The 56,682-nt window shown below is 63.1% G+C and carries 53 protein-coding genes, 1 tRNA gene and 2 pseudogenes (2 of these 56 only partly in view); 28 read left to right on the forward strand and 28 right to left on the reverse strand.

Translation table 11 applies throughout. The features are described from left to right. The 3 genes from AC1RLZ_RS14915 to AC1RLZ_RS14925 form a co-directional block, all read right to left on the reverse strand. Positions 1-1,004: the 5' portion of a potassium transporter Kup gene (locus tag AC1RLZ_RS14915; protein ID WP_493189222.1), read on the reverse strand. 904 nt of this gene lie to the left of the window's left edge; only the first 1,004 of its 1,908 coding nucleotides appear in the window; the start codon lies at positions 1,002-1,004; its stop codon lies beyond the left edge, outside the window. Between the two features lie 210 nt (positions 1,005-1,214). Beyond that, on the reverse strand, positions 1,215-1,472 hold the full coding sequence (locus tag AC1RLZ_RS14920) for a hypothetical protein (protein ID WP_371426222.1): 258 nt from the start codon (positions 1,470-1,472) through the stop codon (positions 1,215-1,217). Between the two features lie 12 nt (positions 1,473-1,484). Beyond that, positions 1,485-1,727, reverse strand: coding sequence for a hypothetical protein (locus tag AC1RLZ_RS14925; RefSeq protein WP_493189223.1), 243 nt, complete (start codon positions 1,725-1,727; stop codon positions 1,485-1,487). 70 nt (positions 1,728-1,797) lie between these two features. Here AC1RLZ_RS14925 and coaD point away from each other — a divergent pair, with 70 nt between their 5' ends. From coaD to tgt, 6 genes are all read left to right on the forward strand, one after another. Further along, on the forward strand, positions 1,798-2,295 hold the full coding sequence (gene coaD, locus AC1RLZ_RS14930; protein WP_493189224.1) for a pantetheine-phosphate adenylyltransferase: 498 nt from the start codon (positions 1,798-1,800) through the stop codon (positions 2,293-2,295). A gap of 26 nt (positions 2,296-2,321) precedes the next feature. Beyond that, complete coding sequence (locus AC1RLZ_RS14935) at positions 2,322-2,891, forward strand: peptidylprolyl isomerase (protein ID WP_493189225.1); 570 nt, start codon at positions 2,322-2,324, stop codon at positions 2,889-2,891. A gap of 8 nt (positions 2,892-2,899) precedes the next feature. Continuing rightward, on the forward strand, positions 2,900-3,340 hold the full coding sequence (locus AC1RLZ_RS14940; RefSeq protein WP_493189351.1) for a UCP034077 family protein: 441 nt from the start codon (positions 2,900-2,902) through the stop codon (positions 3,338-3,340). Continuing rightward, entirely contained in the window at positions 3,316-3,783 is a 468-nt protein-coding gene (locus tag AC1RLZ_RS14945) for a peptidylprolyl isomerase (RefSeq protein ID WP_089264447.1), read from the forward strand. The genes AC1RLZ_RS14940 and AC1RLZ_RS14945 overlap by 25 nt, the downstream gene beginning before the upstream one ends. An 88-nt stretch (positions 3,784-3,871) precedes the next feature. Then, on the forward strand, positions 3,872-4,954 hold the full coding sequence (gene queA / locus AC1RLZ_RS14950; protein ID WP_493189226.1) for a tRNA preQ1(34) S-adenosylmethionine ribosyltransferase-isomerase QueA: 1,083 nt from the start codon (positions 3,872-3,874) through the stop codon (positions 4,952-4,954). Further along, a complete protein-coding gene (gene tgt / locus AC1RLZ_RS14955) occupies positions 4,951-6,084 on the forward strand; it encodes a tRNA guanosine(34) transglycosylase Tgt (RefSeq protein WP_493189227.1) in 1,134 nt (377 codons plus the stop codon). Before queA ends, tgt begins: the two co-directional genes overlap by 4 nt. 110 nt (positions 6,085-6,194) lie before the next feature. Here the strand turns inward: tgt and lpxD are convergent. Together lpxD and AC1RLZ_RS14965 are read right to left on the reverse strand one after the other, a co-directional pair. Further along, positions 6,195-7,240: pseudogene (gene lpxD, locus AC1RLZ_RS14960) on the reverse strand (UDP-3-O-(3-hydroxymyristoyl)glucosamine N-acyltransferase). Between the two features lie 387 nt (positions 7,241-7,627). Then, positions 7,628-7,846 (reverse strand): hypothetical protein, encoded by a 219-nt coding sequence (locus AC1RLZ_RS14965; protein ID WP_493189228.1) that lies wholly within the window; start codon positions 7,844-7,846, stop codon positions 7,628-7,630. Positions 7,847-8,190: 344 nt separating this feature from the next. On the opposite strand from AC1RLZ_RS14965, the gene AC1RLZ_RS14970 reads away from it, so the two are divergent. Continuing rightward, the gene (locus AC1RLZ_RS14970) at positions 8,191-8,430 is read left to right on the forward strand and encodes a BrnA antitoxin family protein (protein WP_068730761.1); all 240 of its coding nucleotides are present in this window, start codon (positions 8,191-8,193) and stop codon (positions 8,428-8,430) included. A gap of 24 nt (positions 8,431-8,454) precedes the next feature. Here the strand turns inward: AC1RLZ_RS14970 and AC1RLZ_RS14975 are convergent, their stop codons facing one another. From AC1RLZ_RS14975 to AC1RLZ_RS15010, 8 genes are all read right to left on the reverse strand, one after another. After that, a complete protein-coding gene (locus AC1RLZ_RS14975) occupies positions 8,455-9,882 on the reverse strand; it encodes a caspase family protein (protein ID WP_493189229.1) in 1,428 nt (475 codons plus the stop codon). A gap of 129 nt (positions 9,883-10,011) precedes the next feature. Further along, on the reverse strand, positions 10,012-10,890 hold the full coding sequence (locus AC1RLZ_RS14980) for a DMT family transporter (RefSeq protein ID WP_493189230.1): 879 nt from the start codon (positions 10,888-10,890) through the stop codon (positions 10,012-10,014). A gap of 224 nt (positions 10,891-11,114) precedes the next feature. After that, positions 11,115-11,612 carry a hypothetical protein gene (locus AC1RLZ_RS14985; protein ID WP_493189231.1) on the reverse strand — a complete coding sequence of 166 codons (498 nt, stop codon included), beginning with the start codon at positions 11,610-11,612 and terminating at the stop codon, positions 11,115-11,117. A gap of 21 nt (positions 11,613-11,633) precedes the next feature. Beyond that, a complete protein-coding gene (locus AC1RLZ_RS14990; RefSeq protein ID WP_371426205.1) occupies positions 11,634-11,993 on the reverse strand; it encodes a hypothetical protein in 360 nt (119 codons plus the stop codon). A 189-nt stretch (positions 11,994-12,182) separates the two neighbouring features. Continuing rightward, positions 12,183-12,770 (reverse strand): formyltransferase family protein, encoded by a 588-nt coding sequence (locus AC1RLZ_RS14995; RefSeq protein ID WP_493189232.1) that lies wholly within the window; start codon positions 12,768-12,770, stop codon positions 12,183-12,185. Between the two features lie 73 nt (positions 12,771-12,843). Then, positions 12,844-12,918: transfer RNA gene (locus AC1RLZ_RS15000), tRNA-Lys, on the reverse strand. Between the two features lie 191 nt (positions 12,919-13,109). Beyond that, positions 13,110-15,779 (reverse strand): glycosyltransferase, encoded by a 2,670-nt coding sequence (locus AC1RLZ_RS15005; protein WP_493189233.1) that lies wholly within the window; start codon positions 15,777-15,779, stop codon positions 13,110-13,112. Between the two features lie 200 nt (positions 15,780-15,979). Next, positions 15,980-16,558: a beta-1-3, beta-1-6-glucan biosynthesis protein gene (locus AC1RLZ_RS15010; protein ID WP_493189234.1), complete on the reverse strand. Its 579-nt coding sequence runs from the start codon at positions 16,556-16,558 to the stop codon at positions 15,980-15,982. 334 nt (positions 16,559-16,892) lie between these two features. On the opposite strand from AC1RLZ_RS15010, the gene AC1RLZ_RS15015 reads away from it, so the two are divergent. Then, the gene (locus AC1RLZ_RS15015; protein ID WP_493189235.1) at positions 16,893-18,428 is read left to right on the forward strand and encodes a glycoside hydrolase family 17 protein; all 1,536 of its coding nucleotides are present in this window, start codon (positions 16,893-16,895) and stop codon (positions 18,426-18,428) included. On the opposite strand, the gene AC1RLZ_RS15020 is transcribed toward AC1RLZ_RS15015, so the two are convergent. After that, positions 18,388-18,768, reverse strand: a complete 381-nt coding sequence (locus tag AC1RLZ_RS15020; protein WP_371422178.1) for a hypothetical protein — start codon at positions 18,766-18,768, stop codon at positions 18,388-18,390. The two genes, AC1RLZ_RS15015 and AC1RLZ_RS15020, sit on opposite strands and share 41 nt — an antisense overlap. Before the next feature lie 122 nt (positions 18,769-18,890). Continuing rightward, positions 18,891-20,132, reverse strand: a complete 1,242-nt coding sequence (locus AC1RLZ_RS15025; protein ID WP_493189236.1) for a hypothetical protein — start codon at positions 20,130-20,132, stop codon at positions 18,891-18,893. Positions 20,133-20,327: 195 nt separating this feature from the next. On the opposite strand from AC1RLZ_RS15025, the gene glmU reads away from it, so the two are divergent. Next, entirely contained in the window at positions 20,328-21,680 is a 1,353-nt protein-coding gene (glmU, locus tag AC1RLZ_RS15030) for a bifunctional UDP-N-acetylglucosamine diphosphorylase/glucosamine-1-phosphate N-acetyltransferase GlmU (RefSeq protein WP_493189237.1), read from the forward strand. Between the two features lie 22 nt (positions 21,681-21,702). Here the strand turns inward: glmU and AC1RLZ_RS15035 are convergent, their stop codons facing one another. Further along, positions 21,703-21,882 (reverse strand): hypothetical protein, encoded by a 180-nt coding sequence (locus AC1RLZ_RS15035; RefSeq protein ID WP_493189238.1) that lies wholly within the window; start codon positions 21,880-21,882, stop codon positions 21,703-21,705. Positions 21,883-22,118: 236 nt separating this feature from the next. Between AC1RLZ_RS15035 and glmS the strand changes: the two genes are divergently transcribed. Beyond that, a complete protein-coding gene (glmS, locus tag AC1RLZ_RS15040; protein ID WP_493189239.1) occupies positions 22,119-23,945 on the forward strand; it encodes a glutamine--fructose-6-phosphate transaminase (isomerizing) in 1,827 nt (608 codons plus the stop codon). Between the two features lie 151 nt (positions 23,946-24,096). Beyond that, complete coding sequence (locus tag AC1RLZ_RS15045) at positions 24,097-24,867, forward strand: DUF502 domain-containing protein (protein WP_493189240.1); 771 nt, start codon at positions 24,097-24,099, stop codon at positions 24,865-24,867. A gap of 966 nt (positions 24,868-25,833) precedes the next feature. On the opposite strand, the gene AC1RLZ_RS15050 is transcribed toward AC1RLZ_RS15045, so the two are convergent. The 5 genes from AC1RLZ_RS15050 to recG form a co-directional block, all read right to left on the reverse strand. Next, entirely contained in the window at positions 25,834-26,472 is a 639-nt protein-coding gene (locus AC1RLZ_RS15050) for a DedA family protein (protein WP_493189241.1), read from the reverse strand. Further along, complete coding sequence (locus AC1RLZ_RS15055) at positions 26,469-27,059, reverse strand: class I SAM-dependent methyltransferase (RefSeq protein ID WP_493189242.1); 591 nt, start codon at positions 27,057-27,059, stop codon at positions 26,469-26,471. Before AC1RLZ_RS15055 ends, AC1RLZ_RS15050 begins: the two co-directional genes overlap by 4 nt. A 152-nt stretch (positions 27,060-27,211) precedes the next feature. Continuing rightward, positions 27,212-28,576, reverse strand: a complete 1,365-nt coding sequence (locus AC1RLZ_RS15060; protein WP_493189243.1) for a sensor histidine kinase — start codon at positions 28,574-28,576, stop codon at positions 27,212-27,214. Then, the gene (locus AC1RLZ_RS15065) at positions 28,573-29,247 is read right to left on the reverse strand and encodes a response regulator (protein ID WP_493189244.1); all 675 of its coding nucleotides are present in this window, start codon (positions 29,245-29,247) and stop codon (positions 28,573-28,575) included. The genes AC1RLZ_RS15060 and AC1RLZ_RS15065 overlap by 4 nt, the downstream gene beginning before the upstream one ends. Positions 29,248-29,341: 94 nt before the next feature. Then, positions 29,342-31,447: an ATP-dependent DNA helicase RecG gene (gene recG, locus AC1RLZ_RS15070; RefSeq protein WP_493189245.1), complete on the reverse strand. Its 2,106-nt coding sequence runs from the start codon at positions 31,445-31,447 to the stop codon at positions 29,342-29,344. Positions 31,448-31,625: 178 nt separating this feature from the next. Between recG and AC1RLZ_RS15075 the strand changes: the two genes are divergently transcribed. Both AC1RLZ_RS15075 and mfd read left to right on the forward strand, forming a co-directional pair. Continuing rightward, on the forward strand, positions 31,626-31,916 hold the full coding sequence (locus tag AC1RLZ_RS15075) for an FAD assembly factor SdhE (RefSeq protein ID WP_371422466.1): 291 nt from the start codon (positions 31,626-31,628) through the stop codon (positions 31,914-31,916). Next, positions 31,913-35,431, forward strand: coding sequence for a transcription-repair coupling factor (gene mfd, locus AC1RLZ_RS15080; protein ID WP_493189246.1), 3,519 nt, complete (start codon positions 31,913-31,915; stop codon positions 35,429-35,431). The genes AC1RLZ_RS15075 and mfd overlap by 4 nt, the downstream gene beginning before the upstream one ends. A gap of 56 nt (positions 35,432-35,487) precedes the next feature. Here the strand turns inward: mfd and AC1RLZ_RS15085 are convergent, their stop codons facing one another. From AC1RLZ_RS15085 to AC1RLZ_RS15100, 4 genes are all read right to left on the reverse strand, one after another. Further along, positions 35,488-35,880 carry a PRC-barrel domain-containing protein gene (locus AC1RLZ_RS15085; RefSeq protein WP_493189247.1) on the reverse strand — a complete coding sequence of 131 codons (393 nt, stop codon included), beginning with the start codon at positions 35,878-35,880 and terminating at the stop codon, positions 35,488-35,490. A gap of 73 nt (positions 35,881-35,953) precedes the next feature. Further along, positions 35,954-37,189 carry a GGDEF domain-containing protein gene (locus AC1RLZ_RS15090; RefSeq protein ID WP_493189248.1) on the reverse strand — a complete coding sequence of 412 codons (1,236 nt, stop codon included), beginning with the start codon at positions 37,187-37,189 and terminating at the stop codon, positions 35,954-35,956. Between the two features lie 106 nt (positions 37,190-37,295). Next, a complete protein-coding gene (locus AC1RLZ_RS15095; RefSeq protein ID WP_493189249.1) occupies positions 37,296-38,804 on the reverse strand; it encodes an AMP-binding protein in 1,509 nt (502 codons plus the stop codon). Between the two features lie 4 nt (positions 38,805-38,808). Then, positions 38,809-40,677, reverse strand: coding sequence for an extracellular solute-binding protein (locus AC1RLZ_RS15100; protein ID WP_493189250.1), 1,869 nt, complete (start codon positions 40,675-40,677; stop codon positions 38,809-38,811). A gap of 225 nt (positions 40,678-40,902) precedes the next feature. Here AC1RLZ_RS15100 and AC1RLZ_RS15105 point away from each other — a divergent pair, with 225 nt between their 5' ends. Beyond that, positions 40,903-41,718: an invasion associated locus B family protein gene (locus AC1RLZ_RS15105; protein WP_493189251.1), complete on the forward strand. Its 816-nt coding sequence runs from the start codon at positions 40,903-40,905 to the stop codon at positions 41,716-41,718. 231 nt (positions 41,719-41,949) lie between these two features. Here AC1RLZ_RS15105 and hspQ read toward each other — a convergent pair whose 3' ends face one another. Continuing rightward, complete coding sequence (gene hspQ / locus AC1RLZ_RS15110) at positions 41,950-42,282, reverse strand: heat shock protein HspQ (RefSeq protein ID WP_068731660.1); 333 nt, start codon at positions 42,280-42,282, stop codon at positions 41,950-41,952. A 360-nt stretch (positions 42,283-42,642) separates the two neighbouring features. Between hspQ and AC1RLZ_RS15115 the strand changes: the two are divergent. Further along, positions 42,643-42,866, forward strand: a pseudogene (locus tag AC1RLZ_RS15115) (DNA polymerase/3'-5' exonuclease PolX); the annotation flags it as partial. A gap of 80 nt (positions 42,867-42,946) precedes the next feature. Here AC1RLZ_RS15115 and AC1RLZ_RS15120 read toward each other — a convergent pair. Beyond that, entirely contained in the window at positions 42,947-43,867 is a 921-nt protein-coding gene (locus AC1RLZ_RS15120) for a LysR family transcriptional regulator (RefSeq protein ID WP_493189252.1), read from the reverse strand. 146 nt (positions 43,868-44,013) lie between these two features. Here AC1RLZ_RS15120 and AC1RLZ_RS15125 point away from each other — a divergent pair, with 146 nt between their 5' ends. From AC1RLZ_RS15125 to AC1RLZ_RS15170, 10 genes are all read left to right on the forward strand, one after another. Further along, complete coding sequence (locus AC1RLZ_RS15125) at positions 44,014-44,844, forward strand: 3-oxoadipate:acetyl-CoA acetyltransferase (RefSeq protein ID WP_493189253.1); 831 nt, start codon at positions 44,014-44,016, stop codon at positions 44,842-44,844. A 203-nt stretch (positions 44,845-45,047) separates the two neighbouring features. Continuing rightward, on the forward strand, positions 45,048-45,254 hold the full coding sequence (locus AC1RLZ_RS15130; RefSeq protein WP_493189254.1) for a (2Fe-2S)-binding protein: 207 nt from the start codon (positions 45,048-45,050) through the stop codon (positions 45,252-45,254). Between the two features lie 476 nt (positions 45,255-45,730). Then, positions 45,731-46,894 carry a muconate/chloromuconate family cycloisomerase gene (locus AC1RLZ_RS15135; RefSeq protein WP_493189255.1) on the forward strand — a complete coding sequence of 388 codons (1,164 nt, stop codon included), beginning with the start codon at positions 45,731-45,733 and terminating at the stop codon, positions 46,892-46,894. 3 nt (positions 46,895-46,897) lie between these two features. Beyond that, complete coding sequence (catC, locus tag AC1RLZ_RS15140) at positions 46,898-47,188, forward strand: muconolactone Delta-isomerase (protein ID WP_493189256.1); 291 nt, start codon at positions 46,898-46,900, stop codon at positions 47,186-47,188. A gap of 59 nt (positions 47,189-47,247) precedes the next feature. Next, complete coding sequence (locus tag AC1RLZ_RS15145; RefSeq protein WP_493189257.1) at positions 47,248-48,141, forward strand: dioxygenase family protein; 894 nt, start codon at positions 47,248-47,250, stop codon at positions 48,139-48,141. A 45-nt stretch (positions 48,142-48,186) separates the two neighbouring features. After that, complete coding sequence (locus AC1RLZ_RS15150) at positions 48,187-49,557, forward strand: Rieske 2Fe-2S domain-containing protein (RefSeq protein WP_493189258.1); 1,371 nt, start codon at positions 48,187-48,189, stop codon at positions 49,555-49,557. After that, positions 49,554-50,078: a benzoate 1,2-dioxygenase small subunit gene (gene benB / locus AC1RLZ_RS15155; protein ID WP_493189259.1), complete on the forward strand. Its 525-nt coding sequence runs from the start codon at positions 49,554-49,556 to the stop codon at positions 50,076-50,078. Before AC1RLZ_RS15150 ends, benB begins: the two co-directional genes overlap by 4 nt. A 28-nt stretch (positions 50,079-50,106) precedes the next feature. Further along, on the forward strand, positions 50,107-51,129 hold the full coding sequence (gene benC, locus AC1RLZ_RS15160; RefSeq protein ID WP_493189260.1) for a benzoate 1,2-dioxygenase electron transfer component BenC: 1,023 nt from the start codon (positions 50,107-50,109) through the stop codon (positions 51,127-51,129). Further along, a complete protein-coding gene (gene benD / locus AC1RLZ_RS15165; RefSeq protein WP_493189261.1) occupies positions 51,126-51,902 on the forward strand; it encodes a benzoate diol dehydrogenase BenD in 777 nt (258 codons plus the stop codon). The genes benC and benD overlap by 4 nt, the downstream gene beginning before the upstream one ends. A gap of 641 nt (positions 51,903-52,543) precedes the next feature. Then, positions 52,544-53,497, forward strand: coding sequence for an AEC family transporter (locus tag AC1RLZ_RS15170; RefSeq protein ID WP_371422426.1), 954 nt, complete (start codon positions 52,544-52,546; stop codon positions 53,495-53,497). An 88-nt stretch (positions 53,498-53,585) separates the two neighbouring features. Here the strand turns inward: AC1RLZ_RS15170 and AC1RLZ_RS15175 are convergent, their stop codons facing one another. Beyond that, a complete protein-coding gene (locus tag AC1RLZ_RS15175; protein WP_493189262.1) occupies positions 53,586-54,788 on the reverse strand; it encodes a UbiH/UbiF family hydroxylase in 1,203 nt (400 codons plus the stop codon). 136 nt (positions 54,789-54,924) lie between these two features. Here AC1RLZ_RS15175 and pcsA point away from each other — a divergent pair, with 136 nt between their 5' ends. The 3 genes in view from pcsA to AC1RLZ_RS15190 are tightly spaced (at most 56 nt apart) and all read left to right on the forward strand, a layout consistent with a single transcriptional unit that may run on beyond the window. After that, the gene (gene pcsA, locus AC1RLZ_RS15180) at positions 54,925-55,659 is read left to right on the forward strand and encodes a phosphatidylcholine synthase (protein WP_493189263.1); all 735 of its coding nucleotides are present in this window, start codon (positions 54,925-54,927) and stop codon (positions 55,657-55,659) included. Then, entirely contained in the window at positions 55,656-56,393 is a 738-nt protein-coding gene (locus AC1RLZ_RS15185; RefSeq protein WP_493189264.1) for a TerC family protein, read from the forward strand. The genes pcsA and AC1RLZ_RS15185 overlap by 4 nt, the downstream gene beginning before the upstream one ends. 56 nt (positions 56,394-56,449) lie before the next feature. Next, a protein-coding gene (locus AC1RLZ_RS15190; protein WP_493189265.1) for a quinone oxidoreductase family protein crosses the window boundary here: on the forward strand, positions 56,450-56,682 show its start. The gene runs 742 nt beyond the window's last position; the window shows 233 of its 975 coding nt (coding positions 1-233); its start codon is at positions 56,450-56,452; its stop codon lies off the right edge, out of view.

A 56,682-nucleotide genomic window follows, 5' to 3' on the forward strand; every position in this document is an offset into this window, starting at 1 on the left:
ATCCGCGGCAGGAAGCCGAGCTGGATCGATTGCTGCGTTAGCGAGAACACACCGGAGATGATGGCCTGCGAGGCGATCACCGTCGCGACAGTGGCAAAGGCCACCAGCGGATAGTGCAGCCAATCAGGCGCCAGTTGATAGAACGGGTTGTCGACGGCGGTGGGGTCGGCGATCAGCAGTCCCGCCTGGCCGAAATAGTTCAGCACCAGCGCCGGCAGGGCGATGGCAAACCACGCAAGCCGGATGGGATTCCGTCCGAAATGGCCCATGTCGGCATACATCGCTTCGCCGCCGGTCACGGCAAGGAAGGCTGCGCCGAGAATTGCAAAGCTGATGTGGAAGTCCCGATGGATCAGGAATTCGAAGGCATAGAGGGGACTGACGGCAGCGAGCACGCCGGGCGATTGCACGATGCCGTGGATGCCGAGCAGCGCGAGCACGGCAAACCAGCCCAGCATCACCGGCCCGAAGATGCCGCCGATGAAACCGGTGCCCTTGCTCTGCATCAGAAACAGCCCGATCAGAATGATGACCGTGAGCGGGACCACCAACGGCGCCAGCGATGGCGCATCGACCTTCAGGCCTTCAATGGCTGACAGAACCGAGATCGCCGGCGTGATGGCGCCGTCACCGTAGAGCAGGGCGGCGCCGACGAGACCGACGACCAGCAGATGTACGCGCCATGTGCCGGGCTCCGCGTTGCGCGCGTGGAGCAGTGCCAGCAGCGCGACGATGCCGCCTTCGCCACGATTGTCCGCGCGCAGAATCAGCAGCGCGTATTTCAGGGAGATAATGAGGATCAAGGCCCAAAGGATCAGCGACACCACGCCGAGCGTTGCTTCGGGCGTAAGAGGCCCGCCATGGGCCGCTGCCTTCACGGCTTCCTTGAGTGCATAAAGGGGGCTGGTGCCGATATCGCCATAGACGACGCCGAGCGCGCCGATCGTTGCCGTGACAGGAAGTCCGCCAGAGTGGCCCGGGGATGTGGCTGGAATGGCGGTCACTGGCAGCCCTCACAGGACTCGCGCCTCGCAATAGCGCTTGTCCGCCAGTCTGCGACGTTGCGTCGCGAATTACCATGAAATTAGTTGAAGCTGGTGTCGCGAGAATTTCACTTAACTATGTGTCGCGCGCGTGGGGGAGTGTAGTTCGATTGTCCGGATTCAATATCCATACCCGCCCCCGGCTCACCGGGGCGCGGTATCCTTTGCCGCTTAGCGACGCTCAGTGGTTACCAGGCGGGCTTCCCGGACGGTGATCGTCTTGCTGGCTGCGTTACGCAGGCAGGAGGCCTCGAAGTTCGGCCAGGCCTGCTCGGAGCAGTTGCGACCTGCCGTGTGGATGTCCAGGCGGTCGGCCTTGGCGAGGGCCACCGGCACCGACGCCTCGACCTTCGGGGCGAAGCCCGGCAGAACGGTGAGGGCGGCTGCGATGAAAGCTGCGACGGCAACTGCTGAGAGAGTCTTGATCATGACGGTCCCCTGTCATTCGGGCCGTTTTGGCCCGGTTTGTTTGTCGCTTCCTGTGCTTGCCTGATTAATCAGACCCGGTTTCAAGAAGTTGTCGTGTCCGGGCAAAGTGGTTTCATCCGGCCCGGCTTGTGTGTCGTCCGTACGCGCCTGACGACACATGAGGCCGGAAAGCCCAATGTTTTCAGTATCGTCGCTGCGTACCCAGTAGACGCGCTGACTGGCCTTCCGGTTCGAGGCAGCAGCAAAAATAAACATCAGCCATTCGACCCCGGTGGATGGAACCAAGTCGGCTTGCAGCTCGAACGGGGGCGGGGTAGGAGGGGGAATGCCCCGTATCGCGCTTTATCCCGGTTCATTCGATCCCGTCACCAATGGCCATCTCGATGTGGTCCGCCATGCCGTGGGCCTGTGCGACAAGCTCGTGGTCGCGATAGGCGTCCACCCTGGCAAGAAGCCTCTGTTCTCCACGGACGAGCGGCTGGAGATGGTGAAGCAGGTGTTCGGACCGCTGGCCTCAGCCGCCGGCTGCGAATTTGACTGCACGACCTATGACAATCTGACCACCACACTGGCGCAGCAGCTCGGTGCGACCATCATGATCCGCGGGCTGCGCGACGGCACCGATCTCGATTACGAGATGCAGATCGTCGGCATGAACGAGACCATGGCGCCGGATGTGCAGACGGTATTTCTTCCGGCCTCAGTCAGTGTCCGCCCGATCACCGCCACACTGGTCCGGCAAATCGCCGCGATGGGCGGCGACGTTTCGGCTTTCGTTCCGGACGCGGTCGCCGAGAGCCTCAAGTCCAAATTCGCCGGTTGACCGGCTTTCTCTGATCCGGAGTTTCCATGATCCGTATAGTCGCACTTGCTGCCGCGCTGATGTTCGCGGCTCCCGCTTTCGCGCAGGCTCCGGCAGCACTTCCGGCTGGCGTCGACAAGGCCAATTCGGTTGTGATCGACACGACAAAGGGTCGGATCATTATCAAGCTGCGCACCGATATCGCCCCGCAGCACGCAGAGCGCATCAAGCTGCTCGCCCGCGAGGGCTACTATAACAACGTGCCGTTCCACCGCGTGATGGATGGCTTCATGGCGCAGACCGGCGACGGCAAGAACTTCAACGGTACCGGCGGGTCGAAGTATCCGAACCTGCAGGCCGAATTCTCGCAGGTGCCGTTCAAGCGTGGCGTGGTCGGTATGGCGCGCGCCGGCGATCCGAACTCGGCCAATTCACAGTTCTTCATCATGTTCGCTGAAGGCTCGTCCCTGAACGGCAAGTACACCGTGGTTGGCGATGTCGTCGCCGGCATGGACGTTGTGGACAAGCTGAAGAAGGCGCCTCCCGGTTCGGCCAGTGGCGCCGTGACCGACCCTGACAAGATGGTCAAGGTCCAGGTCGCTTCTGACATCAAGTAAACACCATGATGCCGCGATGCAGGGTCATTGCTCTGCTCGCGGTATCATTGCTGTCCGGAGTCCTTCAGGCGCATCCGGCGTCGGCTCAATTTGACGCTGTCAGCACCCTGGAGGGCATGTTCGGAAAGCTGAAAGCATGCTGGCAACCGCCGGCATTGCCGAGAGGCCATCCGGGCATGGAAATCACGGTGCTGTTCAGCCTGACGCGCTCCGGTGAACTTCTCGGAAAGCCGAGAATTACCTTCGAGACGCCGGGGGCCTCCGAGGCCGACAGCGTTGCCTATCGAACGGCTGTGATGGAGACATTGCAACATTGCACGCCGATGCCATTTACCGGGGGCCTGGGCGACGCGGTCGCTGGACGCCCCTTCCGACTGCGGTTTGACGACCGCCGAAACCAACCCAAACCAGTAGAGAGACGAGCATGGCTGTTACCGAGAATACTTTGATCCTTGAAACCACCCAGGGTCCCGTCACCATCGAGATGCGCCCGGATCTGGCCCCGGGCCATGTCGCCCGTATCAAGGAACTGGTGCGCGAAGGCTTCTACGACGGTATCGTGTTCCATCGCGTCATCGACGGCTTCATGGCGCAGACCGGCTGTCCGCAGGGCACCGGCACCGGCGGCTCGGGCAAGAAGCTGAAGGCGGAATTCAACAACGAACCGCACGTGCGCGGCACGCTGTCGATGGCTCGCGCAGCCAGCCCGGATTCCGGCGACAGCCAGTTCTTCATCTGCTTCGACGACGCGTCCTTCCTCAACAAACAGTACACTGTCTGGGGCAAGGTCACCGAGGGCATGGAGAACGTCGACAAGATCAAGCGTGGCGAGCCGGTGCAGAACCCGGACAAGATCGTCAAGGCGCATATGGCTGCCGACGCGGCTGCCTGACATCAGCTGTCATCTCCGGGGTAACCCGGGTGTCCGTTTCACGAATTGATGGATTGCCGGGCTATGCCCGGCAATGCCATTTAGAGCAATGCGTACCGATATCTTCGACTTCGAACTTCCTGCCGAGAACATCGCATTGCGGCCCGCCAGCCCGCGGGATGCTGCGCGGTTGCTTGTGGTTCAGCCGGGTCTAGATGTGCAGGACCACGTCGTCGCCGATCTACCGAACTGGCTGAAGCCCGGCGATCAGCTTGTGGTCAACGATACCAGGGTCATCTCGGCGCAACTCGCCGGCCGTCGTATTGGCCGCGAGACCGAACCGAAGATCGATGCGACGCTGATCAAGCGCCTCGATGGTTCGCGCTGGCAAGCTCTGGTCAGGCCCGCCAGGAAGCTCGCCGAGGGCGATATGGTTCGCTTCGGCAATGAGGGCCGCGTCTGTCTGCTCGGCCATCTCGATGCTGTCGTCGAACACAAGGGTGAGGCGGGCGAGATTACGCTGTCATTTTCGTTTCATGGCCCGGCGCTGGATCAGGCCATCGCCGAACTGGGTGCGCCGCCGCTGCCGCCTTATATCGCTGGAAAGCGCGCGCCGGACGAGCGTGACGTTGCCGACTATCAAACCATGTTTGCCGCTAATGACGGGGCCGTTGCCGCGCCCACTGCGGGATTGCACTTCACGCCGGCGCTGGAAGCCGCCCTGAAGGCGCGCGGTGTCGGCCTGCATCGCATCACGCTGCATGTGGGGGCCGGGACGTTCCTGCCGGTGAAGGTCGACGACACCGCCGAGCACAAGATGCATTCCGAATGGGGCACGATCTCGCGCGCAACGGCGGATGCGCTGAACGCCGCGCATGCGGCTGGCGGACGCGTCGTTGCCGTCGGCACGACCTCGATGCGTCTGCTAGAAAGCGCGACGTCTGAGGACGGCATTATTCATCCGTTCGCCGACGAGACCGCGATCTTCATCACGCCGGGCTATCGTTTCCGCGCCGTCGACATCATGCTCACCAATTTCCATCTGCCGCGTTCGACGCTGTTCATGCTGGTCTCGGCCTTTGCCGGCATGGATACGATGAAGCAGGCCTATGCCCATGCCATCGCGACCGGCTATCGTTTCTATTCATACGGCGACGCCAGTCTGCTGTTTCGGGACACACGCAATCAATGACCGTCGCCAATCACTTCGAACTGCTGCGCACTGATGGCACGGCACGCGGGGGCCTGCTGACGACGCCGCATGGCGTGGTTCGCACGCCGGCCTTCATGCCGGTGGGAACGCTTGGCGCGATGAAGAGCCTGCACTGGCGCGATGTGCGCGATGCCGGTGCCGATATCGTGCTCGGCAATACCTATCATCTGATGCTGCGTCCCGGCGCCGAACGCGTCGCGTCGTTCGGCGGCCTGCAAAAATTCACCACCTGGAACGGGCCGATGCTGACCGACTCCGGCGGCTTCCAGGTGATGTCACTGGCGCAGCTGCGCAAGGTGACCGAGCAGGGCGTCACGTTCCGCTCGCATATCGACGGCGCCAAGTTCGAATTGACGCCAGAACGGGCCATCGAGATCCAGCGGCTGCTGAATTCTGACATCGCGATGCAGCTCGACGAATGCGTGCGGTTGCCAGCGGAGCATGCTGATATCGACCGCGCCATGCAGCTGTCGCTGCGCTGGGCCGAACGCTCTAAGCGCGCCTTCGAGACGGCGCCTGACGGCTATATGCTGTTCGGCATCGCGCAGGGCGGCGATGTGCCCGCACTGCGTCGCGCCAGCGCGCATGGCCTCATCGACATCGGCTTCCACGGCTATGCGATCGGTGGTCTCGCGGTCGGCGAGCCGCAGGCAGTGATGCTGGCAATGATCGAGGAGGTGGTTCCGATCCTTCCCTCGGACCGGCCGCGTTATCTGATGGGCGTCGGCACGCCGGACGACATGCTGGAAGCGGTGGCGCGCGGTGTCGACATGTTCGACTGCGTGATGCCGACACGGAACGGTCGTCACGGCATGGCCTTCACACGCTATGGCCAGATCAATATGCGCAATGCACGGCACCTGGACGATCCGCGGCCGTTGGATGAAGAGAGCGCCTGGCCGGCCGCGCGCGACTATTCGCGCGCCTATCTGCATCACCTCGTGCGATCAGGCGAAACCCTGGGCGCGATGCTGCTGTCGGAAATCAACATCGCCTATTACCAGAGCCTGATGCAGGGTATCCGCACAGCCATCGAGGCCGGAACGTTCGAAGAATTTCGGGCGCATACGCGTGAGTGCTGGGCACGCGGTGACATTCCGCCGCGGTAACCGCGCGTCGCGTGTGGAGAAAACACTAACCTGTCCATCAACCTGTCAAAAACCGGTCTTTCAGGCGTTTCATAAACCGCCCCTTTGACAAATTCTGGCGGTTTGCAGGTTCATCGATCGCTTGTCTCGCGGTAACCGGCCGCAAGCATTTCCATGGCTTTGTATTGCCGGAAAAACCTGCGGCTGGGACGGGCTGGGAATCCTGCCCACCGCTCTCCTGCGGGCACGTCGCGCGTGACGCCGCTTGCACCGGCTATCTGTGCGCCGTTGCCAATCGTCAGATGAGGAGCAATTCCAGTCTGGCCGCCTATTGCAACAAACTCCCGAGAGTTGCGGACCCGGCAATTCCGACTTGCGCGGCGATGAGGCAGTGCCTGCCAATCGTCACGTTATGGGCGACTTGTACGAGGTTATCGAGTTTCGTTCCTTCGCCGATAAACGTGTTACGGGTTGACCCGCGATCGATGGTCGTGTTTGCGCCTATTTCGACGCAGTCCTCAATAATGACGCCTCCGACCTGGAGAATTTTTATATGTCCGCCTTTATCGGGCACGAATCCGAAGCCGTCCTGCCCGATTGATACGCCTGGGTGGACAATGACGTGATTGCCAACAGTAGCGTGCGCAATGATAGCGCCGGCGCCGACTGAGCTATGGCTTCCGATGGTTACGTCTGGACCGATCACGACGTTTGACCCGATATAAGTGCGTTCACCGATCTTGGCCCGGGGACCGATCACTGCGCCGGGATCGATGGTAACCCCGCAATCGATGATGGCCGAAGCATGAACCGTGGCGTTTGGCGAAATGCCGACGGTCTCGAAAAGTGACCCCGGGATAGCCGCCCCGGGATAGAGCAAGGCGAGGATCCTTGAGTAAATCAAATACGGCTGAGGTGTGACAAAAGAGTAGGTCTCCTCTGGAACGGATGCGCTGAAGCGCGGGGAGACGAGACAAGCGCCCGCATTCGTCTGCCTCAAGGCCTCAAGATACCTGTGATTGTCCATATAGCTTAGCTCGCCGCGGCGCGCTGTCTCTAGCGCTGCTCCAGCCGAAATGAGGAAATCCTTTGTAACAAAAAGCAAGCCCGCGATGCCCGCGACCTCACTTGCGGTGATCGTACGCTTAGGCACGAAGAAGGGAATTTGACCGGTCATGACCGACTCCAGTGCGGGTATCCCCTCGACCCGAGAGACGGCTTCTCCGCTGTAGACCCGATAGCTGGTTACCACGGCTTGGGAACGTCAGAAATGGCGAAGGTGTGACTGCGGCGTGGTCGTTACTTGGTGCACGCGTGACGGTGCAAATCGTTTGCGCAGATCGCTGACCTAGACGCGTGCCGATGCTGCGCCGAAGCGGACGCCGGTCGAGACGATATGCTGAGCCTCGGCGCGAGCGGCTGCTTTTGTTTGGAGCGTCAATGACGCATGGGCGAAACTGGCAGCGTTCGCCTTACTGGGCGTTTTGGTTGTGCCATTCGCGTCGAAAACAGCCCTCAACGGGCAAGCAGAGGCGCGGAGAATGTAATAGTTCCGCGAACAGTGCTAGTTGTTGCAGGCGATCCGGCGAAAGGCGTGCTCGGTCACGAAGCCATAACCGCAGGTGTCGCAGGTCCACAGATAGCTGACGACATCGTCGGTGAGAAAGGCCGACGCTTCGGCTGCAATCATCGAGTCCGCACAAACGGGACAGGTCGGAAGATCGCTGCCGCGCGGCGCGGGATGGGACGTTTTGGTCGTACGGACTTCAGCTGATGCTGACATCGTGACCTCCTTCGTCGTCTCATCGGACATGACACGATCCTAATCCGATTTGTTTGACCGTGTCGCAACACAAATGCGTTGCTTTGAAGTTTTTTAAGTCGCGCTTGTTTGTGCCGCAGCGCGGTCACCTTTGTGCGATGCCACGTGCGTCACAAAGAATGCGCCTGTTACGATGAATGACATTTGTAAAATTTGCCGACATTACCGGCCGTGCGGCAGAGGTGTGTAGCTGCCACATCGCGCCCTTGGGGCGGACGCATCTTCGGCGACACCGTGGAAGCGATTGTGCAGCCGCTCAGCCGGCGCTATCTCTCGATGGAAACGTTGGAAGGAATCTGACCCCGATGGCACAGCCCCCGCGACGCCCGCGCACGCTCCAAGATGCCCGTACCGAGGCGGAGGCAGCGTTCAAGAAGACAACCACGAAGCCGGTCGAGGCGCCGGTCGCCAAGGCCGCCGTTCCCGGCGTGCGCGAGCTGGTGTCGCTGCGGATCGATCAGGACGTGCTGGAATATTTCCAGCAGGACGGGCCGGGCTGGCAGGACCGCATGAATGACGCGCTGCGCAAGGCGGCCGGCAAGTAGCCGGCCGCTTCACAGATCGCGGGCCTAGCGGTTAAGGAAGCCGCCGACAACGCCGCCGATGAAGCGGCCGGGACCGGCGGGATCGATGGCCGGGGCGGGGGCGGGCGCGGCCTGGCGCCGGACCACGGGCGCTTCCTCATAGGTCTGCTGTTGCACCTGGCGGCGCACCGGCTGCACCGGCTTCGGTGCAAGCGCCGGTTCCTCGACCAGGGTCACGGCCTCGGTGAGCAGCGCGGCGTGCTGCACCTTGTTGAGATAGCCCGATGTCGGGTAACCGCGGGCGGCTTGCCAGCGCGTGATCACGGCCCGGGTCGTCGCATCGAAGCTGCCGGTGGGCTTGTTGTCGAAGCCAAGGCCGTTGAGGCGGCGCTGCACGTCGCGGCGCTTGACCTTGTCGAGGCCGATCTTGTCCTCGGTGAGCTGATTGGCTTCCGCGGTAAACACGGCCTTGTCGACGCCCGGAGCGGCGTTACGCGGCGCCGTCGCGGCTTCCTGCAGCGCGGCGATACGGGCAAGAGCGAGCGGCTTGAACTGGCCGTTCGGATACATGGAGATGTAAGCGTTCAACTCCTCCGGCCGGTTCGAGTCCTTGATCGAGCGCCAGAACTCAAGCTCCACGTCGGAGCCGGCGGTGGCGGCCGCGGGCATGGTGGCCGCGGCGACCGCGACCTGCGCCTGCACGTCCGGGTTGAGATAGACCGCACCGATGAGGTTGGTGTGGCCCCAGGGCAGCTGACCCTTGTTGGTTTCTTCCTGTACCTGCGCGCGCACCTTGGTCATGGCCTGCTGGATCTCGGCGCCGGGCGTGGTGATGTTGTTGAGCAGCGCGCGGGTGAATGGGCTGTTGCTTCCGCTCTTGCCGTCCAGGGCGGTCTGGCCGGGGCTCGTGGCGAATGCGATCAGCGTGCCTTCGCCGGATTTCATCTCCGCAAGGCCGGACGATACCGCGACGCTGCGCGTGGCAGATCCGCTGGAGCGGATCTTGGCGGCAAACGGATTGTCGCGGCAGGCGTCGAGGAACACGAGCTTCACCTTGGCGTCGCCCATGGTCTGGTCGAGCGTGGTCTCGACATTGATCGCAGCGCCGAGCTTGACGTCCATCTCCGACTTCAGATTGGCATCGATCGGCAGAAGGTAGTTGATGTTGTTCACCGAGATGCCGTGGCCGGCATAGAAAAACACCGCGACATCGGCGCCCTGCGCCTTGCGGCCGAAGTCGAGCAGCTTTTCGGTCATGCCGTCGCGCGTCAGGTTCGATCCTTCGATGACGTCGAAGCCGACATTGCGCAGCGCGCTCGCCATGGCCTTCGCGTCGATCGGGGGGTTCGGCAGCGTGTCGACATTCTTGTAGTTGCCATTGCCGACGACAAAAGCGACTCGCTTGTCGGCGAGCGCCGCATCAGCGCTGAACAGGACGGACAGTGCAGACAGAGCAAAAGCGAAATGGCGCACGATACGATCTCCCCCACGAATCCGGTCATTCGACCATCGGCATGGCGAGAAATTATCAACTGCGGGCGCTCGCCAAAATGTCTGGACGCGCACTTGGCGAATAAAATCGAAAAAGTGGAACCTGATGCGTCAGGCTGTCGCACGCCTCGGCGGTCGATCGGTGCTGAGCAGGTTCAGCGTGTTTCCGGCGAGAATGAGAGCTGCACCGAGCAGCGTGAATATGTCGAGCTGTTCAGAATATAGTAACCATCCGATAGTGGCGCTGAGCGGCACGCGCAGGAAGTCCATCGGTACGACCACCGTCGCATCGGCATAGAGCATCGCGCGCGCCATGCAGAAGTGCGAGAACGTGCCGCAGAAGGCGACCACGATCAGCCAGCCCCAGACATAGGCCGATGGCCACTGCCAGGAATAGAGGGCGGGGACAACGCCGGCGACCGACTGCACCACGATCATCCAGAAGATGATCTTCAGCGCACTGTCGGTCCGCGTCAGCGACTTGATCAATGTGATCGATATGCCGAAGCCGAACGCAGCGGCCAGCGCGATCAGCTGGCCGGGATTGACGACCCCCGTGGTCGGGCGAACGATGACGATCACGCCGATCAGGCCGAGCACGATGGCGACGATCTTCCAGAGCGTCATGCGCTCGCCGAGAAAGAACGCCGCCATGATCGCGATCCAGATCGGCATGGTAAACTCGATCGAGACGAGTTGGCTCAGGGGAATGAGTGTAAGTGCGTAGAACCAGCCGAGCTGCGCGCCATAATGCACGAGGTTGCGCGATACATGCGCCAGCGGCCGCGTGGTCTTCATGGCGCGAAAACCGCCATTGAAATACAGGATCGGCAACAGCATGACGAAGCCGAAGACGGATCGGATCTCCATCACCTGAAAGACGTTGAGTTCGCGCAGCGTCTCGCGACCGCCTATGGCGACGAACAGCATCAGAAGCAGCCAGCCGGACATCCACAGCGCGGCGCGGGCCTTCGAAGGGGGGCGATCCATAATCCCGGAGAACCAGTTTTCTTGCGCTGCGACGATTCAGGCAGCGATGTCAGCCTTACAGACAGGCTCTATCGGCGACATCGCCGGGCTTTGCAACGGACGAATCCGGTGGGGCTGCGTTGCGGCGGGTGGTACCGGACGCTCTTTGGCAGAGGGCATAGAGGCAAAACAAAACCCCGGCTGTTTGAAACAACCGGGGTTCGAATTCCAGGCGTGCGGAACGATTAGCTGCGGCTGAGCGAAATGCTGGCGCCCCTGAACTGGCCTTCGGAAGTGATCGAGACCTGCTGCTTGTTGCCGGTCGTCGTCAGGATCAGCTTCGCGCTGAAGGCCGGCGAGGAAACATCAACGTTGAACCTGCCGGCGCTGGCCCGGCCCTCGAGGGAACCTGTCACGCCGCGGGTGGTTTCCGCCCAGTTGCCCGAGAGCTCGCCGCCTCTGGATTTCACATCGCTCTTCAGCTCGAACTTGTAGCTGTCGCTGGCGCAGAGCAGGGACTGGTTCAGCCCCGTGCCGTCGCCGCTCACGGCATAGGTCGCCTTGCAGCGAATGCGCTCCTTGGAGCCGTCCTCGAGCGAGATCGTCCCGTTGCCCGACCACACACCGGCCATACCGGCAAACGGCGCTGACTGGGCATAGGCCGCCGCGGACGTCAGACCGAGCGCCGCGCAGAGCACCGCGGTCCGAACGAGCGAACGCGGGGAGATCGAGGTAGGCTTCATGGGGGCATTCCTGGTTGGGGATTACTGACGCGAAGCTTCCCACCGACCGCTGCAGGGGACGCCGCCCGAGGCGCCGTTCCACTTGCCCGATCCGGTGTTGCCGGACAACTGGCCATTGGCGAAAGCGGGTCCGATCGATACGCGCACGGTGCCTTCGCGGCCAACCTTGCCGTTGACGTCGGCGCCGGGCGCAGTGATGCGGCCTTCGGTGACGGTCAGCGGATAGCGGGCCGTCGGCTCGCAGCTGCCGGTCTTGGTAACAATGGTCACGTTCCAGAGCCCGTCATAGGCATTGTCGGCTGCGAACGAAGGGGCCGAAATCAACGCCGTGCTGGCAATCAGCGAAGCGCACAAGGCGGAACGGATGCGGTCAAAACGCATTAAATCAAATCCTCAATGTTGTGATGGCCACCTTATTGGGAAGTAATGTGTCCAAAATTTGCTGCGTTGCCGCATAGGCCCAAAACAACTCAGGGAACGCAAGCCGCGACGGGCAAATTGGTTCCCTTTATCGACAGATTTGGTTGATTTGGGTGGGTTCGGGGCCTTTTTAACCAGTTTTGGAGACTTCTAGGCCAGTTTTGGCGCGTTGGTGGCGAACTGCTCGTCCTGGTAAGTCGCGGGCAAGCGCTTGTGGACGATCGCGAAGTCCACGACTTCGCCGAGCAGCTTGAGGCCCAGCGGCGCCAACGCGCGCTCCCAAAGTTCGCGGGCGGTTTCGCCTTTTTTCACGAAGCACCATTCCTGCGCGGCGATGGCGCCACCGTCCATGACATCGGCAAGGTGATAGATGGTGCCGCCGGCGATCGGATCGCCTTCCTTGACGGTCCATTCCACCGCAGCGATGCCACGGTGACGGGGCAACAGTGACGGATGGTAGCCAATACCGCCAAGGCTGGCGGCGGCGAGCGCATCCTTGCCAATGCGGGCGTGGCTGTGGGCGGTGATGATCAGCTCAGTGCCCTCGGCGATCTCGGAGGCCACGACGAGCTTCGGATTGGCCTGCACTTTCACCGGGATGCCGGCGGCCTTGGCGGCTGCGGCCAGACGGTCCTCAGCATCCGCAACCACCACGGACACGATCTCGACATCGTGGGTCCGAAGCATATCGAGGGTCGTGACGCCGAAGTGTTTGGAGCCGACGAGGGTAATCCGCATGTTCGATTGTCCGGTGTTCAGAGGCTGAAGATGTCGTGAAAACCGGAAGCTCCGGCGTGGTTCATTGCGGTGATGGTGGGCGGGGAGGGGATCGAACCCTCGACCAGTCGATTAAAAGTCGAATGCTCTACCACTGAGCTACCCGCCCTAAAGTGCCGTATTGACGAAGCTAATCGGAAGAAACCGAGCCTTGCGGGGCGCGGTGAGGTCGGTCAGCCGCGGCCGCGATGGCGCCCGCAATGCAGCGTATCGCGTGACCGGCTGTGTAAAAGGCGGGTCCGCCGGGGTCAAGGGCGGGGCTCGATGTTATGGACATGAACTGCGCCCCATCGGTGCGGTTCAGCTCGCTTTGCGTTGGGCCTCGGGATGGGACACGTCGATCGGCGGCATCGCCACCGGGCGAAGCCCGATCAGCTCGGCCGTGCGCACCGTCGTGTTGCGCCACCACTGGAAGTCATTGGCGCGCGAATTCTCCAGGATGGCGATCATCACCGCCGACAGGAACGGCAGGCTCTGCAGCACCAGCACGCCGGCGAAGATGTAGATCTCGGTGACCTGCTTGGAGTTGTTGGAGAACACCAGCACGCCGCAGCTGATCAGCAGCAGCACGCCGATCACGGCTTCCCAGAACGCCTGGAATTCGATCGACATGCTCGACTTGCCGCCCTTCGACGTCACGGTGAAGGGCAGATGATCCTTGATCAGGCCGTCGGCAACGGCGCGCGACACGGTCCATTGCACCGACATGGCGGTGATCATGGCGCCCAGCATCTGCCACAGGCCGATCTTCACGCGCAGCCGGTACAAGACGATGAAATGCGCCAGCGAAATCACGAAGGAGGCGATGATCGGCAGCGTCAGGATCTTGTCGGGGATGGCGATATTCGCGAAGGCGATGATCGGCACCCAGATGATGTTCAGGATTGCCACCACGACGCCGAGGCTTTCGGCGCCGAGCCAGTTCAACCAGCCTATGCCGAATTCGCGCTTCTGGTCCTGCGTCATGCGGCTCGCACCGGGCAGGAAGCGACGCCAGTGCTTCTTGATGATCTGGAAGCCGCCATAGGCCCAGCGATGGCGCTGCTTCTTGAACGCCTCATAGGTGTCCGGCAGCACGCCGTAACCGTAGCGTTCCTTGGTGTAATGCGTCAGCCAGCCATGCTGCATGATGGCGAGACCGAGATCGCTGTCCTCGCAGATCGTGTCGCCGGCCCAGCCGCCCGCCATGTCCATCGCCGAACGACGAATGAGGCACATGGTGCCGTGAACGATGATGGAGTTGGTCTCGTTGCGCTGGACCATGCCGATATCGAAGAACCCGGCATATTCGCCGTTCATGATGTAGTGCATCAGCGAACGGTCGCCGTCGCGGTGGTCTTGCGGCGCCTGCACGAGACCGACGCGCGGATCGTTAAAGGCAGGGACGAGATCCTTCAGCCAGTTCGGCTCCACCACATAGTCGGCGTCGATGATGCCGATGACCTCGGCATCTGCTGCCGTGCGATCCATGGCGATGCGCAGGGCGCCGGCCTTGAAGCCTTCGACCTTCTCCGCATTGATGAAGATGAAGCGTTCGCCGAGCATGCGGCAATGATCCTGGATCGGCTGCCAATAGGCCGGATCCGGCGTGTTGTTGATGATCACCACGCATTCGAAATTCGGATAGTCGAGCCGGGCGACCGCGTCCAGCGTCAGCTTCAGCATGTCCGGCTGTTCGCGATAGGCCGGAATGTGGATCGATACCTTCGGGTATTTCTGCTCGGCGTCCGCAGCGGCACGTAGCCTTTCGCTGCGTTCGGCCGTCAGCAGCCGCAATGGCTTCTGGCCGAAGGCGATGGCCGCAATCTCTTCGATCCGCGCCAGGGCGATCAGGATCAGCGGGATCAGCAGGATGCAGCCGAGAGTAAGGGCGAAGGCCGATCCCCAGACGAAATAGTGGGTCTGCTGATAGGCAAAGATGGTTGCGGCCCAGGCGCCAACGGCGTTGGCTGCGGTCGAGAGCACGAGAGTCTGGATCGCCGTAGCGCCAACGATCTGCAGGATCGGCAGCGACAGCAGGATGCCGACCAGGAGCGCAATGCCGGCGTTCTTCCAGTGGTCGGGGTTCACGACCGGACCGGTCCAGGGGAATTTCGGCTCGCGGTCGGCGTTGAGCACGCCCCAATAAGGACCGACGCCGCCTTCGAAAAATTTCCAGGGCTGATCGATGGCTTCGACGATGTTGTAGTCCATGCCGATCGCTTCGGCGCGGGTCACAAAATTGCGCAGCACGACGGCCTGCTTGAATGGGCCGGGAATGGCATTGCGCAGATTATAGCCCTCGCTCGGCCAGCCGAATTCGGCGATCACGATGCGCTTGCCGGGAAAGGTCTCGCGCAGCACGCCATAGAGATGCACGGCCTGGTCGACGGCCTGCGTGTCGGTGAAGTTTTCCCAATAGGGCAGGATGTGCGCGGCGATGAAGTCCACCGACGAGGCGAGCTGCGGATTGTCGCGCCAGATGTTCCAGATTTCACCGGTCGTGACGGGAACGGTGACCTGGCGCTTCACCCGGCGGATATATTCGACGAGGTCCTCGAGCTTGAGTTCATCGCGATACAGCGTTTCGTTGCCGACCACGATGCCGATGACGTTCGGATTCTTCTTCGCCAGTTCGACGGCTGAGGCGATCTCGCGCTCGTTGCGATCGGCGTTCTTGTCGATCCAGGCGCCGACGGTGACCTTGAGGCCGAACTCGTTGGCGATGGCGGGCACCATTTCGACGCCGCCGGTCGACGAATACAGACGGATCGCGCGCGTGATCGTCGACAGTTTCTTGAGGTCGGCGCGAATCTTCTCGACGGTCGGAATGTTGTCCACGTCGGGATGCGCCGTGCCCTCGAACGGCGCATAGGAGAGGCTGGGAATCATACCCTTGAAATCGGGAGCTTCCTGCTTCTCGCGCAATACGCCCCACAGGGCGGCATGAACGGCGGTCACAAACAATAAGACGGCGACGACAGCGCGCATCGCAACTGAACCATAACGGGGCGAGCGTGGCCGGGAAGCGGACCCGTCCCCGAGGTCCGACCAGTACAACGGTAACGGAGACTATATCCGCCACACAAATTAACAACTCAACCGCTGCCGTGGCGTTTTGAGGGCGGCAGCATAATCAAAGCCCGATTATGCGCCGGAGGCTGAACGCCGCCTGAACAGGGCGCGCCGGATTACTTCGGCGCTTCTGCAGGCGGTTTGGCGTCCGGCTGCGGAGCGGCTGCCGGCGTCGCTGCACCGCCACCGGCAGGCGCGGGCGTTGCCGGCTGGCTCAGGGCGGCAGGCTGCGGCTGCGCATTCGGATTGATCCAGCAGCCATGGACGCGGCTGTTGAGACTGTCCGCAATTTTCGGATCGATCAGCGGGCCGAATTTGACCAGGCAGCGAAACGTCGCCTGCACATGACCGCCGGGGCAGCCGAATCGGTCGTAGAGATCGAGGTGACGGAACGCGGTGTCGAGATCGTCACGCCACATCAGCACCACGACGCGACGGCCAAGCCAGACGCATTCAGGGTTGCCGGCAGGACCATTGATCGCCTGAGTCGCCTCGACGAATTCGTCGGACTTCTTCTGGCTTTCACGGGCAACGTCGGCTGGCGTCACGGGCGCATTTGCCGCAGGCTTCTGATCCTGTGCCCGAACCGGGCCGCTCTGGGCCAACGCGCAGCCAACACCCAGCAGCAGAGCAAGGCCTGGAACGGCGAGACAACGCAGAACCGCAGATTGGAACCCGAACACCAGTCGACGCATAAAGTCCCCGATAAGTTGGCTGCCAGGCAGTTCTGACGCCCTCGCCAGATGCCGTTCAAATGGGCCCCCAATACGGCGGCGACCACGGCTGAATCCCATGACGGACATTTTTGATTTTGTCCAGCAACGCCGGAAGTTTGTCTGATTTTCGTGGCGGGTCGGGCCGACAAGTCCGTGATTGCCGGCATGATGCACTTGGCAGATTGGCGATGACCGGCTAATCGACGGACGACTTTGGAGGACGGAACCAATTTCCACCCGCACGCCGCTGGCGCTTCTCATCCTTTCCCTTAGTACGATCGCAGCGGTTTGGTGGTGGCTGGCCACGCCCGTTATGCTTGTGCGTGCGCCGATCGATCCTGCCGACAAGCTGGAATGCGTCTCCTATGCGCCGTTCCGCGGTGAGCAAACGCCGCTGAGTTCGACAGCCATCATTCCCGCCAGCCAAATTGCCCAGGACATGGCGCAGCTGGCGCAGATCACCAAATGCGTGCGGACCTATTCCATCGATAATGGCCTTGATCAGGTGCCGGAACTGGCCGGCAAGGTCGGACTGAAGGTCATTCAGGGCGTCTGGCTCGGGAGCAACCGGCTCAAGAACCTGGCGCAGATCGCCGGCGTCGTGGATCTCACCAAGCGCTTTCCGAACGTGATCAGCAGCGTGGTCGTGGGCAACGAGGTGCTGTTGCGCGGCGAGATGACGGCTGCTGATCTCGTCGGCATCATCCGCTCGGTGAAGGCGCAGGTCGGCAAGATCCCGGTGACCTATGCCGATGTCTGGGAGTTCTGGCTGAAGAATCGCGAGATCTATGACGCGGTCGATTTCGTCACGATCCACATCCTGCCCTATTGGGAGGACTTCCCGATTCGCGCAAAGAGCGCCGCCGCCCATGTGGACTCGATCCGCAAGCGTCTCGCCGTGGCGTTTCCATCCAAGGAAATCCTGATCGGCGAAACAGGGTGGCCGAGCGCCGGGCGGATGCGCGATGGCGCGTTGCCGTCGCGCACCAACCAGGCGCGGGTGGTGTCCGAAATCCTCGATCTGGCCAAGCGCGAGGGATTCCGTGTCAATCTGATCGAAGCCTATGACCAGCCGTGGAAGCGCGACCTTGAAGGCACAGTCGGCGGCTATTGGGGCCTGATCTACGATGAGCCGCGCGAATTGAAGTATCCACCGGGCGTTCCGATTACCAATTATCCGTCGTGGAAGCTGCAGATGGGGCTCGGCATGGGCCTGAGCTTCCTGGTTTTCGTGACGGGCATGTTGACGCTCCGTCGACGGCCATGGTCACCGCGTCTGTCGGCCTGGCTGACCGTTGCGGTATCGGCCACGGTGGCCGGTGTCCTGCTCGGCGTTGCCGCGGACAAGCTGATCTATGAAAGTTATGGCGTCGGCCGATGGATCCAGTGGAGTGCGCTGCTGGCTGCCGGTGTCGCGTCGCCGCTGCTATGCGCCTATGCGACGATGTCCGGTCGCTCGCTGCCGACCTTCCTCGAACTCGTCGGGCCGAGCCGGTTCCTGGCCCGTTCGTGGTCGACCGTCCTGCTTGGGCTGACCCTGGCCGTGGCGGCGCTGATCGGCGCCGAGACCGCGCTTGGTTTCGTGTTCGATCCGCGTTACCGCGACCTTCCGTTCGCCGCGCTGACCATGGCGGTTGTCCCGTTCGCGGGACTGATGGCCGTCAACCGTCCGCAGGAAGGTGTACGGCCTATCGCCGAGTCGGTGTTCGCCGGACTGCTCGTGCTGTCGGCCGTGTATATCGGCTTCAACGAAGGGCCGGATAACTGGCAGTCGCTGTGGACCTGCGCGATCTATCTGCTGTTCGGCATCACGCTGTGGCGGGCGCGGGTCGCGCAAAGCCCAGAATAAGCAGGCCGATCGCGATGCCCGAGAGGGCGACATTGTAGAGCACGATCCCGAAACCGGCTGCGATCAGCGCGCCGGTGATCAGCACGATTGACGGCCGCAGCAGGTTCAGCACCGCGATGACGATCGCGGCGATCCCGAACACCGAGTTCTTGAACAGATAGGTCATCACCAGCCGGCTCTTGCACAGGGCGCTCTGGAGGCCGGCGTCGCAGGCGAGCGCCGTCGTCGACAATTCGATGGCCAGATAACGCAGATAGATGGCGTAGCCGACGGACAGGAAGCCGACGATGAGAAGCCATTGCACCTGGCGGGCGGTGAGCTTGAACGGATCTTTTTTCATGCTGAAACCATGGTTCAAAACGCGGTGCGGAACAACCCGGCATGCGGTCGCGGCGAGAGGTTGGACCTAGATAACACTTTAGCCGCGCACGCCAAGAGATTGAAAATCTGATCTTTTGGTCCTCAGTGCAGCCCCAGGAACGAGGTCAGCGACGATTGCGGCTTCGGCGGCGCAACTTCTTCAGCGGGCTTGGGCGGCGGCGCTTGTTCGGTGCGTTCCTGCGGCTTGGGCGCGGCGCGTTTGCGTGGCGCCGGCCGGGCGGGTGCAGGTGCAGCTTCCGCGGGCGTCGTCTCGGCCTTCATTGCGAGGCGCTGCCCCTCGAAGATCGACGTCTCGCAGGGTCGGTTGCTCTCGGTCAGGGTGGCGCAGATCTTTGCAGCCGCAGCCGCGTCGGTGAGCGGGCCGGCGACGAGACGGAGCTGCATGCCGAGTCCGGTCGGGCGTTCCTTTACCATCATGATCGGGCGCAGTCCGTTCAGCGCGCGAGACTTGGACATGCCGCGCCAGATCGCGCGCAGGCCGTCCACCGAATTGGCGCCGCCGATGTCCACGCCGAACTCGGTCCGGGCGACCGGCGTCGGAACCGCCTCGACGACCGCAGGGGCGGGCTCGGGCGCGGCCGGTTGAACCGATGCCATTGTCCCCGGAGCAGCCGGAGAAGGTTCGATGGTCGATGCCGGTTCGCTCAATTTGGCGGCCGCGGCGTCGGGCGGCGCCGTCATCGATTTCCAGGTAACGAGCGGGGTCGAGGCCGGCGGGCTGCTGGAAGATGGAACCACCGCCTGCGCCGGTTTGGCGGGCGTCGTTTCGGCAGGTGGTGTGACAGCAGCCACGGGACCGATGACCGGCGTCGACGGAATGCTCGGCAGCTCTGCTGCCGGCTTTGGTTCGGTAGCTGCGGGTGGGGTAACGACGGATGCGGTGGCAGGTGGCTGAGGCGCTGGCGTCGTTATGGCGGCTGTCGGCGTTGGAACGGTCTGGCGCTTGATCGATCCGGTGACCGAATCCAGCCCCTGTTCGACCGAGGTGACGCGGGCATAGAGCCGGTCGCGGTCGCTGTTCAGCGTCTCGATAGCCAGTGTCAGACGCCGGGTCTCGGCCTGGGTCTCCTTGGCAACGAACTGGATCTGCTGCGATTGCCGCGCAAATGTCTCCGATGTCGCGACCTGATCGCGGCGCAACTGGACCTGCGACTGGCTGGCCAGAATGGCGATCACCACCGCGCCCACCGCGGCAACGCCCCAGGAACCCAGACGCCACATCATGCGGCGGTCGACCTTGTCTTCCTCAGCCAGAAATCCGGTCAGCCAGCCGCTATGCTCGGCTGAGAGAGTATCGGCCCACTTGTCGTGCTTGTCCGCCATTCGACGTCTGCGTCGCCCCATCGCCCCTGCGAATCACAGTTCAACATTATCAGGAAACCGGCGGGGAACCTGAGGTTGTCGGGCCACACGGCGCGCTAAACCGGGGTTTCCGGATTCGCCGAAAACGCTTTAAGACGGCCGCGGCGCGCTTTAAGACCGCCGCGGCGCATGGGCGCCGCCATAACGGGGATTCGGATGACGGGCAGAACCAGCCTCACCATCGTGCTCGCGGCCGGCGAGGGAACGCGGATGCGGTCCTCGACGCCGAAAGTGCTGCATCAGGTCGCCAGCCAGTCGTTGCTGGGCCATGTGCTCGCGGCGGCGCCTCACGGCGCAGGCTCTGCGCTGGCCGTCGTAGTAGGTCCAGGGCGTCAGGACGTGGCGGATGAAGCCAAGCGCGCGCGGCCCGATGCCGCAACATTCGTTCAGCACGAGCGTCTCGGCACCGCCCATGCGGTGCTGGCGGCAAAGGACGCCATTGCAAAAGGCGTGGACGATCTGCTGATCGCGTTCGGCGACACGCCGCTGATTTCGGCCGCGACGTTCGAGCGTTTGCGTGCGCCCTTGGCGGCAGGCGCGGCGCTGACCGTGCTCGGTTTTCGCGCGGCCGATCCGACCGGCTATGGCCGGCTGCTGGTCGAAGGCGATCAGCTGGTCGCGATCCGTGAACATGCGGATGCCACACCGGCCGAACGCGAGGTGGATCTCTGCAATGCCGGCGTGATGGCCTTCGCCGGCAAGACCGCGCTCACCATCATCGAGCAGATCGGCACATCCAACAGCAAGGGCGAATACTATCTCACTGACGCCGTGGAGATCGTGCGCAGCATGGGCTTGCGGGCGAGTGTGATCGAGACCGGTGAGGATGAAGTCCGCGGCATCAACACCAAGGCGCAGCTCGCGGAAGCCGAAGCGATCATGCAGGCGCGGCTCCGCAAGGCCGCGCTCGACGCGGGCGTAACCATCGTCGCGCCGGAGACCGTGCATCTTGCGGCCGATACGACGTTCGGCAACGACGTCACCATCGAGCAGTATGTGGTGATCGGGCCCGGCGTCAGTATCGCCGACGGCGCTGTCATTCACGCCTTCTCGCACATCGTGCAGGCTGCCATCGGCAAGAAGACTTCGATCGGTCCTTACGCACGCATCCGGCCGGGAACGTCGGTCGGCGAGGGCGCGCGCATTGGCAACTTCGTTGAAGCCAAGGCGGCCATTCTGGAAGCGGGCGTGAAGGTCAACCACCTGACCTATATCGGCGACACCCATATCGGTGCTGGCGCCAATATCGGCGCGGGCACCATCACCTGCAATTACGATGGCTTCAACAAGAGCAAGACGATCATCGGCGCCGGTGCCTTTGTCGGTTCGAATTCGTCGCTGGTCGCACCGGTGAAGATCGGTGCCGGCGCTTACATCGGTTCTGGTTCGGTGATCACTCGCGACGTGCCGGACGATGCGCTTGCGGTAGAGCGCAACGAAGTGTCGACGAAGGACGGCTGGGGCAAGCGCTTCCGCGACAAGAACGCGGCGAACAAGAAGCCGAAGTGAGCGCGCGGTATTCGCGATGACGTCAGGTCACCGGGGCCTTCAGGTGCCAGCCGCGGCGGATCGGGCGCTTGGCGACAATTTCTTCCTGCGGCGTGTGGGGCTCGGCGACATGCGGCTTCACCGCGATATCACGTTGCGGTGGCGGCCAATGCGCCAGCCGGCTGTGCGACATCTCGACATGTCGCAGCCGTGATCCGGCCATCGATCGGGGGGCTCTCGGGTCTCGCTCCTCCCACATGGACGTGTACTCCGGTCAGGCGCAGATGCTTCCGCAAACACGTTGATGGTTTGTTAAACGCGTCGCGCAAAATGCCCGTACAACCGCGCTAACTTGTCTCAATCGGCAATAATTATTGAGTAACAGTCGATTTGCGATTCTCGCTAAGAGAGTTCCAGTATTTCTGGGCAATTTGATACCACTTGGAGAGATAACCCCGCATGTGCGGCATCGTCGGAATTTTGGGACGTGGTCCGGTTGCTGACCAGATCGTGGACTCGCTGAAGCGCCTCGAATATCGCGGCTACGATTCTGCTGGCGTGGCCACGCTGGAAGGCGCGCATCTGGAGCGCCGCCGCGCCGAAGGCAAGCTGAAGAATCTCGAGGCGAAGCTCGGCAAGTCGCCGCTGGCAGGTCATATCGGCATCGGTCACACCCGCTGGGCGACGCATGGCAAGCCGACCGAAGCCAATGCGCATCCGCACGCTGCCGAAGGCGTCGCGGTCGTGCATAACGGCATCATCGAGAATTTCCGCGAATTGCGCATTGAGCTCGAAAAGGGCGGCGCCAAATTCGTCAGCGAAACCGACACCGAAGTCGTCGCGCACCTCGTCAGCTCCTACCTGCAGAAGGGCGCATCGCCGGTCGATGCCGTGAAGCAGGCGCTGCCGCGGCTCAAGGGCGCGTTCGCATTGGCTTTCGTGTTCAAGGATCACGACAACCTGATGATCGGCGCCCGCAAGGGCTCGCCGCTTGCAGTCGGCTATGGTGACGGCGAGATGTATCTTGGCTCCGACGCGATTGCGCTGGCGCCGTTCACCGACGACATCAGCTATCTCGAGGACGGCGACTGGGTGGTGCTGACCCGCAAGGGCTGCGAGATCCACGATGAATCCGGCAAGGTCGTGAAGCGCGACGTGCTGAAATCCGGCGCGTCGGCCTTCATGGTCGACAAGGCCAACTATCGCCACTTCATGGCCAAGGAAATTCACGAGCAACCCGAAGTCGTCGGTCACACGCTGGCGCGTTATGTCGATCTGGCGAACGAGCGCGTTGCGCTGCCGATGACGCTGCCGTTCGACTTCAAGGACATCCAGCGCATTTCGATCACCGCCTGCGGCACTGCGAGCTATGCGGGTTTTATCGCTAAATACTGGTTCGAACGCTTTGCGCGCGTGCCGGTCGAAGTCGATGTCGCCTCTGAATTCCGCTATCGCGAAGCCCCGGTACGCAAGGGCGATCTGGCGATCTTCATCTCACAGTCCGGCGAGACGGCCGATACGCTGGCAGCACTGCGTTACGCCAAAGAGCAGGGCATGCACACGCTCGCTGTCGTCAACGTCACGACCTCGACCATTGCCCGCGAGAGCGAGACCGTGATGCCGACGCTGGCCGGTCCGGAAATCGGCGTCGCCTCGACCAAGGCTTTCACCTGCCAATTGATGGCACTGGCGACGCTTGCGGTCGCAGCCGGCAAGGCCCGCGGCGAGCTGTCCGATGCCGACGAAGCAAAGCTGATACATGGCCTCATCAAAGTCCCCCGCCTGATGGCCGATGCGCTGACGCACGAAGCGGCGATCGAGAAGCTGGCGCGCGACATCGCCAAGTCGAAGGACGTGCTCTATCTCGGCCGCGGCACCAGCTATCCGCTGGCGCTGGAGGGCGCGCTGAAGCTGAAGGAAATCTCCTACATCCACGCCGAGGGCTATGCGGCCGGCGAGCTCAAGCATGGTCCGATCGCGCTGATCGACGAGACCATGCCGGTGGTCGTGATCGCGCCCTATGACCGGGTGTTCGACAAGACCGTGTCGAACATGCAGGAGGTCGCGGCGCGCGGCGGCAACATCATTCTGATGACCGACGCCAAGGGGGCGGAGGAGGCCACCGTGGACTCCATGGTGACCATCGTGATGCCGGACATGGATTCAGCATTTACGCCGCTGGTCTACGCCGTGCCGGTGCAGTTGCTCGCCTATCACACCGCCGTCGTGATGGGCACTGACGTCGACCAGCCCCGTAATCTGGCCAAGTCGGTCACGGTAGAATAGGCCGGCGAGCGGCAGGATTGTCGCAGGCGGCCGGTTTGGTCGTCTGGCGCCGCACAAGTGGCTTCCCCCGCACTGGCGAAATCCTGCTAGGATACCCATAAGGACTGACGGCGCGGTGTCGCGCGCCGCGCCAGATGGATTTGAAACGCCGATGGAACGCCCCGATTTGCCGTTGACCCCGCCCGCTGGCGACCCGCCGCCCGAGGCGCCGCGCGGCTTCATGGCCCGGATCCGCAACTATTTCCTCACCGGCCTAATCGTCGCCGGCCCGGTCGCCATTACCTTTTACCTGACCTGGTGGTTCGTCACCTGGGTCGATGCCATCGTACGGCCGCTGGTGCCGGAGGCCTATCGACCCGAACAGTATCTGCCTTACGGCATTCCGGGCTCCGGCCTGATCGTCGCCTTCGTCGCGCTGACCCTGCTGGGTTTCCTCACCGCCAACCTGATCGGCCGCTCCCTGGTCGATCTCGGCGAGAGGCTGCTCGGCCGCATGCCGGTGGTGCGCGCGATCTATCGCGGCCTGAAGCAGGTGTTCGAGACGCTGTTCTCCGGGTCGGGATCGAGCTTCCGCAAGGTCGGTCTCGTCGAGTTTCCGTCGCCCGGCATGTGGTCCATCGTGCTGATCTCGCAGCCGCCGAGCATCGAGGTTGCCAACAGCCTGCCGGGACAGGAGGAGCATATCTCGGTGTTCCTGCCTTGCGCGCCGAACCCGACCACGGGCTTTTTCTTCTATGTGCCGAGGAGCAAGATCATCGATATCGACATGTCGGCCGAAGATGCTGCGACCCTGATCATGTCGGCCGGCGTCGTCCAGCCGGGCTCCGATCCGCAGAAGAAGATCGCGGCTTTGGCGCAGATGGCAGCGGCAGCGGGCGTCGCGAATGCGCCGCCAGCGAAGCAGCCGGCGAGGGTGGATTGAGGCCCACGGCTTTGTAGGATGGGGTGAGCGTAGCGAAACCCATCGCTTTCTTGCGCGTGAATGATGGGTTTCGCTCCGGCGCTACGCGCCTGCGCTCTACCCATCCTACGATCATGCGTAACGCTCTCATTTGTCATGGCCGAACTTGCTTCCGCGTTACCGGGCATGACGGTGCCCAGCGTAGGATGGGTAGAGCGAAGCGAAACCCATCGCCGTCATCGCGTGTGTTGATGGGTTTCGCTCCGGCGCTACGCGCCTGCGCTCTACCCATCCTACGGCCTGACGCTTCGGCCTCGTCAGATTCAACTGTCAAACAGCCACTACCCTTCGGACATGCGTCATCGCCCCTGTTATTGGCGGCGCGGGGGCGCCGTCGTCCTTTGCATTCCCGCCCCCTGGCGAGAGGGCGTGCGGAACGCCGGGTGCCCGATGCACCCCTGGGCCTGATGCCGTTGCGGTCTTCCGCAAGTTGGCGCATCAGGACTTTCGGAAAGCACGGGCGATGGCCCGACGTTCCGCCTGCGGTGTTTTGTCGGCTTGCTGAATGCTTGCCCAAGCAACCGATCAAGGTCACCCTTGTTTGGCCCTGCGCGACAGGGCCGGGGGAGCACAGCTCTTGGGCCGGACGCGTTTCGAATCTGGTCGTCCGTCACTTGATCCGCGGGCCCGTTCCATCCGAAGGCAAGCCATGCCGCCTGTCCCAGTGGTATCCTGACCACAGACGATGCGGCCTGCCCGCAGACAGCCGTTACCCACACATCCCGTGACGCCGCATCTCCGGCGTCCACCGCATCCCGCCCCGCAATCGTGACGATCGCGATCGCCCCTCTCGGTGGGGCAGGACGAAGGGGAAAATAATCAAGATGGGGATATTGTCAATATAGATAGGAAAAAATGTTCGGGTGCCTCATGCTGTCACTCCGGGTTCAGTCCGGCCCGCTTCGGACGGCTGGCCATGACATCGTTCTAGCTGGCTGCCGGGCGGCGTCGTAATGTGCGCCGTTGGAAGCGGCGCCAGGCCCATACGATCAGGGCTTCCAGTCCGATCAATGTCGCCACGACGATCAGTGCCGCAAAAGCGGGGTCCGAATTGTGGTCTCCGATCCAGAAGCCGAGCGCGAGCAGCGGGCCGGCCCATGCGAGGCTGCCGACAAACGTTCCCAGCAGAAATCGCGGGAGGGATACGCCGAGCACCCCTGCGGGAATCGCCATATAGACCCTGATCACGGGCAGCGTCTGGCCGACCGCGAGGATCAGGACCAGGTTTCGTTGAAACGCAGTTGCCGCCCACTGATAGCGGGCAGGGGTCAGCCCGATATAGGGACCGAAGCGTCTCACGAATGTCGCGCTGCGCCGTTCTCCGAGGATCAGGCCGACGCCATACCAGCACAGCGAACCGGCCGTTGAGCCGATCGCGAGTGCGAGGATGCTTGATGTGAGGTCGCTCTGCTTCGCAGCGACGACGATGCCGATGACCACGAATGCGACGTAAGACGGCACGAACGGAAACAGCTTTTCGGCGATGCCAAGCCCGATGATCCCGACAGCACCAATGTGAACGCAATTGATGACAAGATCGGCGAGTTCTGTCGCTATCGCGCTCATTCTGCCACCTGGGCGACGGTCTGGCGGCGCGTAATGCGATAGACGGAGGCTGGCGGAACGTTCATCAGCACGCGACCGACACAGGAAGCCTGAAGGCCGAGCTGTTCGAGCTGCAAAGGACTGATCGGACAGCGGACCCCGTAGGTGAACTGATACATCACGCCGTCGGATCGGAGGCTGTTGAAGGCGCCGGCCAGGATCGCGTTGACCTTGTTTGGCGGCATGTTGAGCAGCGGAAGCCCGCTGACGACGGCACCGAATGTTGCGGGTTTGAAGACCTTTTGCGGAACGATCCATGAGGCGTCCATCCACAATACGCGCGCATGCGGAAATCGCTGCTGCAACAGCCGCATGAAGTCCGAGCCATATTCGATGAGCGTCAGATCACCTTCCCTCACGCCTTGCTTCAGCAGTGCCTTCGTAAAGACGCCGGTGCCGGGGCCGAGCTCGAGCACCTTGCCGGTCGCGCCGTTGATATCGCGGGTGATCATGTTGGCAAGGGCGGACCCGGACGGTGCAATCGCTCCGACGGTTCGGGGGGCTGATGCGAGCGATCGGAAGAAGAGCAGGAGGCCGTTTGCGGTCATGTGAACTATCCATTGCAAGTGCGTCGACGCCGACGGTCGTCGGCAGCGCATGTGGTATGTGCAGTGGAGATTGAGCGAACATGACGTGACGTTCCTGACGTTGCAATAAAGAGGCGGAAGATGTTCAGCGAGCATCGCCGCAGGTGCGGATGCTAGCGTCGGGACCGCAAGCCGAAGGCCATGGTGACGCGCGTGCCACCGTTCGGGCCGTCCTGAATATCGACCATGCCGTCATGGAGCCGAACGATCTCGCGAACCAGATTGAGTCCGAGGCCGGCGCCACGCGAGCCGCTATTGATCCGGTAGAACGGCTCGAAGACGCGTTCTCGATCGTTCGGTGGGACGCCGGGGCCTTCATCGGTCACCGAGACGGAAGACGCCGTGACGCTGACGACTATTTTTCCGTGGCGCCCGCCATATTCGATCGCATTATGGATCAGGTTCGCGAGTGCGCGCTCCAGTGCCCCTTGATCCCCTGACAGCGGCGCCTGCTTCACGCTGCTCTCGAATGCAATCTCGTAGCCTGCTGCGATGGCAAGCGGAGCGAGATCCGACGTCACATGCTGCGCGACGTCGACGAGGTCGATATCCGACTGCGGCGTCGCGGTTTGCTTCAACCGTTCGCTGTCCAGCAGTTGTTCGGCGAGCGTCGACAGACGGCGGACATCCTCGAGTAAGCGTGCCGTATGCGGTCCGGGTTCGGTCGACTCGATCCGGGTTTGCAGAATGGCAATCGGCGTCCGCAATTCATGGGCGGCATCGACCAGAAAACGCTGGCGGCGATCGAAGCCCTCGTCCAGGCGGCGCAATGCATCGTTGATGGCCACGACCAGCGGAACGATCTCGCCGGGCACGTCGTCCAGCGTGAGGCGTGCGCCGCGTTTGTCGGTATCGATCCGTTTGGCCTGCGCTGCCGTGTGGCTGAGACCCAGCAGCGCGCGTCTGACCACGACAGGCGTGGCAACGAGAGTCGTCAGGGCCATCATGGCGAGAATCGGCAGCACCACGCTGAGAAACAGCGTTGCGACGGCGGCGGCGAAGCGGTGCCACGGCACGGTGCCGCCGGAGCCGGCGAGAATTTGAACGCGGCCTGCTGCGCTGCTGACCCAGCGCATGCGTGCCGTGGCGCGCGGAGAATCGCCGATATTCCAGCCGAGGCGGGCCTGGCCGACGTCATCGAGCGCATCGCCTATGCGCGCGAATTCCGGCGGTACATTACCTTGCGAGACGCGATGGCCGTCCTTGTCCCTGACGAGAAACCATAGTTCCGGCATTCTGGCGCGCTGTTGCGCCAGAGCCGGCGTGTCGCGCACGATGATGGCGCCTGCCTGATCGCGCGCGACGGCATTCTCGATCACATTGATGGTCTCGTCCTCAGGTTCGAGCGAGACGATATAGCCGCCAGCCCACAACACGCTCACCACGGTCAGGACCAGTCCGGTCAGCATCAGCGCCTGCAGGCCGACAAGTCGACTGACCAACAGCCATCGCAACGACTTGCCGCGGATTCTGTTCATGGCGCGCGCTTGATCAGGTAGCCGATGCCACGAATGGCGTGAATTTCCACACCCGCGCTGGCGTCGGCCAGTTTGCGGCGGAGGCGCGAGACATGGGTATCGAGAGCGTTGGACTGGATCTCGTCGTCGAAGCCATAGACCGCTTCTTCGAGGGCGGATCGCGCGACGGTTCGGCCGGAACGTCGCAGCAGCGTTTCGAGCACCAGCAATTCACGACGCGGCAAGGTGAGGTCGATACCCGCAACGCTCGCCTGGCGATGCTCGGCGCTATAGGCGAGACGGCCCAGTTGCAGGAGTTCGGCCGGCATATCGCTTGGCCGGCGCATCACGGCGCGCAGCCGCGCCAGTAGTTCCTCGATCGCGAATGGCTTGCCGAGATAGTCGTCAGCGCCGGTATCAAGCCCGGCCACGCGATCGGCGAGGTCGCCCCGCGCCGTCAGCACGATGATGGGGGCCTGCAGGCCGCTGGCCCTCAATTTGGGTATCAATGTGAGCCCGTCGCCATCGGGCAACTGGCGATCGAGCAGGATGGCTCCATAGGTGTTGGCGAGCAGGGCCTCCTCGGCCATGCCGATCGTCGGAACGCGGTCGACCACCATGTCGTGGCCCTTGAGCGCGGCCGCGAGCGCCGCTGCCATTTCCAGTTCATCCTCGACGAGGAGTACGCGCACACAATCGCCCTTTCGCCACAAGCCAAGGTCCGAACCTAAGTGGGGAACATTGCGGCAACGTTACGGACCACCAAGGCCGCTGAGCTGAAGCAGGCTATCCCGCACCGATCAGCGGGATCGCCTCGTCGCGCTCGTACAGATACAGCAGACACCGCAGCGCCTCGCCGCGCTCGCCGGTGAGTTTCGGATTGTCCTGCAGGATCCGCAGCGCTTCGTCGCGCGCCTGCGTGATGAGCTGTGCATGGACTTCGGAGCGCGCGATGCGGAAGCCGGGCATGCCGCTCTGACGTGTGCCGAGTACATCGCCTTCGCCGCGCAGCTTGAGGTCTTCCTCGGCAATGCGAAAACCGTCAGTGGAGTCCTTGATCACCTTCAGCCGTTTGGTGGCGATCTCGCCGAGCGGTTCGCGATAGAGCAGGAGGCATGTCGACGCCTCCGAACCGCGCCCGATACGGCCGCGGAGCTGATGCAACTGCGCGAGACCAAAACGCTCGGCATTCTCGATCACCATGATCGTCGCGGCGGGCACGTCGACGCCGACTTCGACCACGGTGGTGGCGACGAGGATCTGCGTCTCGCCGGCGGCGAAGCGCGCCATCGCCGCATCCTTTTCGGCGCCTTTCATCCGGCCATGGACGATTCCGACCTTGTCGCCGAACCGCTGCTGCAGGCTCTCGAAGCGCTCTTCCGCATTGGTGAGTTTCGGGCCGTCCATCTCGGACTCTTCCACCAGCGGCACGATCCAGTAGATCAGCTTGCCGTTGTCCACCGCGCGGCCGATGCCGTCGATGACCTCCTGCAGCCGGCTTGCCGACATGGTGCGGGTCTCGATCGGCTGGCGGCCCGCAGGCTTCTCCCGCAGCTCCGAGATGTCCATGTCGCCAAAGTAGGTCAGCACCAATGTGCGCGGGATCGGCGTCGCCGACAGTACCAGCACATCGACCGCGTTGCCCTTGTTGGTCAGCGTGAGACGTTCGCGGACGCCGAAGCGATGCTGCTCGTCGACCACGGCCAGTGCCAGCGCCTTGAACTCCACGTCGTCCTGGATCAGTGCGTGGGTGCCGACGATGAAGTCGATCTCGCCGGCGGCAAGCCGCGCGAGGATATCCTTGCGCTCCCGGCCTTTCTCCCGGCCCGTGAGGATGGCGACGCGCAGGCCCGCGCGCTCGGCCAGGGGCGCGATGGTCTTGATATGCTGGCGCGCGAGGATTTCGGTGGGGGCCATCAATGCGGCCTGCTTGCCGACTTCCGCAACGGCGGCGGCGGCCAGCAGCGCCACCACGGTCTTGCCCGAGCCGACATCGCCCTGCAGCAGCCGCAGCATGCGCAGCGGCTTGGTGAGATCGTCGGCAATGGCTGCGGTCGCCTGCTGCTGCGATTGCGTCAGCGCATAGGGCAGGGCGTCGATGATCTTGCGGCGGATGTGGCCATCGCCGGCATTGCGATCGCCGGCGGGACGGCGCAGTTGCGCGCGCACCAGTGCCAGCGCGAGCTGTCCGGCGAGCAATTCATCGAAAGCGAGGCGCGACCAGAACGGGCCGTCCGGCAGGACATCGGTGATCTCCACCGGCACATGGACGCGCTGCAGCGCCTCCGCCAGCGACGGGAACTTGCAGCGCCTGATGACTTCGGGGCTGATCCATTCCGGCAGCGCCGGCAGCTTGGTCAGCGCCTGCGCAATGGCCTTGCGCAGCGAGGTGATCGCGAGGCCCTGGGTGAGCGGATAGACCGCGTCGATGCCCGTGAGCTTGGCGAAGCCTTCCTCGTCGACCACGCGGTCGGGATGGGTGATCTGCAGCATGCCGTCGAACAGCTGCGTGGTGCCCGAGACGTAACGCTTCTCGCCGACCGGCAGCAGCTTCTCGATCTGGCCCGGATATGTCCGGAAATAGGTCAGGACCACCGTGCCGGTGTCGTCATGGGCATAGACCAGATGCGGCGCGCGGGAGCGGCCGGGTGGTGGCTCGCGATGGCGATCGACGGTGACTTCGAGGGTCACCATGGCGCCGATCTCGGCCTCGTTGATCTTCGGCCTGTCGCGGCGGTCGATCACGCTGACCGGCAGATGCAGCAGGAGATCGACGATGCGTGGCGTCTCGGCGCGGTCCAGCAGGAAGCGCAGCAGCTTGTCCTGCTTCGGCCCGATGCCGGACATTGATGTGACCGGGACGAACAGGGGATTGAGCACTTCAGGGCGCATCAGGACGACTCAGGTGGCCAGCACGGCGAGAGAGCTACGGTATTTGCGAGAGTTGGATGCATTTCAAGGCGAAAGCAATGCGTTATGAGGTGCTGACAGGGGCGGGAGTGGGGGCTATATGAGCCTGCCCGGCACGTCCGGGCTTTCTGCGTTTGCGGGTTTTGGGCGGGATGGACAGATGACGGGAACGACACGATCGAGCAATGGCCTGGATGACCGCCGCAAGCGGCTGTTGTTCCGCTGCTGGCACCGCGGCACGCGCGAGATGGATCTCATTCTGGGCCGCTTTGCGGATGCCGAGATCGGCATTCTGGCGGATCTCGAACTCAAGCAGCTCGAAGACCTGATCGGCCTCGAAGACCCCGAGCTCTATCCGGCCTTCGTCGGCGATACCCAGCTGGACGAACAGTATCGCACGCCGCTGTTCGAGCGCATCAAGCAGTTCCGGAATCTGGACAAGCCTCTATGAAATCCCCCGTTGCCTCGCCGGCCGCACAGCTTGCGCCGGGCCGTGCGCTGACCTTTGCCAATGTCGCCGAGGGGGCCGAGGGCCTGATCGTCGCCGATCTGGCGCGCGCGGTTGCGGCCAAGCCGAAGCCGCCGGCGGTGAGCCTCACCGTGATCTGCCGCGACGGGCCGCGGATGCAGCAGCTGGCGCGCTCGCTGGAATTCTTCGCGCCCGACCTGCCGGTGCTGCAGTTCCCGGCCTGGGACTGCCAGCCTTATGATCGCGTGTCGCCGCATGGCGGCATCCTCGCCCATCGCATGACCACGCTGGCGCGGCTGTCGCGCCTCACCGGCAGCGACAAGCCGATGATCGTGCTGACCACGGTCAATGCCGTGGTCCAGCGCGTGCCGGCCCGCGAGATCGTCGCGGCGCAGGCGCTGTCGGTCGCGCCCGGCCATGTGGTGCCGATGGACTCCATCGTCGCCTGGCTCGAACACAACGGCTACACCCGCTCCGGCACGGTGCGCGAACCCGGCGAATATGCCGTGCGCGGCGGCATCCTTGATCTGTTTCCGGCCGGCCTCGACCAGCCGGTGCGGTTCGACTTCTTCGGCGACAGTCTGGAATCGATCCGCACCTTCGATGCCGAGACCCAGCGCACCCATCTCGACATGCGCGCGCTCGATCTCGTGCCGGTGTCGGAATTCCAGCTCATCACCGAAACCATCCGCCGCTTCCGCATGGGCTATGTCGCGCAGTTCGGCGCGCCGGAACGTGACGACCAGCTCTATGAAGCGGTCAGCGAAGGCCGCCGTCATCCCGGCATGGAGCACTGGCTGCCGCTGTTCCAGGACCGGATGGACACGCTGTTCGATTATCTCCCGGGCACGCCGGTCGCCATCGAGCCGCAGAGCGAGGATGCCGCGACCGAGCGCTTCAAGCAGATCGGCGACTATTACGAAGCGCGCCGCGAGGCCATGGGCATCCCGGGCGGCGGCGCGATCTACAAGCCGCTGCCGCCGGAGCGGCTCTATCTGACCGACAGCGAATGGCACAAGCGGCTGGATGATCTCGCAATGGCGCGGTTGTCGCCATTCGCCGTGCCGGACGGCACGCCGGGCGTGGTCGACGCGGGCGCACGGGCTGGCCGCAACTTCGCGCCGGAGCGGGCCGACGCCAATGTGAACGTGTTCGAGCGCGTGGTCGCACATATCCAGGCGTTGCAGGCGGAGCGCAAGAAGGTCGTTGTCGCGCTGTGGAGCGAAGGCTCGCGCGACCGCATGGCCAGCATGCTGAAGGATCACAAGCTGCTCAACCAGCAGATGGTGAATTCCTGGCGCGCGGTGCAGGCGACGCCGCGCAATGAGACCATGCTGGCCGTGGTCGGCATGGAGAGCGGTTTCGAAACCGACCAGATCGCCGTCATCAGCGAACAGGACATTCTCGGCGATCGCCTGGTGCGGCCGCGCAAGGCGAGCCGCAAGCTCGACAACTTCATCTCGGAAGTGACGAGTCTCGCGGCCGGCGACATCGTGGTCCATGTGGAACACGGCATCGGCCGGTTCGTCGGACTGCAGACGCTGCAGGTCGGCGGCGCACCGCACGACTGTCTCGAATTGCGCTACGCCAATGAGACCAAGCTGTTCCTGCCGGTCGAAAACATCGAGCTGCTGTCGCGCTACGGCTCCGACCAGACCAATGTCGAGCTCGACAAGCTCGGCGGCTCGGGCTGGCAGGCGCGCAAGGCCAAGCTCAAGAACCGCATCCAGGAAATCGCCGGCGAACTCATCAAGATCGCCGCCGAGCGGCATCTGCGCGAGACCGAGCGGATCGTCGTTCCGCGCGAGCAGTATGACGAATTCTGCGCGCGCTTTCCCTATGAGGAAACCGAGGACCAGCAGACCGCGATCAACGCCGCGCTGCACGATCTCGAACATGGCAAGCCTATGGATCGCCTGATCTGCGGCGATGTCGGCTTCGGCAAAACGGAAGTGGCCATGCGCGCCACCTTCGCCGTCGCCATGGAAGGCAAGCAGGTCGCCATCGTGGTGCCGACCACGCTGCTGGCGCGCCAGCATGCCAAGAATTTCACGGAGCGCTTCAAGGGCTTCCCGGTGAATGTCGCGCAGGCCTCGCGGCTGGTGACACCGAAGGATCTGACCGCGACGAAGAAGGGCCTCGCGGACGGCTCCATCGATATCGTCGTCGGAACCCATGCGCTGCTCGGCAAGTCGATCAAGTTCAAGGACCTCGGCCTCGTCGTGGTCGACGAGGAACAGCACTTCGGCGTCACCCACAAGGAGCGGCTGAAGCAGCTCCGTGCCAATGTCCATGTGCTGACGCTCTCGGCGACGCCGATCCCGCGTACGCTGCAACTCGCGCTGACCGGCGTGCGCGACCTGTCGATCATCGCCTCCGCGCCGGTCGATCGTCTCGCCGTGCGGACCTTCGTCGCGCCGCACGATCCCCTGATGATCCGCGAAGCGCTGCTGCGCGAGCGCTATCGCGGTGGGCAGGCATTCTATGTGGTGCCGCGCATCGACGATCTCGCCGAGGTGAAGGACTTCCTCGACAAGCATGTGCCGGAGATGAAGGTGGCCATGGCCCATGGCCAGATGGCGCCGACGGTCATCGAGGACATCATGTCGGCCTTCTATGACGGCAAATACGATATCCTGCTGTCGACCACGATCGTGGAATCCGGCCTGGATATCCCCAACGCCAACACGCTGATCATCCACCGCGCCGACATGTTCGGCCTGGCGCAGCTCTATCAGCTGCGTGGCCGTGTCGGCCGCTCCAAACTGCGCGCCTATGCGCTGTTCACGCTGCCGTCGACGCACAAGATCACCGGTCAGGCGGAGCGTCGCCTGAAGGTGCTGCAGTCGCTGGAAAATCTCGGCGCAGGATTCCAGCTCGCCTCGCACGATCTCGACATTCGCGGTGCCGGCAATCTGCTCGGCGAAGAACAGTCGGGCCATATCAAGGAAGTCGGTTTCGAACTGTATCAATCGATGCTGGAAGAGGCGATCCTGGCGCTCAAGTCGGGTATTTCCGAGCCGGTCGCCGACCGGTGGTCGCCGACGATCACGCTCGGCATGCCGGTGATGATCCCCGACGATTTCGTCGCCGATCTCTCGGTCCGCCTGTCGCTGTATCGCCGGCTTGCCGATCTCGAAACCGACGACGAGATTGCAGCCTTCGCCGCCGAACTACGCGACCGTTTCGGCGTTCTGCCGGACGAGGTGCGCTATCTGTTCAAGATCGCGGCCATCAAGGCCTATTGCCGCCGCGCCAATGTCGAGAAGGTCGATGCCGGTCCGAAGGGCGTTGTCATCTCGTTCCGTGACAACAGCTTCGCGCAGCCGGAAAAACTTGTGTTCTTCATCAGGCAATATGGTCAGGCCGCGAAAGTGCGCCCGGACATGAAGGTGGTGTTCCTGCAGGACTGGGGAACGCCGGAAGAACGTCTCGAAGGCGCAACGGAAATCCTGCGCGCGCTGGCGGGGCTCGCGGAAAGCAAGAAGGCGGCGTAACGCAAACGGCCGCCGGCATTGCTGCCGACGGCCGCTCGTTCAACGACTGATAGTACTTACTTCGGATACTTGAATTCCGGAGCGGCCTTCAGCGCTTCCTTGGTGGTGTTCATGGTCGCCACCCACTTGTTGTCCTTGTTCAGGCTCACCTTCACCGAAGCCGGCGAGACTGCGACGTAGTGTTCGCCCATGCCCAGGAAGCCGCCGACCGACAGGATCAGGGCGTCGACCTGATTGTTCTTGATGGCGAGATCGCTGATCTCGCCGATCGTCTCATCCTTCTGGTTGGTGATGTTCAGGCCCTTGAGTTTGGACGAGAACATCTCCTCCTTGGAGACGGTCGAGAACTTTGCCTCGGCGGGCGCAGCGCCCGTTGTGGCGGTCGACTGCGCGAGAACCGGCGTGGCGAGAAGGGCGAGGGAAGCGGTGATCAGTGCGAGCTTTTTCATTATCGTTGTCTCCATTGCAGATGCACCTACAATGCGACGATCGATACTTCGTTCCTGATTTTATTTCTGGAACTTATGACGCTGCGCGCTGCGCGTCCCCGCCGTGCAGGCGTGCCAGCAGCGACTTCGCGGTATCCGTCGGCTCCATCGTGATGACGGTCACGTGGGGATCGTTGCGCGCATCGCGCTTGGGTCCATGCATGGTGTGCTTCATCACGCTGGAGAGCCGCCTGGCGATCATATGGGCATTGCGCTGGTCGGTTTCGGCGAAGGCGACCACGATGGAGCCGTCGTTCTGCAGCGTGCCGAAATCCATCCGCCGCATCAGCCGGCTGATGATCCGCGCAGCGTCGCGCTGTGCGCGCAGCGGGATGTTGTCGAACGAGAACCGGGCCATCGACAGTCCGCCGCCGCGGGTTTGCGTGTGATAGACCGCGGTCGCGATGTCGCGTTCGAAGGCTGCAATGGTCAGCAGGCCGGTGGCGGGATCGAGCAGCCCGTCTGATTCGATCGACTTCAAGGTGCGGCCGAGACGTGCCTCGAAGGCGTGCTGGCGCAGCAGCGGCAGCGCCGTGGCCGCGACGGTGTCGGCGTCTCCGACGACCATTTCGAGATTGGCAAGATCGTAGCTTGGCGTCAGGCCGGGCACGGTGACGACAACGGGCAGATTGCGGAAGCGCGCGTCCTCGGTGAGGACAGTGAGAAACGCGTCAACGACGCGCGTGCTGAAGCCTTCGCCGATGACGATGCCGTCGAGGTCGCGCGCATTGAGATGCTTGGCGGCGGCCTCGATGCTGAGCGCGCCGACCACGCCCACCCGTTCGCCGAGCGCAACGGACAGCGCGGGATAACCACCGCCGCGGCCGATCAGCATCACCGTCGCATCGTCCAGCGGGTCCGACTGCAGGGACATGCGATGCAGGTTTTCGGCGGTCAGACGCCGCATGACCGTGGCATGTAGCGTGCGAAGGCGAAGCGCGTTGCGCAGCCGCGCGCTGAGCCGATCGAAATTGCCGGCGGTCTGCGTGAGCGGGATCGCATGGCCGGGCAGGTCCGTGACCGGATCGATCGCGATCAGCGGCACATAAGGCTGCTTGGCGCCGAGGCGCTTCGCCAGCGCCTGGAAGGTCGGCATATCCCCGGCGGAGGCCGATACGATCACGGCGGCCGGCTGCACCCGTGCCACCGCATCCAATGCCTCGCCCCACGTCGCATCGACCACCGGGAAGATGTTGCTCTCCGCCAGGGCGGTCGCAAACGCGGCTGGCTGCAGGTTGGAGACGGCGACGATCGTGGCCTGGTCGGACATGCTTGGCTGCTACCTCTGACGCGAAACTGATCGCGGCAGGCTAGCCGGACGTCCTTAATGCAGGGTCAATGAGATCCGTTGCATTTTCCGGACCGCTCTTCCTCGCTCAGTCGGCGGCGGCACGGTCGCGAAAGGCCTCGACCATCAGCGGATTGAGGCCGAGCTCCGTGAGGGCGTCGCGGGCGCGCCCGTTATTGCTGGCGCGGCCGGCGAGCCGGTAGCCGCTGAGGCGATCCGGCAGCGCCGTCAGCATGGCGTTCTCGCCAAGACGCTTGGCCCATTCGTTGAGGTCCTGCGCGAGGAAGCGATAGCCGCCGACGGCCATGATGCCGGAAGGCGGCGCGGTGATATTGATCGCGCCGGTCGCGCGATCGAGCCGGGCCATATAGCCGGTATCGACATAATCGAGCGGCTTGGCGGGGATCAGTGCGTTGCTGGCGTCGGCCTGGGCCGTATAGGCCAGCACCGGCACCATGGGACCGCGCAGGCCCAATGTGCCCCTGGGCGTCAGCATGATGTCGCCGGCAATGGAGGAGCCTTGCTGGGCGCGCGGTGCGCCGTGCGGGCCCGGCATGATGGCGACAGGCAAGCCGTCGTCGCCGCGGATGGCACCGAACAGACCGGCTTCGCCGAACAGATAGACGTCGGTGAACGAGGCCTGCGAACCGGGCCACGCGGGCGAGGCCGCGACCTGTTCAGGCGCGCGCCACAGGCCGAGCACATAACGCAGCACCGGCGAGCGATCCAGCAACCCGCCTTCGGCGAGACGCTGTGCCAGCGGTGCCGGCGCCACCAGCACGTCGCAGGCATTGGCCGCGATGCCGCGTTCCAGCACCGCATTGTCGAACGGATGATGCAGGGCCAGCACGCCGCCGGACAGCAACCAGGTTACCAGTGATGAGGCGACACTCGCGAAAGACGACGGCACCATCGCCGACATGATCGTGGCGCCCTGCGGCATGCCGCTTTCCAGGAACACGGCGAGGCCGCCGGAGATCAGGTTGAGATGCGTGCGCGGCACCGCGCGGAAGCCATCAGACGTGACATCGAAGGAGACGATGGCCGCGCGGCGGGCGTCCTGCGCCGCGAGCGTGGGCTCCACGAACTCTCCGGACAGCACGGCGTCGAGCGGGGTCATGCCTTCCGGCAGGTCGCTGCCGAAGCCGCCGACATAGCGGATCGAGAAGGCTTCAGCCGCAGCATTCATGACGAGGTCGGCATGGCTGACGCCGTCGATCTTGCTTGACGTCACCAGCGCCCGCGCGCTGCAGCGATTCAGCGCCATGGTCAGATCGGCCTGGCGCCAGAGCTGCGGCAGCAAAGCGACGATCAGGCCGGCGCGATGCGCGGCCAATACGGTCAGGACGAATTCAATGGTGTTCGGCAGCTGGACGGCGATGACCGAATTGGCGGGGAGACCGGCCTCCATGAAATGTGCCGTCAGCGCCGAGATCGCCCGGTCGGCATCCGCAAAGGTCAGCCGCTGCGGCTCCGTCGCCGTGATGCGCAGCTTGTCGGCAGGATCGACCAGCGCCAGCGCCTGCGGCTGCCGGCTGAGGATGCGACGAAACAGGCCGTCGAGGGTGGGCGAGGCATTCGGCGTGGGTGAGGTCACGGTGTCACTTCCGGTTCGGCGGCGAAGCTGGCAGCGTTCTGGCCCACCACGTCTCCGGCAAATAGCCAGACAGTGCGATGGTCGAAGGTCGTTCTATCCGATTCCATCGCGCAATCCATTGCTCGCCGACATAGTAGAGCGGGATGGCGTAGAAACCCGCGATCAGTGCGCGGTCCATGGCACGGACGGCATCGACGAACGGACCGTGGTCGCGGGCCTCCAGCATGGCGGAGATCATGGCGTCGACGGCCGGATTCTTCGCGCCCATATAGTTGCGGGTGCCGGGATTGTCGGCGGCTTCCGAGCCCCAGTAGAACGACTGCTCGTTGCCCGGCGACAGTGACTGGTCCCAGCGATTCTGGATCATGTCGAATTCGAAATTGATGCGGCGCTGGTCGAACTGCACGGCATCGATGGAGCGAATATTGGCAATGATACCGGCGCGCTTGAGATCGCGTGCATAGGCCAGCGCGATGCGTTCCTGATCGCGGGTGGTGACGAGGATCTCGAAGGCGAGGGGCGCCTTGTCCGTCTGTCGCCGCAGCACGTTGTTTACAAGTTCGTAGCCCGCGTCCTTGAGCAGTGCCAGCGCAGCGCGCAGCGCGGGACGGTCACGGCCCGAGCCATCGCTGACCGGCAGGCGGTAGCTGCCATCGAGAATGTTGGCGGGTATATCTGAGGCGTAGGGCTGCAGCAGTGTCCGTTCGCGATCATCCGCGGCACGCATATAGGCAGAGAGATCCGAGCCCGCGAAGAAGCCGGCCGAGCGGGCATAGAGGCCGAAGAAATAGGTGCGGTTGATCCATTCGAAATCGAACAGCAGCGTCAGCGCCTGTCGCACGCGAATATCTGCGAACATCGGTCGCCGCGTGTTGAACACCAGAAATTCGGACGGTTTCGGCAGGCCGGTCTTGATGCTGTCGCGGATCACTTCGCCGGAGGTGGCGGCCGGGAATGTGTAGCCGTCGTGCCAGCGCAGCGGTTCGTTCTCGACGCGGAAGTCGTAGAGGCCGCGCTTGAAGGCTTCGAAATGGGTGTTGGCCTCGCGGTAATAGTCGAGGCGGATCTCGTCGAAATTCCACAGCCCGCGATTGACCGGCAGATCGCGGCCCCAATAAGCGGGATTGCGGGTGAGGGTCACCGCGGCGCCCGGCTTCACACCCGTCACCGTATAGGGCCCGGAGCCCAGCGGCGGCGCCATCGAGGTTTCCTCGAACGTGTCGGGATTGACGGCGTGTTTCGGCAGCACCGGCATCAGGCCGAGGATCAGCGGCAATTCGCGATCCGCCTGGCCCCCGAAGTCGAAGCGCACCGTGCGTTCGTCCAGCCCCTCGGCCCTGGCCACTTTCGAATAATACTGCCGGTGATTGGGCCGGCCCTTGTCGCGCAGCAACTGCCAGGAGAACAGCACGTCTGCAGCAAGCACAGGCTTGCCGTCGGAGAACGTCGCCTTGGGATTGATCCGGAACGTGACGAAGCTTCTCGCATCATCGATCTCGACGCTCTCGGCGAGCAGGCCATAGAGCGTGAAGGCCTCGTCCTGGCCGCGAGTCATCAGGCTTTCGATGACATAGCCGCGCATCTGCGGCACCGCGATGCCCCGGACGATGAAGGGGTTGAGGCTGTCGAAGGTGCCGAGAATGCCTTGGACCATGCGGCCGCCTTTCGGCGCGTCGGGATTGGCATAGGGCATCTGCCTGAAATCGGCTGGCAGGGCCGGGGCGCCATGCATGGCGATGGCATGGCTGGGATCGGCCTGTGCGGAATCGGCCACCGGGCCGGCCAGTGCCGTCCAGCAGGCCAGCGCCGCGATCAGTTTGCACAGGGTCGAAAGACCCTGTGCATCCGTGCGATTTGATTCGGTTGATTTCACAGAGGAACTTTACCATGGCTGCCCGCCCCGAACCCGTGCCATGCATCAAATAGGGCTGGCACCATTGATCTTTTCGTCGGCCGCTGTATTGAAAGCGGACAATTGACGAGGACGGCGCGGCCTGTCACGTAACGGCCGTAATTGGCACCGAGACACCCGTCAACGGGTGACTGTCAGCGCCGCCTCCGGGATATGAGCGCCTCCGTTCAGAAAGGGTTTTCCGCAATGAATTTCCGTCTCTTGGCTGCGTCGGTTCTGCCGCGCGGGCGGGGCTTCGCGCTTCTGGCGGCGACGGCCTTGACCGCCACGTTGATTGCTCCGGTTGCGCATGCGCAGGCACCTGCGCCCGGCGCACCTGCCGCGGCCCCGAAGGCTGCTGCGCCAAAGGCTGCACCGAAAGCCGCTCCGAAGGCCGCTGCTCCGGCCGCTCCCGCAGCCCAGGCCCCGGCCGCAGGCGCGCCTCCGGCCGATCAGCAGGTTCAGCTGATCTACGCACCCTGGACCAAGTTCTGCCTCAAGGGCCAGGACGCCAATGCCAAGCAGGTCTGCTTCACCGGCAAGGACGGCCGCATCGAGTCGGGCCAGCCGGTCATCGCCGCCGTCATCATCGAGCCGGAAGGCGAACCGAAGAAGATCCTGCGCGTGACGCTGCCGCTCGGCATGCAGCTTGTGCACGGCACCCGCGTGATCGTGGACAACAATGCTCCGGCGCAGAGCCCCTATGTGATCTGTTTCGCCAATGGCTGTATGTCGGATTACGAAGTCACCCCGGAACTGCTGGCCAATCTGAAGAAGGGCCAGAACCTGGTCGTTCAGGCGATCAATTCCAACGGCGCACCGCTGACGCTGCCGCTGCCGCTGGCCGAATTCGCCAAGGCCTATGACGGCCCGCCGACCGATCCGAAGGTGTTCGAAGAAACCCAGAAGAAACTGCAGGAAGAGCTGCAGAAGCGCGCTGCGGAAGCCCGCGCCAAGCTCGAAGCCCAGCAGCCCGCAGCTGGTGCAGCAGCGGCCGCTCCGGCCAATCCGGCCGCCAAGTAAGCTGGTTCAACAGACAAACGAAAAGGCGCTCAGAAATGAGCGCCTTTTTTGTTGGGTTGAGGAGGCGTTCTCCTATCGGCGTCTTCGGAGTTCGCTCTCGAAATCCCGTCCACCATAGGCGATGCTGACGATCTCAACCCGGGTTTTCAGAACTGAAATGCGATGACAAACTTGCCACAATCCTGAACGCATCAACAGATGCCTGGACATGGAAGCTGGGACGGCCCGGCGTCAGTTCAGCGATGGATTGCGCGGCCGGTAGCTGCCGGACTTGTCCTTGATGAAGATCTCGGCGACCTGGGAGTGCCGGATCGGCTCGCCGGACTCGTCGGGAAGCAGGTTCTGCTCGGAGACGTAGGCGACGTATTCCGACTCAGAGTTCTCGGCCAGCAGGTGGTAAAATGGCTGGTCCTTGTGCGGACGGACGTCCTCGGGGATCGACAGCCACCACTCTTCGGTGTTGTTGAATTCCGGATCGATGTCGAACACCACCCCCCGGAACGAAAAGATCCGGTGGCGGACGATCTGTCCAATCTGGAATTTGGCGGTCCGCGCTTTAATCATTCTGGTCGAATAGACCAGGATTGTGGCCGATGCTAGAGGCAAACGACGGAATTAAGACAGCCGCAAGCCGCTCCCCGCTATTCCGCCCGCCGTGGTGAAGAACCCAAAGTTCTGCATCAGCGCTCCTGGAAGGTATTGTTTGCAAAACCGTTTCGGAAGCGCGTTTTTTTCGAGCCACAAAGTTCTGTACCTCAGAGCCTTGTGGTTCTGTCGGGCAATTGAGTAGGAATACGATCCGTGATTGGCCAAGGCTGATTTTTTAGCGCGGTCTCAGGCGAGCGATCGAGGCTGACTACGGGCGAAGGCGGGTTGCAGCGCCGAGAGCAAAGTGTCGGTCCATCGTTCGAGGGGATGGCGCTTGCCAGCGGTCTCCGCCCCGAGAAAGTGCTGCGCCTCTACAAGGATCTCGGCATCACCTCGCTCGCAGAATTGGAAGCCGCCGCCAGGACGAGCGCATCAAGAAGGCCAGGGGACTTGGCGCTGCGCTTCAGGCCAAGATCCTGCAGAGCCTGGCCATCGCGAAAAGCGGAGAAGGTCGCCTCCACCTGCACCGTGCGAACGCGCATGACGAGGACTGTGCGCGCGCCGGGATAGCTGCGATGGTCTGGCTCGCGGTTCGCAACATCGATGACGCGGGCTAGAAGCGCTATCCTCGTTGAATCGGTCAGTTGGATCCCGACGCGGCTTGACCGGCCGAAGCATCCCATTTGTCGAACTCGCGCACCAGCTTTATCAACTGTTTGAGCAACATCGAGGAGTCGCTTTTTCGATAACTCATGATGATCGGTGAGATCATCTTTGGCTCGTCAAGTTCGATGAACCGCACGTCCTCACGCCCGAGCCGCCTCACGGACGCCGGCACGATGCAGACGCCTCCGCCGGAAGCCACCAGTCCTAGCGCGGTCTGCAATTCCTTCGCTTCCATCGCGATCTTCGGCTCGATACCCGCGTCACGGTAGAACGAAAGAACCTGATCGGCGTAGCTCGGCCGCGGCGACTTGGGGTAAACGATAAGAGGCTCATCGACCGTCGTTCGCAGACGTAATTTCCTCTTGCTCGTCGCCAGCTTATGCCAGTGCGGCACCGCGAGGCACAGACGTTCTTCGCGAATGACGCTGCGAACGATCGCCTCGTCGTCGAAACGCAGCCGACCGAAGCCGACATCGATGCGTCCGTCCTTCAAAGCCGCGACCTGCTCGAGCGTCGTCATCTCCAGGAGATTGACCTCCGCGCCGGGCACGATGATCCGGAACCGGCGGATGAGCTCCGGCAGAGCGTCGTACAGGGTGGAAGCTACGAAGCCGATATTGAATTGCAGGACCATACCGCTGGCGATCCGCTTCGTCATCGCACGCATTTCGTCGATGCGCTGCAGGATCTGACGCCCTTGTTCAAACAGGTATCGGCCGGGCTCTGTCAAGGTAACTGGGCGACCGCGATCGAGAAGGCGCACGCCCAGTTCCTCCTCGAGCTGCTGCACCTGTCGGCTCAACGGCGGTTGCGCGATATGCAGTTTTTCGGCGGCGCGGCTGAACGAGCCCTCTGCGGCCACAGTGGTGAAATAGCGCAGGTGACGGAGTTCCACGGAATAACCCTCTAACGCATTTATACTCATCCGGTATAGAAATAAACGCAATCGATCTTTTGCTTCACGCGGAGCCGCACCTATGCTCCGCCCAACGAAAAGACAGCTTCGGCGTCGCGGAGTGTCTGGTAGCAACGGAGGATCACATGCGTCCAGTCGTCATAGCCGCGGCAATTACGGGTTCCGTTCCACGCAAAAAGGACAATCCGGCGTTGCCGGTTTTGCCGGCTGAGCAGATCGAGTCGACCCACGCAGCCTATGAGGCGGGAGCGACGCTGGTTCATATCCATGTGAGGAATGACGACGAATCGCCGTCCTCGGATCCCGATCGGTTTGCGGCTGTCCAGGCCGGGGTGCGAAAGCATTGCCCTGGCATGATCGTGCAATTCTCGACCGGAGGTCGCGGTCGCGATCCAGCCGCACGAAGCCTCTCCCTGGTTCATCGACCGGACATGGCCTCACTCTCAACGGGCTCGGTGAATTTTCCGACTATCGTGTACGAAAACCCAGCATCGTTGGTAGGCGACCTCGCGACGGAAATGAAGAAGCACGACGTCCGACCGGAGATCGAGATCTTCGACTTGTCTCACGTCCACGGCGCCAAACGATTGATTGAGGCCGGCCTGATGTCATCGAGGCCGCACGTGCAGTTTGTGATGGGAGTCCAGAACGCGATGCCGGCGGATGAGCACCTGCTCGATATCCTGCTCGCGGAAACCAGACGCGTCATTCCCGACGCTACTTGGACCGCGGCCGGGATCGGTCGCCATCAGTCTATCGTCATGGACTGGGCGTTGCAGCGGCACGCCGACGCGGTGCGGACCGGGCTGGAGGATAATATTCGGATCGGCAAGGATCGGCTCGCCTCCGGAAACGACGAACTGGTGCGCCTAGCCGCCGGACTTATTCAAAAGCATGGATGTAGGCCGGCGACGCCCGCCGAAGCGAGGAGTTTGCTCGGCCTTCGAGAGCGATAAGCCCGATGCATTCCTCCGACGGCAGAAGGCGGCACAGAGCTCGAACTATGCGACGTAGGTATGAACATAGACCGAAGCGGTCCTGTTTCGATTAGGCGTTGCCCCTTAGGTTGGTTCCGTTTCATCCGCCATCGCACCGACGGCAGTCCCGCCAGTCCGCCGCTCACTGCGATGCTAACAGCTTCTTCAGTAGGGATAGAGCCGTGATCGTTTGCAGCTGCAACGCCCTCAGCGATGTCGAGATTAGATCCGCGATCGCAAGTGCCGCATCCTGCGCGCGGGTCAGTCGCGTGTACGCCTCGCTTGGTTGCGCGGCGAAATGCGGCCGCTGCGCCTTTACAATCGTCAAGGAAATCAGAAGCGTCGCGGGTATGGATCGAGCGGCGGTTGGAGTCGCTGACGCCCGCTAGACCGGCGTCAGAGTGCCGATCATCGGTCTAAGTACAAAACTGCGGGACCACGTGCCTTGAACTCGACGCGACTTACGCGCCGATGTTCGTCGTCGAGGCGAACCCATCCGAGGTCGACGCCGATCCACACCGCTTCAAGGCACCAGTCTGCTCGGGAGAGCGCTCGACCGACGGCAGCATGATTTCAAGCATCGCGCGAGCCCATTGCCGAACGATTTGCGGCAAAAGAGACCGGGGCGTCTGCCTTCGATTCTGTAAGCCTTAAACAGCCGCGACGCCTGGTCGATGAGGCCGACCGGACATCCGCCTCGGCTCAGTGATTGCCGTGCGCGCCAGCTGATATCTTCGGGAAGAACCGCTCGTACACGCGGGCCATCTTATACCTTTCGAGTATGAACTTTGACCCAATCGGTCTTTGCCATCGACGTCGCGGATCCCTAATTTTCAGCCGCGAAATAAGAATTCGAGGAAGCGCGGTGACGACGAAAGCCTCTCATATCGATACCTTTATCGTCGACGTGCCGACCATCCGGCCTCACGTGCTCGCCATGGCCACCATGCGCAGCCAGGCGGTGGTCCTCGTCCGGATCGCGTGTCCGGACGGCGTGACCGGGATCGGCGAGGGCACCACGATCGGCGGCCTGAGCTACGGCGACGAGAGTCCCGAGGGCATCAAGCTGGCCATCGACACCTACATCGCGCCGGTCCTGAAGACCTGCGATCTCTCCCGGGTCGCAGAGACGATGGCGAAGGTCGCTAAACATGTCGTCGGCAATCACATCGCCAAATGCGCGGTCGAGACAGCTCTGCTGGACGCCGCCGGCAAGCGGCTCGGCGTGCCGGTCTCCGAATTGATCGGCGGCGGCCGGGTACGGGACCGGCTTCCGGTAGCCTGGACGCTCGCGAGCGGAAACACCGCGCGCGACATCGAGGAAGCCGAGGCCATGATCGGGGCCCGGCGGCACTCGATCTTCAAGCTGAAGATCGGCAAGCGCAGCGTGGTCGACGACGTCGCCCACGTGGCGGCGATCAAGAAGGCGGTCGGCGACCGCGGCAGCGTCCGCGTTGACGTCAACCAGGGCTGGGACGAGGCGCAAGCCGATCTCGGCATGAAGATGCTGCAGGACGCCGGATGCGACCTCGTCGAGCAGCCGGTCGCGCGCGACGCGTTCGCGGCCATGGCACGCCTGTCCGCGCGTCACGGAATTCCGCTGATGGCGGACGAGGCGCTGCATGGTCCGCGTGACGCCTTCCGCATCGCCGCAAATGCAGGTGCCCGCGTGTTCGCCGTGAAGATCGCGCAGTCCGGCGGGCTTCATGCCGGCCGCGATGTCGCCGCCATCGCCGAGGCATCCGGCATCGGTCTCTACGGCGGCACCATGCTCGAGGCAGGCGTCGGCACGGCTGCCTCGGCCCACCTGTTCGCGACCTTTCCGACGCTCGCATGGGGCACCGAACTGTTCGGTCCGTTGCTGCTGACCGAGGAAATCCTGGCCGAGCCGCTCGACTACGCCGACTTCACGCTAGGCGTTCCCACGGGTCCAGGTCTGGGCATCGCGCTTGACGAAGACAAGGTCGCCCGTTTCCGCCGCGACCGGACGGCGCCGACCCTGCACGTCGTCGCAGCAAAGGGAGGTTGAGTCATGCTGACCATGGTCCGGTTGAACGTGCGGATACCGCTGGACTTCGACAAGCAGGAAGCCGCGCGCCTTAAGGCACGCGAGAAGGAGCGCTTCCAGGAACTGCAGCGCGCCGGCAAGTGGCGACACATCTGGCGCGTCGTCGGCCTCTACGCGAACGTCAGCATCTTCGACGTCGAAAGCACCGCCGAACTCCACGACATCCTGACGAGCCTGCCGCTCTATCCGTTCATGGAGATGGACGTGACGCCGCTCTGCCGGCACCCGTCTTCGCTGCATGAGGACGACCGCTAACGCGTCGAACCGAACTACGAACTTCCGCGCAGCGGACTGAAAACCAAGGGAGAGACGACATGGATACGAACTTCGTGAAGACCCCGGAAGTCCAGGCACTGCTTGACAAGGCCGCCGGTCTCAACCAATCGGGCGGCGACGCCCGCCTGAAGGCGATCTTCCGTGACATCGTGGAAGCCGCCGCCCAGATCATCGTCCGCCACGACATCAGCGAAGACGAATTCTGGGGCGCGGTGAACTTCATGCAGAAGGGCGCGCCGGAATACGGCCTGATGGTCCCCGGTTCCGGTCTCGAGCATTTCCTCGACCTCTTCATGGACGCAAAAGACGCGGAAGCCGGGCTCACCGGCGGCACGCCGCGCACGATCGAAGGTCCTCTCTACGTGGCGGGCGCGCCGCTCCAGGAAGGCGACGTCAATCTCACCAAGGACGCGGACCAGACCGGCAGCCTCTACATGCGCGGCAAGGTGACCGGTCCGGACGGGGAGCCGGTGAAGAACGCGGTGGTGCACGTATGGCACGCCAACTCGCAGGGCTGGTACTCGCACTTCGACCCTACCCGCGAACAGACCCCGTTCAACAACCGCGCCCGCATCAAGCTCGGTCCGGACGGCAACTATGCGTTCCACTCGAAGATGCCGAACGGTTACTCCGTGCCGCCGGGCGGCGCCACCGACACGCTGATGAAGGCGATCGGCCGCCACGGTCATCGTCCGGCACACGTGCATTTCTTCATCGAGGCGCCCGGCTACCGCAAGCTGACCACGCAGATCAACTTCGGCGATGATCCGCACGCGGCCGACGATTTCGCGTTCGCTACCCGCGACGGTCTCCTGCCGATGCCGCAGCGTCAGGACGATAGCGCCTACATAAATTTCGACTTCCAGCTTCAGCGCGCCTCGGACGGCGCCGACGAACAGCTTTCGACCCGGCAGCGCGCCGAGGCGGCATAGCCCCGGTCCGAAATCGACCCGAAAACGAACCACAGGAGAGGAACGATGACGACGGTACTTGAGCGCATCGAAGGCGCGGTGGTCGAGGACAAGGAGCGCGGCCTGTTCAGGTGCCGTCGCGACATCTTCACCGACGGCGAGATGTACGACCTCGAGATGCGGCACATCTTCGAAGGCAACTGGGTCTACCTGGCCCATGAAAGCCAGATCCCGGACAACAACGACTACTTCGGCACCTGGATCGGCCGCAAGCCGGTCATGATCACCCGCGACAAGGCCGGCAAGCTCCACGCCATGATCAACGCCTGCGCGCATCGCGGCGCGATGCTGTGCCGGCGCAAACACGGCAACAAGGCAAGCTTCACTTGTCCGTTCCACGGCTGGACGTTCAGCAACGCGGGCAAGCTCCTGAAGGTGAAGGACGGCAAGAACGGAGATTATCCAGCCTCGTTCAACACGGAAGGCTCGCACGACCTGGCCAGGGTGCCGCGGTTCGAAAGCTACCGGGGCTTCCTGTTCGGCAGCCTGAATGCCGACGTCCCGTCGCTCGAGGAGCATCTCGGCGGCGCCAAGGCCGTGATCGACCAGATCGTCGACGGTGCGCCCGACGGCATCGAGGTGCTGCGCGGCAATTCCTCATACATCTACGACGGCAACTGGAAACTCCAGATGGAGAACGGCGCCGACGGCTATCACGTGAGTTCGGTGCACTGGAATTATTCGGCGACGATGGGCCGCCGCAACTACGAAAGCGAAGGCACCAAGACGGTCGACGCGAATGGCTGGTCGAAGAGCGTCGGCGGCGTCTACGGCTTCGAGAACGGCCATATCCTGCTGTGGACCAATCTTCTCAATCCCGAAGTCCGTCCCGTATTCAACCATAAGGACGAGATCGAAAGCCGTCTCGGCAAGGACCGCGCCGGCTTCATCGTCGGGCAGACGCGCAATCTCGGCATCTACCCGAACCTCTATCTGATGGACCAGTTCTCGACCCAGATCCGGGTCGTGCGGCCGATCAGCGTCAACGAGACCGAGGTCACGATCTACTGCTTCGCGCCGAAGGGCGAGAACACAGAGGAGCGCGCCGTCCGCATCCGGCAATACGAAGACTTCTTCAACGTCTCGGGCATGGGCACCCCCGACGACCTCGAGGAATTCCGCGCCTGCCAGACGGCCTACGTCGGCGCCGGCGACCTCTGGAACGACCTCAGCCGCGGCGCCGTCCACTGGATCGACGGTCCGGACGAAAACGCCAAGGCGATCGGTCTGAAGCCGCTCCTGAGCGGCGAACGCAGCGAGGACGAGGGTCTTTTCGTGCGTCAGCACGAATTCTGGGCGAAGTCGCTGCGCGAAGCGATTCTCCGGACAGGCGGCGACACCGAACGCGCCCTCGCGACACAGGGAGAAGCAGCATGACCGCCACGGCAGCCGTAGCCACGTCTCCCTCGACGAAGCTCGATCTCGAGCAGATCCGCGCCTTCCTCTATCGCGAGGCTCGCCTTCTGGACGATCGCCAGTGGGACGACTGGATCAAGCTCTACTCGCCCGACGCCGTGTTCTGGATGCCTTCCTGGGACGACGACGACCAGTTGGTCGAGGATCCCCAGAAGGACATCTCGCTGATCTACTATCCCAACCGCGAGGGTCTGGAGGACCGCGTCTTCAGGATCAAGACGGAGCGCTCCGGCGCCAGCACGCCGGAGCCCCGGACCAGCCACAACGTCTCCAACATCGAGATCGTGGCGGAACGGGAAGGAGAAGTCGACGTGCGCTTCAACTGGCACACGCTGAGCCACCGTTACAAGAAGACGGATACCTTCTTCGGCACGGCCTTCTACACACTGGATACGGCCGGCGACGAGCCGCGCATCGCCGCCAAGACGGTCGTTCTCAAGAGCGACTACATCCACCAGGTGATCGACATCTATCACATCTGACGCGGCGTCGGCCGACCGGAGCGGTGACATGACCTATCGCATAGCGCTCAATTTCGAAGACGGGGCGACCCGCTTCATCGACTGCAACGAGGGCGAAAAAGTCCTCGACGCGGCCTACCGCAACAAGATCAATCTGCCGATGGACTGCTCGGACGGGGTATGCGGCACGTGCAAATGCCGCTGCGAGCAGGGCGAATACGATCTCGGCGATGAGTATCTCGAGGATGCCCTGAGTGAGACGGAAGCCGAGGAGGGAATGGTACTGACCTGCCAGATGGTGGCGTCGTCGGACTGCGTCATCTCCGTTCCGGTGCCGTCCGGTGCGTGCAAGGTCAAACCGGCCGAGCACGGCGGGGAAGTAAGTTCGGTCGAACTCGTCTCGGACAGCACCATCATCCTCAAATTGAAGCTCGACAAGCCCGACGCGGTCGGCTTCCTCCCCGGTCAGTACGTCAATCTGACCGTTCCGGGAACAAGCGAGCACCGCTCCTACTCCTTCAGTTCGAAGGTCGGAGCGAGCGAAGCCAGCTTCCTCATCCGCAACGTGCCCGGCGGCCTCATGAGCGGCTGGCTCGCGAGCGACGCCAAGGCCGGCGTCCGGATGAAGTTCGTCGGTCCGCAGGGCAGTTTCTTCCTGAGGGCGGTCGACCGTCCGGTCGTAATGCTGGCCGGCGGCACGGGGCTGGCGCCTATCCTTTCGATGCTGGAGGTTCTCGCGGACCGGGGGACCGATCAGCCGGTGCATCTGATCTACGGCGTCACCAACGACAGCGACTTGGTCGAGATCGAACGGATCGAGGCGCTCGCGAACAGGCTGCCCACGTTGACGTGGGCAACTTGCGTCGCCGATCAGGGTAGCTCGCACCCCCTCAAGGGCTACGTCACCGCGCACCTGGCCGACGAACACCTCAACGCCGGCGACTGCGACGTCTACCTGTGCGGTCCGCCCCCCATGGTAGAGGCGGTGCGGGGCTTCTTCACGGAGAAAGGCGTCAATCCTTCGCACTTCTTCTACGAAAAGTTCTCGGCGACCGAAGCGGTGGCGGCATGATCTTCCAGGGTCGCTTCGCCGGTAAGACGCTGGTCGTCACCGGGGCCGCGCAAGGCATCGGGCGGGCTGTGGCGCTGCGCGCCGCCGCCGAAGGCGGCAATGTCCTGTTCGTCGATCGCGCGGACTTCGTGAAAGAGGTTGCGGCGGAAGCTGGCTCCCGCGGATCTGGCTTCGTCTGCGATCTCGAGACCTACGACGGGGCGGCGGCGGCGATGGCCGAAGCGGTCGGCCGCTTTGGCGGAATCGATATCCTCATAAACAATGTCGGCGGCGCGATCCGGATGCGGCCGTACGACCGGTTCGAACCGCCACAGATCGAGGCGGAGATCCGCCGATCGCTGATGCCGACGCTGTGGTGCTGTCATGCGGTACTCCCGCACTTGATCGAACGTGGCCGTGGCACGATCGTCAACGTGTCGTCGAACGCGACCCGGGGAATCCATCGCGTGCCGTATTCCGCAGCCAAGGGCGGGATCAACGCCGTCACGCAGAGCCTGGCGATGGAGTTTGCTTCTCGGGACATCCGCGTCGTCGCGACGGCGCCGGGAGGCACCGAGGCGCCGCCCCGTCGGGTACCGCGCAACGCCGACGGCGACACTGCGGAAGAGAAAGAATGGATGACCGATGTGGTCAAGCAGGTCGAGGCGTCCAGCTTCCTCAAGCGATACGGAACGATCGACGAGCAGGTCGCCCCGATCCTGTTTCTGGCATCTGACGAGGCGAGCTATTTGACCGGAAACATCCTGCCGGTTGCCGGTGGCGACCTCGGCTAGTCGCCCGACGACCCCGTTTCGACCGTCTATCTCCAGATCGGCGTCGGGCCGATCCCATAGCCAGGCCGCGGGCACGCCGGCGGCGAACGGCGTGTCACGTCGGAGGGGCCGCTTTCTCGGGAACTTCCCGGGTGGGATGCTCCGAATATTTTGCGGTCGGAAGTTGCCACTTGTACCGGATCGCCAACAGGCGAAGTCCGAAGCACAGCGCCAAAGCCACGATGGCGACCGGCGTGATCGGCAGTTGCAATAAGTGACCGATCACCACGACCCCCGCGGCGGCAGGCGCCGCTACGTTCTTTCGCGTCAAGTCGCCTTGGTTCGCGGCCGCGACTATTGCTTCCTGATGAAGTCTCCGCCTTTTACTCAAATTGGACTCTACGAACGATTCGGCAGGGTCGCTTGGCTTGCTAAGCCAGACGTCGTGATGAGGCGGCAAGGATTTTGGCACGTTTTTCCAGGCGAGGGGCCGTGCCGCGCGAAAGAGTGCTCAAACACGGGATTTCCTCGCGATAAAACGGATTTTCGATCGGTCGGAAGACCTTCGTCCTGTCGCCGACAGAACTTTGGCTCAAAAGTGCAGAACTTTGGGTGTCCCACCACCGCCCGCCGGGCCAAGAACCAAGAAAAACACGCACAGCATGATGGACGTCCTCAATCTCGCATTGCCGTATTTCGGGCTGATCTTCATCGGGTTTGCCTGCGGCAAGGTGAAGAACCTGCCCGAAACGGGCCTCGCATGGATGAATTTCTTCCTCCTCTATGTGTCGCTGCCGGCGCTGTTCTTTCGGATCATGGCGAAGACGCCGTTCGAGGAACTCAACAATCTGCCCTTCGTGATCGGCACCACGCTGGCGACCGCGACGGCGTTCTTCCTGTCGGTCGGCACTGGTAAGTTCCTTGGCCGGCTCACCATGCGCGAGGCCGGAATGGCGGGGCTCGCCGGCGGCTACGGCAATATCGGCTATATGGGGCCCGGGCTCGCGCTCGCGGTGCTTGGGCCGAAGGCCGCGGTGCCGACGGCGCTGGTGTTCTGTTTCGACAGCATCTTCCTGTTCTCCATCGCGCCGCTGATGATGGCGCTGACGTCAGGCGACAAGCGTCCGCTGCTGCCGACCATCGGCATCGTCATCAGGCATATCGTGCTGCATCCACTGATCGTGGCAGCCTATCTCGGCGCGTTCGTCGCGGCGTTTCATATCCAGATGCCGGTTGCGATCGATGGCATGCTGCTGTTCCTGCAGAATTCGGCTGCACCTGTTGCGCTGTTCGCGCTCGGCGTGACGGTTGCCTTGCGCCCGCTTGGGCGCGTGCCGTGGGAGGTGCCCGGCCTGATCTTCATCAAGCTGCTGATCCATCCGTTGATCGTATTCGGCCTGATGCTGTTGCTCGGGCCGTTCCCGCCGTTCTGGGCCGCGACGGCCGTGCTGCTCGCATCCTTACCACCGGCGCTGAACGTATTCGTGATCGCGCGGCAGTATGACAGCTGGATCGAACCTGCGTCGGTCGCGGTGCTGCTGGGCACCTTCGTGTCCGTGCTGACGCTGACGTCGGTGATGTACTTCCTGAAGACAGGCCAGATCGCGTTCCCGTAGGATGGGTAGAGCGTCTTCGCGAAACCCATCAATCATCGTGTCACGTAAGGTGATGGGTTTCGCTGCGCTCTACCCATCCTACAAGGAGCTACGACGCACTCTTTCGCCACGATGGCGACAGGCCCTCGCGCATCGCAAGGCGGCGCAACGGGCCGATGGCACCCATCGCATGCATACCGGCGGCGCGGATCGCCTGCATCGGCAGGAGATCGCTGAGCAGCGAACGGTTCGCCATGTCGATGGCAAAGGTGCGCGAGGAGATATCGCTGCGCCTGATCTTCTCGAAACGCGCCAGCACCGGCGTTGCCCCGATATCCGCGCCATTCATGCCGGCATCGCGAACGACGTCAGCGATATCGCCGGCGTCGCGCAGGCCAAGATTCAGGCCCTGCGCACCGATCGGCGGCACCACATGGGCGGCTTCGCCGACCAGCACGATGCGGTTCTTCGTGAGTTGTGCGGGCTGCTCGATGGCCAGCGGGAACATGTGTCGACCCGGCTCGACCTGAACCCGGCCGAGGATCGAATGCGATTGCTTCTCTGCGGCGTCCGAGAGGGCTTCGTCGCTCAGTGCCATCAGGCGCTCGGCATCACGCGGTTTGTTGACCCAGACGACGCTGGAGCGGTTGCCGGGCAGGGGCACGAACACGCAGGGACCGGCGGGGGTATGAAACTCCGTCGACATGTTCTTGTGCGACCGGCTATGCGCGATGTTGAAGGTCAGCGCGGTCTGCTCAAGCGCGCGTCGTTTGACTGAAATGCCTGCGGCTTCGCGGCACAGGGATCGGCGGCCATCTGCGCCGACGATCAGCCGCGCGGCCAGCACCTGGCCTTGCCGCGTGCGGACCTGAACCTGCATCTCGTCCGGCGTGACCGTATCGGCCTCGTCATCGATGCGAATGAGATTTGTCAGCTCGGCTGCGCGCGCTTCGAGCGCGATCATCAATTCGCGGTTCTCGATATTGTAGCCGAAGGTCTCGAGGCCGATCTCGCTGGAGACGAATTTGACTTCGGGCGCGCGGATCAGCCGGCCCGTGTCGTCCACCAGCCGCATGGTGGTCAGGGCGGCCGCCTTGTCGGCGCAGCGGCGCCAGACATCGAGGCTGTCCAGAAACGCGACGGAGCCGCCAAGCAGCGCGGTCGTGCGGTTGTCGCCATAGGGGACGCGGCGGGCGACCAGGGCGGTACGGGCGCCGGTCTCGGCCAGCGCGAGGGCCGCAGCAAGGCCGGCAGGGCCGCCGCCGACAACGGCGACATCATAGGTGGAGGTGGAAACAGAGGTCTCGGTCATGGCCGGACCATCGGCTTTTGGCCCGGTATTTTCAAGCCGTTACGCGCCGCGAAATCGTTCCGGCGTCGTCGAGTGGCCGAGTGCCGCATCGGCGCCTGTGCAAATCGGGCGGATTCCTGCTAGCAATTCCCGGCACATGACCGCTTCGAGTCCGGACCAATTCCCGTCGTCGTCACGATCCGCGCGCGCGGCGGCGTTCTCGGTTCACATCTTTACTGCGCTCGGTGCCGGCGTGGCGCTCATTGCCATGATGAGCGCCGTGCGCGGCGAATGGGCTGCGATGTTCGGCTGGCTCGGTCTGGCGCTGATCATCGACGCGCTCGACGGTCCGATCGCGCGACACTTGGACGTCGGCCGGGTGCTGCCGGATTGGTCGGGCGATGCGCTCGATTTCGTGGTCGATTTTCTTACCTATGTGTTCGTTCCGGCCTATGCGATTGCGGCGTCCGGTCTGTTGGTGCCGTGGACGGCGGTGCTGCTCGGCGCCGGTATCGTCGTCACCAGCGCACTATATTTTGCCGACAAGCGCATGAAGACCGACGACAACCACTTTCGCGGATTTCCGGCACTGTGGAATGGGGCGGCGTTCTATCTGTTCCTGCTGCAACCATCCCCTGCCGTCGCAAGCCTGGCGATGCTGGCGCTGATCGTCCTGACTTTCGTGCCGGTGCATGTGCTGCATCCCGTTCGCGTAATGCGCCTGCGCCGCTTGAACCTGTCACTGATGGCGATCTGGGCCGTGCTCGCCGTCATCACGCTGATACAGAATTTCGCTGTTGCTTGGCCTGTTACGGTCGCGCTCTGCGCGATCGCTTTTTACATTCTCTGCGGTGACGCCGTCATCCGCCTCATGAGGCCCTCCAGATCATGATCGAACTGTTTTCCAGCCCCGAAGCCTGGGCCGCACTGCTGACATTGACCGCTCTCGAAATCGTGCTCGGCATTGACAACGTGATCTTCCTGTCGGTGCTGGTGTCACGGCTTCCGGAGCCGCGGGCCACGCGCGCACGCCAGATCGGTCTCGCCCTGGCATTGGTGTTTCGTATCATCCTGCTGAGCGTCCTTGTCTGGCTGATCGGCCTGACTGAACCGGTGATCTCCGTGAGGGGTCTCGCGCTGTCGTGGCGCGATATCATCCTGATCGGCGGCGGTCTGTTCCTGATCGCCAAGGCGACGCACGAAATTCATGCCGAGGTCGAGGCGCGGGAAGGGCACGGCGACGAGAGGTCGGCCCCGAACGCCTTTGCCTGGGTGATCCTGCAGGTCGTGGTCGTCGATCTCGTGTTCTCGCTCGACTCCATCATCACGGCGATCGGTATGGCGCAGGACATCGAGATCATGGTTGCCGCCGTCATCATTGCCTGTGCGGTGATGTATGTATCGTCCGGGCCGGTGGCGCGCTTCGTGGCGCAATATCCCACCACCAAGATGCTGGCGCTGGCTTTCCTCGTGCTGATCGGCGTCTCGCTGGTTGCAGACGGATTCAAATTCCACATCCCGCGCGGCTACATCTATTTCGCCATCCTGTTCTCGTCGGCGGTCGAGCTGTTCAATGTGCTGGCGAAGCGCAACCGCCGAAAGCGGGCCCAATCGGGCACAGGTTGACATCACGCGGCTGTTGGTTATCGCTTGAGACCAAAGTCATTCAGGGAGATTGAACGATGACCAAGGCCATTCGCGTCCACGAAATCGGTGGACCTGAAGTCCTCACCTATGAAGACGTGCAGGTTCCGGCCCCGGCAGCGGGCGAGGTGCGCATCCGCCAGCATGCCATCGGCGTCAATTTCATCGATACGTATTTCCGCAGCGGTCTCTACAAGGCGCCGCAGCTGCCATTCATCGCCGGCAATGAAGCCTCCGGCGAAGTCATCGAGGTCGGTCCCGGCGTTACAGG

It is taken from the genome of Tardiphaga sp. GW822-FHT04G09 (assembly GCF_058800725.1).

Coding starts and splice junctions, on each gene's coding strand:
- catC (WP_493189256.1), top strand. CDS start 46,898: ATGCTGACCATGGTCCGGTTGAACGTGCGGATACCGCTGGACTTCGAC.
- AC1RLZ_RS14920 (WP_371426222.1), bottom strand. CDS start 1,472: ATGATCAAGACTCTCTCAGCAGTTGCCGTCGCAGCTTTCATCGCAGCC.
- AC1RLZ_RS15050 (WP_493189241.1), bottom strand. CDS start 26,472: ATGAGCGCGATAGCGACAGAACTCGCCGATCTTGTCATCAATTGCGTT.
- AC1RLZ_RS15105 (WP_493189251.1), top strand. CDS start 40,903: ATGAATTTCCGTCTCTTGGCTGCGTCGGTTCTGCCGCGCGGGCGGGGC.
- AC1RLZ_RS14970 (WP_068730761.1), top strand. CDS start 8,191: ATGGCACAGCCCCCGCGACGCCCGCGCACGCTCCAAGATGCCCGTACC.
- tgt (WP_493189227.1), top strand. CDS start 4,951: ATGACCGTCGCCAATCACTTCGAACTGCTGCGCACTGATGGCACGGCA.
- AC1RLZ_RS15145 (WP_493189257.1), top strand. CDS start 47,248: ATGGATACGAACTTCGTGAAGACCCCGGAAGTCCAGGCACTGCTTGAC.
- pcsA (WP_493189263.1), top strand. CDS start 54,925: ATGACCGCTTCGAGTCCGGACCAATTCCCGTCGTCGTCACGATCCGCG.
- AC1RLZ_RS14935 (WP_493189225.1), top strand. CDS start 2,322: ATGATCCGTATAGTCGCACTTGCTGCCGCGCTGATGTTCGCGGCTCCC.
- AC1RLZ_RS15055 (WP_493189242.1), bottom strand. CDS start 27,059: ATGACCGCAAACGGCCTCCTGCTCTTCTTCCGATCGCTCGCATCAGCC.
- AC1RLZ_RS14990 (WP_371426205.1), bottom strand. CDS start 11,993: ATGCGTTTTGACCGCATCCGTTCCGCCTTGTGCGCTTCGCTGATTGCC.
- AC1RLZ_RS14940 (WP_493189351.1), top strand. CDS start 2,900: ATGCCGCGATGCAGGGTCATTGCTCTGCTCGCGGTATCATTGCTGTCC.
- AC1RLZ_RS15090 (WP_493189248.1), bottom strand. CDS start 37,189: ATGTCCGACCAGGCCACGATCGTCGCCGTCTCCAACCTGCAGCCAGCC.
- mfd (WP_493189246.1), top strand. CDS start 31,913: ATGAAATCCCCCGTTGCCTCGCCGGCCGCACAGCTTGCGCCGGGCCGT.
- AC1RLZ_RS14995 (WP_493189232.1), bottom strand. CDS start 12,770: ATGCGGATTACCCTCGTCGGCTCCAAACACTTCGGCGTCACGACCCTC.
- AC1RLZ_RS15025 (WP_493189236.1), bottom strand. CDS start 20,132: ATGGCGGACAAGCACGACAAGTGGGCCGATACTCTCTCAGCCGAGCAT.
- AC1RLZ_RS15185 (WP_493189264.1), top strand. CDS start 55,656: ATGATCGAACTGTTTTCCAGCCCCGAAGCCTGGGCCGCACTGCTGACA.
- glmU (WP_493189237.1), top strand. CDS start 20,328: ATGACGGGCAGAACCAGCCTCACCATCGTGCTCGCGGCCGGCGAGGGA.
- queA (WP_493189226.1), top strand. CDS start 3,872: ATGCGTACCGATATCTTCGACTTCGAACTTCCTGCCGAGAACATCGCA.
- AC1RLZ_RS15005 (WP_493189233.1), bottom strand. CDS start 15,779: ATGCGCGCTGTCGTCGCCGTCTTATTGTTTGTGACCGCCGTTCATGCC.
- AC1RLZ_RS15150 (WP_493189258.1), top strand. CDS start 48,187: ATGACGACGGTACTTGAGCGCATCGAAGGCGCGGTGGTCGAGGACAAG.
- AC1RLZ_RS15175 (WP_493189262.1), bottom strand. CDS start 54,788: ATGACCGAGACCTCTGTTTCCACCTCCACCTATGATGTCGCCGTTGTC.
- AC1RLZ_RS14985 (WP_493189231.1), bottom strand. CDS start 11,612: ATGAAGCCTACCTCGATCTCCCCGCGTTCGCTCGTTCGGACCGCGGTG.
- recG (WP_493189245.1), bottom strand. CDS start 31,447: ATGCGCCCTGAAGTGCTCAATCCCCTGTTCGTCCCGGTCACATCAATG.
- benD (WP_493189261.1), top strand. CDS start 51,126: ATGATCTTCCAGGGTCGCTTCGCCGGTAAGACGCTGGTCGTCACCGGG.
- AC1RLZ_RS14925 (WP_493189223.1), bottom strand. CDS start 1,727: ATGTTTATTTTTGCTGCTGCCTCGAACCGGAAGGCCAGTCAGCGCGTC.
- AC1RLZ_RS15010 (WP_493189234.1), bottom strand. CDS start 16,558: ATGCGTCGACTGGTGTTCGGGTTCCAATCTGCGGTTCTGCGTTGTCTC.
- AC1RLZ_RS15075 (WP_371422466.1), top strand. CDS start 31,626: ATGACGGGAACGACACGATCGAGCAATGGCCTGGATGACCGCCGCAAG.
- AC1RLZ_RS15125 (WP_493189253.1), top strand. CDS start 44,014: ATGCGTCCAGTCGTCATAGCCGCGGCAATTACGGGTTCCGTTCCACGC.
- AC1RLZ_RS14980 (WP_493189230.1), bottom strand. CDS start 10,890: ATGGATCGCCCCCCTTCGAAGGCCCGCGCCGCGCTGTGGATGTCCGGC.
- hspQ (WP_068731660.1), bottom strand. CDS start 42,282: ATGATTAAAGCGCGGACCGCCAAATTCCAGATTGGACAGATCGTCCGC.
- AC1RLZ_RS15060 (WP_493189243.1), bottom strand. CDS start 28,576: ATGAACAGAATCCGCGGCAAGTCGTTGCGATGGCTGTTGGTCAGTCGA.
- AC1RLZ_RS15015 (WP_493189235.1), top strand. CDS start 16,893: ATGCTTGTGCGTGCGCCGATCGATCCTGCCGACAAGCTGGAATGCGTC.
- AC1RLZ_RS15170 (WP_371422426.1), top strand. CDS start 52,544: ATGATGGACGTCCTCAATCTCGCATTGCCGTATTTCGGGCTGATCTTC.
- benB (WP_493189259.1), top strand. CDS start 49,554: ATGACCGCCACGGCAGCCGTAGCCACGTCTCCCTCGACGAAGCTCGAT.
- AC1RLZ_RS15035 (WP_493189238.1), bottom strand. CDS start 21,882: ATGGCCGGATCACGGCTGCGACATGTCGAGATGTCGCACAGCCGGCTG.
- AC1RLZ_RS15020 (WP_371422178.1), bottom strand. CDS start 18,768: ATGAAAAAAGATCCGTTCAAGCTCACCGCCCGCCAGGTGCAATGGCTT.
- AC1RLZ_RS15085 (WP_493189247.1), bottom strand. CDS start 35,880: ATGAAAAAGCTCGCACTGATCACCGCTTCCCTCGCCCTTCTCGCCACG.
- glmS (WP_493189239.1), top strand. CDS start 22,119: ATGTGCGGCATCGTCGGAATTTTGGGACGTGGTCCGGTTGCTGACCAG.
- benC (WP_493189260.1), top strand. CDS start 50,107: ATGACCTATCGCATAGCGCTCAATTTCGAAGACGGGGCGACCCGCTTC.
- AC1RLZ_RS14965 (WP_493189228.1), bottom strand. CDS start 7,846: ATGTCAGCATCAGCTGAAGTCCGTACGACCAAAACGTCCCATCCCGCG.
- coaD (WP_493189224.1), top strand. CDS start 1,798: ATGCCCCGTATCGCGCTTTATCCCGGTTCATTCGATCCCGTCACCAAT.
- AC1RLZ_RS15045 (WP_493189240.1), top strand. CDS start 24,097: ATGGAACGCCCCGATTTGCCGTTGACCCCGCCCGCTGGCGACCCGCCG.
- AC1RLZ_RS14945 (WP_089264447.1), top strand. CDS start 3,316: ATGGCTGTTACCGAGAATACTTTGATCCTTGAAACCACCCAGGGTCCC.